Annotated in this window: 49 protein-coding genes and 1 tRNA gene (2 of these 50 cut by a window edge); 23 read left to right on the top strand and 27 right to left on the bottom strand. The window is 61.8% G+C overall.

What is annotated here, in order from left to right:
- The 7 genes from tilS to serA form a co-directional block, all read left to right on the top strand.
- A protein-coding gene (gene tilS / locus J3P73_RS20480) for a tRNA lysidine(34) synthetase TilS (protein WP_018068991.1) crosses the window boundary here: on the top strand, positions 1-194 show its final stretch. Its footprint begins 1213 nt before the window's first position; the window shows 194 of its 1407 coding nt (coding positions 1214-1407); its start codon lies beyond the left edge, outside the window; the stop codon is at positions 192-194.
- 96 nt (positions 195-290) lie between these two features.
- The gene (ftsH, locus tag J3P73_RS20475; protein WP_017961979.1) at positions 291-2222 is read left to right on the top strand and encodes an ATP-dependent zinc metalloprotease FtsH; all 1932 of its coding nucleotides are present in this window, start codon (positions 291-293) and stop codon (positions 2220-2222) included.
- A gap of 241 nt (positions 2223-2463) precedes the next feature.
- A complete protein-coding gene (glmM, locus tag J3P73_RS20470) occupies positions 2464-3816 on the top strand; it encodes a phosphoglucosamine mutase (protein ID WP_018068990.1) in 1353 nt (450 codons plus the stop codon).
- Between the two features lie 308 nt (positions 3817-4124).
- Positions 4125-4364 (top strand): hypothetical protein, encoded by a 240-nt coding sequence (locus J3P73_RS20465; protein WP_024323077.1) that lies wholly within the window; start codon positions 4125-4127, stop codon positions 4362-4364.
- A 392-nt stretch (positions 4365-4756) separates the two neighbouring features.
- Complete coding sequence (locus tag J3P73_RS20460) at positions 4757-5593, top strand: outer membrane protein (RefSeq protein ID WP_029768252.1); 837 nt, start codon at positions 4757-4759, stop codon at positions 5591-5593.
- 188 nt (positions 5594-5781) lie between these two features.
- Positions 5782-6960, top strand: a complete 1179-nt coding sequence (locus tag J3P73_RS20455; protein WP_130692665.1) for a phosphoserine transaminase — start codon at positions 5782-5784, stop codon at positions 6958-6960.
- 81 nt (positions 6961-7041) lie between these two features.
- Positions 7042-8637 carry a phosphoglycerate dehydrogenase gene (gene serA / locus J3P73_RS20450; protein WP_003542699.1) on the top strand — a complete coding sequence of 532 codons (1596 nt, stop codon included), beginning with the start codon at positions 7042-7044 and terminating at the stop codon, positions 8635-8637.
- Between the two features lie 157 nt (positions 8638-8794).
- Here the strand turns inward: serA and J3P73_RS20445 are convergent, their stop codons facing one another.
- Complete coding sequence (locus J3P73_RS20445; RefSeq protein ID WP_130692663.1) at positions 8795-9058, bottom strand: hypothetical protein; 264 nt, start codon at positions 9056-9058, stop codon at positions 8795-8797.
- 232 nt (positions 9059-9290) lie between these two features.
- Here J3P73_RS20445 and J3P73_RS20440 point away from each other — a divergent pair, with 232 nt between their 5' ends.
- The 3 genes from J3P73_RS20440 (at position 9291) to J3P73_RS20430 (ending at position 13236) form a co-directional block, all read left to right on the top strand.
- Positions 9291-11375: a putative bifunctional diguanylate cyclase/phosphodiesterase gene (locus tag J3P73_RS20440; protein ID WP_130692661.1), complete on the top strand. Its 2085-nt coding sequence runs from the start codon at positions 9291-9293 to the stop codon at positions 11373-11375.
- A 449-nt stretch (positions 11376-11824) separates the two neighbouring features.
- On the top strand, positions 11825-13024 hold the full coding sequence (gene mnmA / locus J3P73_RS20435) for a tRNA 2-thiouridine(34) synthase MnmA (protein WP_017995076.1): 1200 nt from the start codon (positions 11825-11827) through the stop codon (positions 13022-13024).
- Between the two features lie 135 nt (positions 13025-13159).
- A tRNA-Met gene (locus J3P73_RS20430) sits at positions 13160-13236 on the top strand.
- Positions 13237-13645: 409 nt separating this feature from the next.
- Here J3P73_RS20430 and J3P73_RS20425 read toward each other — a convergent pair.
- The 7 genes from J3P73_RS20425 to pobA form a co-directional block, all read right to left on the bottom strand.
- Positions 13646-14479 carry a VCBS domain-containing protein gene (locus J3P73_RS20425; protein WP_027689286.1) on the bottom strand — a complete coding sequence of 278 codons (834 nt, stop codon included), beginning with the start codon at positions 14477-14479 and terminating at the stop codon, positions 13646-13648.
- A 408-nt stretch (positions 14480-14887) separates the two neighbouring features.
- Positions 14888-15604, bottom strand: coding sequence for an ABC transporter ATP-binding protein (locus J3P73_RS20420; protein WP_130692613.1), 717 nt, complete (start codon positions 15602-15604; stop codon positions 14888-14890).
- Positions 15585-16349 (bottom strand): ABC transporter ATP-binding protein, encoded by a 765-nt coding sequence (locus J3P73_RS20415; protein WP_130692611.1) that lies wholly within the window; start codon positions 16347-16349, stop codon positions 15585-15587. Before J3P73_RS20415 ends, J3P73_RS20420 begins: the two co-directional genes overlap by 20 nt.
- A complete protein-coding gene (locus J3P73_RS20410; RefSeq protein ID WP_130686774.1) occupies positions 16346-17350 on the bottom strand; it encodes a branched-chain amino acid ABC transporter permease in 1005 nt (334 codons plus the stop codon). Before J3P73_RS20410 ends, J3P73_RS20415 begins: the two co-directional genes overlap by 4 nt.
- Before the next feature lies 1 nt (position 17351).
- Entirely contained in the window at positions 17352-18215 is an 864-nt protein-coding gene (locus tag J3P73_RS20405) for a branched-chain amino acid ABC transporter permease (RefSeq protein ID WP_024323080.1), read from the bottom strand.
- A gap of 75 nt (positions 18216-18290) precedes the next feature.
- Complete coding sequence (locus tag J3P73_RS20400; RefSeq protein ID WP_018068976.1) at positions 18291-19463, bottom strand: ABC transporter substrate-binding protein; 1173 nt, start codon at positions 19461-19463, stop codon at positions 18291-18293.
- A gap of 212 nt (positions 19464-19675) precedes the next feature.
- The gene (gene pobA, locus J3P73_RS20395; RefSeq protein WP_130692609.1) at positions 19676-20848 is read right to left on the bottom strand and encodes a 4-hydroxybenzoate 3-monooxygenase; all 1173 of its coding nucleotides are present in this window, start codon (positions 20846-20848) and stop codon (positions 19676-19678) included.
- A 128-nt stretch (positions 20849-20976) separates the two neighbouring features.
- On the opposite strand from pobA, the gene J3P73_RS20390 reads away from it, so the two are divergent.
- Positions 20977-21867: a helix-turn-helix domain-containing protein gene (locus J3P73_RS20390; protein WP_075225410.1), complete on the top strand. Its 891-nt coding sequence runs from the start codon at positions 20977-20979 to the stop codon at positions 21865-21867.
- 24 nt (positions 21868-21891) lie between these two features.
- Here J3P73_RS20390 and J3P73_RS20385 read toward each other — a convergent pair whose 3' ends face one another.
- The 3 genes from J3P73_RS20385 to J3P73_RS20375 form a co-directional block, all read right to left on the bottom strand.
- Complete coding sequence (locus J3P73_RS20385) at positions 21892-22170, bottom strand: hypothetical protein (protein ID WP_018068973.1); 279 nt, start codon at positions 22168-22170, stop codon at positions 21892-21894.
- Positions 22171-22249: 79 nt separating this feature from the next.
- The gene (locus tag J3P73_RS20380; protein ID WP_075225411.1) at positions 22250-24634 is read right to left on the bottom strand and encodes a phosphoketolase family protein; all 2385 of its coding nucleotides are present in this window, start codon (positions 24632-24634) and stop codon (positions 22250-22252) included.
- Positions 24635-24704: 70 nt separating this feature from the next.
- Entirely contained in the window at positions 24705-25883 is a 1179-nt protein-coding gene (locus J3P73_RS20375) for an acetate/propionate family kinase (protein ID WP_075225412.1), read from the bottom strand.
- Positions 25884-26174: 291 nt separating this feature from the next.
- Here J3P73_RS20375 and J3P73_RS20370 point away from each other — a divergent pair, with 291 nt between their 5' ends.
- Positions 26175-27776, top strand: coding sequence for an inorganic phosphate transporter (locus J3P73_RS20370; RefSeq protein WP_018068969.1), 1602 nt, complete (start codon positions 26175-26177; stop codon positions 27774-27776).
- 70 nt (positions 27777-27846) lie between these two features.
- On the opposite strand, the gene J3P73_RS20365 is transcribed toward J3P73_RS20370, so the two are convergent.
- Both J3P73_RS20365 and J3P73_RS20360 read right to left on the bottom strand, forming a co-directional pair.
- Positions 27847-29418 carry a putative bifunctional diguanylate cyclase/phosphodiesterase gene (locus J3P73_RS20365; RefSeq protein ID WP_018068968.1) on the bottom strand — a complete coding sequence of 524 codons (1572 nt, stop codon included), beginning with the start codon at positions 29416-29418 and terminating at the stop codon, positions 27847-27849.
- A 455-nt stretch (positions 29419-29873) separates the two neighbouring features.
- Complete coding sequence (locus J3P73_RS20360) at positions 29874-30428, bottom strand: histidine phosphatase family protein (protein WP_018068967.1); 555 nt, start codon at positions 30426-30428, stop codon at positions 29874-29876.
- 233 nt (positions 30429-30661) lie between these two features.
- Here J3P73_RS20360 and J3P73_RS20355 point away from each other — a divergent pair, with 233 nt between their 5' ends.
- Positions 30662-30871, top strand: a complete 210-nt coding sequence (locus J3P73_RS20355) for a CbtB domain-containing protein (RefSeq protein WP_003542661.1) — start codon at positions 30662-30664, stop codon at positions 30869-30871.
- A 13-nt stretch (positions 30872-30884) separates the two neighbouring features.
- The gene (locus J3P73_RS20350; RefSeq protein WP_018068966.1) at positions 30885-31631 is read left to right on the top strand and encodes a CbtA family protein; all 747 of its coding nucleotides are present in this window, start codon (positions 30885-30887) and stop codon (positions 31629-31631) included.
- A gap of 32 nt (positions 31632-31663) precedes the next feature.
- On the opposite strand, the gene J3P73_RS38085 is transcribed toward J3P73_RS20350, so the two are convergent.
- Positions 31664-31795 carry a hypothetical protein gene (locus tag J3P73_RS38085; RefSeq protein ID WP_269207300.1) on the bottom strand — a complete coding sequence of 44 codons (132 nt, stop codon included), beginning with the start codon at positions 31793-31795 and terminating at the stop codon, positions 31664-31666.
- Positions 31796-31801: 6 nt separating this feature from the next.
- Here J3P73_RS38085 and J3P73_RS20345 point away from each other — a divergent pair, with 6 nt between their 5' ends.
- Complete coding sequence (locus J3P73_RS20345) at positions 31802-32314, top strand: hypothetical protein (protein ID WP_226532172.1); 513 nt, start codon at positions 31802-31804, stop codon at positions 32312-32314.
- On the opposite strand, the gene J3P73_RS20340 is transcribed toward J3P73_RS20345, so the two are convergent.
- Positions 32299-32961 (bottom strand): sulfite oxidase-like oxidoreductase, encoded by a 663-nt coding sequence (locus J3P73_RS20340; RefSeq protein ID WP_075225416.1) that lies wholly within the window; start codon positions 32959-32961, stop codon positions 32299-32301. The genes J3P73_RS20345 and J3P73_RS20340 overlap by 16 nt on opposite strands.
- Before the next feature lie 194 nt (positions 32962-33155).
- Between J3P73_RS20340 and J3P73_RS20335 the strand changes: the two genes are divergently transcribed.
- The 8 genes from J3P73_RS20335 to J3P73_RS20300 all read left to right on the top strand — a co-directional run bounded on the left by J3P73_RS20335 (position 33156) and on the right by J3P73_RS20300 (position 42038).
- Positions 33156-34949: a sensor histidine kinase gene (locus J3P73_RS20335; protein WP_280526923.1), complete on the top strand. Its 1794-nt coding sequence runs from the start codon at positions 33156-33158 to the stop codon at positions 34947-34949.
- On the top strand, positions 34946-36280 hold the full coding sequence (locus J3P73_RS20330) for a sigma-54-dependent transcriptional regulator (protein WP_130692605.1): 1335 nt from the start codon (positions 34946-34948) through the stop codon (positions 36278-36280). The genes J3P73_RS20335 and J3P73_RS20330 overlap by 4 nt, the downstream gene beginning before the upstream one ends.
- A 110-nt stretch (positions 36281-36390) precedes the next feature.
- Entirely contained in the window at positions 36391-36714 is a 324-nt protein-coding gene (locus tag J3P73_RS20325) for an ArsR/SmtB family transcription factor (protein WP_130687150.1), read from the top strand.
- 168 nt (positions 36715-36882) lie between these two features.
- On the top strand, positions 36883-37332 hold the full coding sequence (locus tag J3P73_RS20320; RefSeq protein WP_130692603.1) for an SRPBCC family protein: 450 nt from the start codon (positions 36883-36885) through the stop codon (positions 37330-37332).
- Between the two features lie 211 nt (positions 37333-37543).
- Positions 37544-38527 carry a tripartite tricarboxylate transporter substrate-binding protein gene (locus J3P73_RS20315; RefSeq protein ID WP_018068959.1) on the top strand — a complete coding sequence of 328 codons (984 nt, stop codon included), beginning with the start codon at positions 37544-37546 and terminating at the stop codon, positions 38525-38527.
- 257 nt (positions 38528-38784) lie between these two features.
- Positions 38785-39246 carry a tripartite tricarboxylate transporter TctB family protein gene (locus J3P73_RS20310; RefSeq protein WP_018068958.1) on the top strand — a complete coding sequence of 154 codons (462 nt, stop codon included), beginning with the start codon at positions 38785-38787 and terminating at the stop codon, positions 39244-39246.
- Between the two features lie 9 nt (positions 39247-39255).
- Positions 39256-40761 (top strand): tripartite tricarboxylate transporter permease, encoded by a 1506-nt coding sequence (locus J3P73_RS20305; protein ID WP_018480961.1) that lies wholly within the window; start codon positions 39256-39258, stop codon positions 40759-40761.
- A 107-nt stretch (positions 40762-40868) separates the two neighbouring features.
- Complete coding sequence (locus J3P73_RS20300; protein ID WP_130692601.1) at positions 40869-42038, top strand: M20 aminoacylase family protein; 1170 nt, start codon at positions 40869-40871, stop codon at positions 42036-42038.
- 57 nt (positions 42039-42095) lie between these two features.
- Here the strand turns inward: J3P73_RS20300 and J3P73_RS20295 are convergent, their stop codons facing one another.
- The 12 genes from J3P73_RS20295 to J3P73_RS20240 form a co-directional block, all read right to left on the bottom strand.
- On the bottom strand, positions 42096-43883 hold the full coding sequence (locus J3P73_RS20295) for an adenine deaminase (RefSeq protein ID WP_130692599.1): 1788 nt from the start codon (positions 43881-43883) through the stop codon (positions 42096-42098).
- Positions 43880-44800, bottom strand: a complete 921-nt coding sequence (locus J3P73_RS20290) for a nucleoside hydrolase (protein ID WP_130692597.1) — start codon at positions 44798-44800, stop codon at positions 43880-43882. Before J3P73_RS20290 ends, J3P73_RS20295 begins: the two co-directional genes overlap by 4 nt.
- A 107-nt stretch (positions 44801-44907) precedes the next feature.
- Complete coding sequence (locus J3P73_RS20285; RefSeq protein ID WP_130692595.1) at positions 44908-45951, bottom strand: LacI family DNA-binding transcriptional regulator; 1044 nt, start codon at positions 45949-45951, stop codon at positions 44908-44910.
- 175 nt (positions 45952-46126) lie between these two features.
- Positions 46127-47560 carry an efflux transporter outer membrane subunit gene (locus tag J3P73_RS20280; protein WP_018068951.1) on the bottom strand — a complete coding sequence of 478 codons (1434 nt, stop codon included), beginning with the start codon at positions 47558-47560 and terminating at the stop codon, positions 46127-46129.
- A 150-nt stretch (positions 47561-47710) separates the two neighbouring features.
- Positions 47711-50821: an efflux RND transporter permease subunit gene (locus J3P73_RS20275; RefSeq protein ID WP_024323096.1), complete on the bottom strand. Its 3111-nt coding sequence runs from the start codon at positions 50819-50821 to the stop codon at positions 47711-47713.
- 51 nt (positions 50822-50872) lie between these two features.
- Positions 50873-52084 (bottom strand): efflux RND transporter periplasmic adaptor subunit, encoded by a 1212-nt coding sequence (locus J3P73_RS20270; protein ID WP_130771818.1) that lies wholly within the window; start codon positions 52082-52084, stop codon positions 50873-50875.
- Between the two features lie 168 nt (positions 52085-52252).
- Positions 52253-52855, bottom strand: a complete 603-nt coding sequence (locus J3P73_RS20265; RefSeq protein WP_207579693.1) for a TetR family transcriptional regulator — start codon at positions 52853-52855, stop codon at positions 52253-52255.
- A gap of 211 nt (positions 52856-53066) precedes the next feature.
- Complete coding sequence (locus tag J3P73_RS20260; protein WP_130692589.1) at positions 53067-54011, bottom strand: phosphoribosylaminoimidazolesuccinocarboxamide synthase; 945 nt, start codon at positions 54009-54011, stop codon at positions 53067-53069.
- An 84-nt stretch (positions 54012-54095) separates the two neighbouring features.
- Complete coding sequence (locus J3P73_RS20255; protein ID WP_130692587.1) at positions 54096-55838, bottom strand: SLC13 family permease; 1743 nt, start codon at positions 55836-55838, stop codon at positions 54096-54098.
- Between the two features lie 102 nt (positions 55839-55940).
- The gene (locus J3P73_RS20250) at positions 55941-56627 is read right to left on the bottom strand and encodes a phosphoribosyltransferase (RefSeq protein ID WP_024323100.1); all 687 of its coding nucleotides are present in this window, start codon (positions 56625-56627) and stop codon (positions 55941-55943) included.
- Between the two features lie 14 nt (positions 56628-56641).
- The gene (locus tag J3P73_RS20245; RefSeq protein ID WP_130692585.1) at positions 56642-57448 is read right to left on the bottom strand and encodes a pseudouridine synthase; all 807 of its coding nucleotides are present in this window, start codon (positions 57446-57448) and stop codon (positions 56642-56644) included.
- A 220-nt stretch (positions 57449-57668) separates the two neighbouring features.
- Positions 57669-57671, bottom strand: partial view of a hypothetical protein gene (locus tag J3P73_RS20240; protein ID WP_011653303.1) — the final stretch only. The gene runs 204 nt beyond the window's last position; 3 of the gene's 207 nt are visible here — the last part of the coding sequence; its start codon lies off the right edge, out of view; its stop codon occupies positions 57669-57671.

Raw genomic sequence — 57671 nt, 5'->3', positions numbered from 1 at the left:
CGGTTTTATCTGCCGAAGGAAACCTTTTATCTGAGGAATCCGCCCGCATGGTCGAACTGACACCCTATTTCGCACCCTTCGACCGCTTTTTGACACGATTTGACTTCATCTTCGCCAATAGGCTTTCGGCTGTTTTCGCGACGGCGCCCTATGCGAGGCTGCCTTTAAGAAGTATTGACGGAAAAACCATCTGACCTGGGGTGTCGCCTTGGCAATCGCGCGGCGCAACCCTATGTTAGAAACGAATAAGACGGTCGCCATGAGGCGGCTGTTCCATGCTGGGGAGTTCAATGAACCCTAACTTACGTAATTTCGCCTTGTGGGCGATCATCGCGCTTCTGCTGATCGCCCTTTTCAGTATGTTCCAGACGGCGCCGGCACAGACGGGCTCCCGCGAAATCCCTTATTCGCAGTTTCTGCGTGAGGTCGATGCGGGCCGCGTGAAGGACGTCGTGGTCACGGGCAACCGTCTCTCCGGAAGCTATGTTGAAAATGGCACCACCTTCCAGACCTATTCGCCTGTGATCGACGACAGTCTGCTCGATCGCCTGCAGTCGAAGAATGTCCTGGTTTCCGCCCGTCCTGAAACGGATGGCTCTTCGGGTTTCCTCAGCTATCTCGGCACACTTTTGCCGATGCTTCTGATTCTCGGCGTCTGGCTGTTCTTCATGCGGCAGATGCAAGGCGGCTCACGCGGCGCGATGGGCTTCGGCAAGTCCAAAGCCAAGCTTCTGACTGAAGCGCATGGCCGCGTGACTTTCGAAGACGTCGCCGGTGTCGACGAGGCCAAGCAGGATCTCGAGGAAATCGTCGAATTCCTGCGTGATCCGCAGAAGTTCCAGCGTCTCGGCGGCAAGATTCCGCGCGGCGTGCTGCTCGTCGGTCCTCCGGGTACCGGCAAGACGCTGCTCGCCCGCTCGGTCGCCGGCGAAGCCAATGTGCCCTTCTTCACCATTTCGGGCTCCGATTTCGTCGAAATGTTCGTCGGCGTCGGTGCAAGCCGCGTGCGCGATATGTTCGAGCAGGCCAAGAAGAATGCGCCCTGCATCATCTTCATCGACGAAATCGATGCTGTCGGCCGCCATCGCGGCGCCGGTCTCGGCGGCGGTAATGACGAACGCGAGCAGACGCTGAACCAGCTGCTGGTCGAAATGGACGGCTTCGAGGCGAATGAGGGCGTGATCCTGATCGCTGCGACCAACCGCCCCGACGTGCTCGATCCGGCGCTGCTGCGTCCCGGCCGTTTCGACCGTCAGGTCGTGGTGCCGAACCCCGACATCGTCGGCCGCGAGCGTATTCTCAAGGTGCATGCCCGCAACGTTCCGCTGGCGCCGAATGTCGATCTCAAGATCCTCGCCCGCGGTACGCCCGGTTTTTCCGGCGCCGACCTGATGAACCTCGTCAACGAAGCCGCCCTCATGGCCGCCCGCCGCAACAAGCGCGTCGTCACCATGCAGGAATTCGAGGACGCCAAGGACAAGATCATGATGGGCGCCGAGCGCCGTTCCTCGGCGATGACCGAGGCGGAAAAGAAGCTCACCGCTTACCATGAGGCCGGACACGCCATGACCGCGCTCAATGTCGCCGTCGCCGATCCGCTGCACAAGGCGACGATCATTCCGCGCGGCCGTGCGCTCGGCATGGTCATGCAGCTTCCCGAGGGCGACCGCTACTCGATGAGCTACAAGTGGATGGTCTCACGCCTCTGCATCATGATGGGCGGCCGCGTTGCCGAAGAGCTCACCTTCGGCAAGGAGAACATTACCTCCGGTGCCTCCTCCGACATCGAGCAGGCCACGAAGCTTGCCCGCGCCATGGTCACGCAGTGGGGCTTTTCCGATCAGCTCGGTCAGGTCGCCTATGGCGAGAACCAGCAGGAAGTCTTCCTCGGCCACTCGGTTTCGCAGTCGAAGAATGTTTCGGAAGCAACCGCGCAGAAGATCGACAATGAAGTGCGCCGCCTGATCGACGAAGCCTATACGCAGGCCCGCACGATCCTGACGGAAAAGCACGACGAATTCGTCGTGCTTGCCGAAGGTCTGCTCGAATACGAGACGCTGACCGGCGAAGAGATCAAGGCGCTGATTCGCGGCGAAAAGCCTTCCCGCGATCTCGGCGATGATTCGCCGCCGAGCCGCGGCTCGGCTGTTCCGAAGGCCGGCGCACGGCCTGCCACGAAGGGCGACGAGCCCGAAGGCGGCCTCGAACCGCAGCCGCATTGAACAGCGGCACTGCCTTGAACAAGGCCGGATTTCCGACGTCGGAGATCCGGCCTTTTCCATTGGTAACGGGATATAATCATTTTTCTTGCTAATTTACGTGCTGATCGCCGCATTTTGTGGCATTCCGCTGAATTGAGGCAAGCATGAATCACGCTCCTGGATTGACGACATTCCACTGAAGCCGGATTTGCTTGGAACGGTGCGCTGCCTTGAATGGCGCGCGGAAAGCACAGGAGTGCAGATGAAAAGACGCTATTTCGGTACGGACGGCATTCGCGGCCAATCCAACGTCTTCCCGATGACGCCGGATCTCGCCATGCGGGTCGGCATTGCCGCCGGTACGATCTTCCGTCGCGGCAACCATCGCCACCGCGTCGTCATCGGCAAGGATACGCGCCTTTCCGGTTATATGCTGGAGAATGCCATGGTCGCGGGCTTCACGGCCGCGGGCCTCGATGCCTTTATTCTCGGCCCGATCCCGACACCAGCTGTTGCCATGCTGACGCGCTCGCTGCGCGCCGATCTCGGCGTGATGATCTCGGCGTCGCACAATCCTTACGAGGATAACGGCATCAAGCTCTTTGGTCCCGATGGCTACAAGCTTTCGGACGACATTGAGGCCGAGATCGAGGATCTGCTCGAAAAGGACCTGAATGCGCAGCTTGCCAAATCCGACGATATCGGCCGCGCCAAGCGCGTCGACGGCGTGCATGACCGCTATATCGAACATGCCAAGCGCACGCTGCCGCGCGACGTGACACTGCAAGGCCTGAGGATCGCGATCGATTGCGCCAATGGCGCCGCCTACAAGGTGGCACCGGCCGTGCTCTGGGAACTCGGCGCCGAGGTGGTCACCATCGGTAACGAGCCGAACGGCACCAACATCAATCTCAATTGCGGCTCCACTAGCCCCGTCGCGCTGCAGAAGAAGGTCGACGAGGTACGCGCCGATATCGGCATCGCGCTCGATGGCGACGCGGACCGCGTCATCATCGTCGACGAAAACGGTTCGATCGTCGACGGCGACCAACTGATGGCCGTCATCGCCGAGAGCTGGGCCGAGAGCCAGCAGCTGCGCGGCAACGGCATCGTCGCCACCGTGATGTCCAATCTCGGCCTCGAGCGCTTTCTCGATGAGCGCGGCATGGCGCTTGCCCGCACGCGGGTCGGCGACCGCTACGTCGTCGAGCATATGCGCCAGCATAATTACAATGTCGGCGGCGAGCAGTCGGGCCATATCGTGCTTTCGGATTACGGCACGACCGGCGACGGTCTCGTCGCGGCCCTGCAAATCCTGGCCGCGGTCAAACGCACCGGACGGACCGTCAGCGAGGTCTGCCGTCGCTTCGAGCCGGTGCCGCAGCTCCTGCGCAATGTCCGCATCAGCGGCGGCAAGCCGCTGGAGGATATCCAGGTGCAGAAGGCGATCGCCGATGCCGAAGCCGAGCTTGCCAGGAACGGCCGCCTCGTCATCCGCCCCTCGGGCACCGAGCCGCTGATCCGCGTCATGGCCGAAGGCGACGACCGCGCCCAGATCGAGCGCATCGTCAACGAGCTGATCGGCACGATCTCGAATGTCCGGACTGCCGCCTGATTTTTTCGGGACGAAATGTCAAAAGCCGGTACGCAAGTGCCGACTTTTTCGTTATTGGCGCCTTCGGTTCGAAGATCCACTCCGGATCGACTTCCCGCCGGAACCGTTTCCGCGCCCTTCCGAAGACAACATGTCAGTGACTTGCCAGCTTGGCTTCCGGTAGGGAGCAAGCCTCGCAGCCGCGGCATGTCGGGGCGCAGTGGGCACTGAGACGGCATCCACGGAAATTTGCCGATGTCTTGGTGACGGCGCTGTCAACCTCCACATGCGGATGCTACACGGCGGCGTTTGCATTCAAAGGAAATATCATGAAAAAATTGGTGCGCCTGCTGCTGACGATCGCTCTCGCATTCGTCGTCTTTACCGGTTTCCGCTGGTATCGCTACATCACCAACACCGACAGCCCTTACGACGAAATTGGCATCACGCTCAACAATGCCATGCCAGGCCCGATTAATGCCTGGGGCTGTGCCAAGCTCAAAACGAACTTTGGCACCTCCTTGCCGCCATACGGCTGCGCCGCCGAAAACGCGACACAATGGAAGTAACGACAGGATTCGCCGAGTGGAGCCGACCGACTTGATGGCGAAGGAAACCAACTTACAGCGCCGCCCGTCTTTTCAGACGGGCAAAGGACGCTGTAACACTTTGGTTGCTGCATAATTCCTTAAATCGATTCCGATTTAGGGAATTATGCAGGGGCGATTTGGCGGGGCGGGGTTCTTGGCGTTGCGGCTGGCAATCTTCGGCAAGTCCGGAGCTGCCAGCCTTTGGCCGAGTTTCACCATATCGAGGAACTTGCCCGCCAATCTGTCTCTTAACGTTTCTTCTCATTTATAGTTAAGCAGCTTTTAACGTTTCCAATTCATTATCCATACGAAGCGTACCAGATTGGCGGCGATTCAGCCTGCCGACGCAACGGGATTTTGGAGTGGGATCCATGAAAAGAAGCTTGTCCGGCATCTTCGCCGCATTGTTGATCGCGACAAATGCCTATTCCGCGGACCTGGCCCCTGCCGAGCCTATCCCGGAGCAGCCGCCTGAGGTGACGGTCACCGAAGCGACCGGCTGGTACCTGCGCGGCGATGTCGGTTATGCCTTCACCGATCTGCGCGGTGCCCGCTATTTCCAGGGCAGCAACGCCACGGAGGTCGATTTCGACGACGCCGATCTGGATGATACATGGACTGTCGGCGGTGGTGTCGGTTACCAGATCAACAGCTATCTGCGCACCGATCTGACCTTCGACTATCTCACCCAGGCGGATTTCAAGGGCTCGACGGTCGGGCAGTGCGGCTTTCCGCTGGTGGACTGCACCTCGAGCGACCGCTCTTCGCTGACAGCCTATACGCTGCTCGCCAACGCCTATGTCGATCTCGGCACCTACGGCTACGTCACGCCTTATGTCGGCGCCGGTATCGGCGGTTCCTACGTAAAGTGGAAGAACCTCAGCAACGTCGCCTGCGCCGATGACGGCAGCTTCTGCGACGACGAGGTCACCCACGGCGGCAAGGGTAACTGGCGCTTCACCTACGCCCTCATGGCCGGCGCTTCGATCGACGTGACCTGCAACATCAAAGCCGATGTCGGCTACCGTTACCTGCATATCGATGGCGGCAACATGTTCGGCTATGCCGACAATGGCGGCCCGGGCCGCGACAAGGGTCTGAGCGCCCACGAAGCTCGCGTCGGCGCCCGCTATCTCTTCGGCGGCTGCGCTCAGGCAAGCTACGAACCGCCGCCGGAAATCCCGCTGCAGCAGCCTGTCTACAAGTAAGTCCGATCCCCTAACATCTGAAAGCCGCCCCGACCGGGCGGCTTTTTCGTATTGCGGCCGTCCCGCCCTGCGTCAAAATATGTTCCGCCCGCGACACTTCGATCTTGACTATGACGCGCCGGATCCATACACACGGCGGCGGGACACCCTTCCCCAACGAAGGGCTTTCTATCTGAGAGGATAGCATCATGGCGAAGACCGCAAAGCCGGACATCCGTCCGCACAATACCCATTTTTCTTCTGGCCCCTGCTCGAAGCGCCCCGGTTGGTCGCTCGAAGCCCTTTCCGACGCGGCCCTTGGCCGTTCGCACCGCGCGAAGGTCGGCAAGGCCAAGCTCAAGCAGGCCATCGACCTTACCCGTGAAATTCTCGAAGTGCCGGCGGATTACCGCATCGGCATCGTTCCGGCGTCCGACACCGGCGCCGTCGAAATGGCGCTCTGGTCGCTGCTCGGCGAACGCGGCGTCGACATGCTCGCCTGGGAAAGCTTCGGCGCCGGCTGGGTCACCGATGTCGTCAAGCAACTCAAGCTCAAGGATGTGCGCAAGCTCGAAGCCGGTTACGGCGAGCTTCCCGATCTCTCCGCCGTCGATTTCGACCGCGACGTCGTCTTCACCTGGAACGGCACCACCTCGGGCGTGCGCGTGCCGAATGCCGATTTCATCCCGGCCGACCGCAAGGGCCTGACGATCTGCGACGCCACCTCGGCGGCTTTCGCGCAGGCGCTCGATTTCGCCAAGCTCGACGTCGTCACCTTCTCCTGGCAGAAGGTTCTGGGCGGCGAGGGTGCACACGGCGTCATCATTCTTTCGCCGCGCGCCGTCGAGCGTCTGGTCACCTACACGCCGGCCTGGCCGCTGCCGAAGATCTTCCGCATGACCTCGGGCGGCAAGCTGACGGAAGGCATCTTCCAGGGTGAGACGATCAACACCCCGTCGATGCTCTGCGTCGAGGACTATATCGATGCGCTTGTCTGGGCGAAGCAGGTCGGCGGCCTCAAGGGGCTGATCGCGCGTGCCGATGCCAATGCCAAGGTCATCCACGATTTCGTCGCGGCAAACGACTGGATCGCCAATCTCGCCGTCAAGGCGGAAACGGCCTCCAACACCTCCGTCTGCCTGAAGATCGTCGACAAGGACATTGCAGCCCTTGACGACGACGGCCAGGCGAATTTCGCCAAGGGCCTGGTCGGTCTCCTCGAAAAGGAAGGTGTCGCTTATGACGTCGGCCACTACCGCGACGCGCCATCGGGCCTGCGCATCTGGGCCGGCGCCACGATCGAGGCATCCGACATGCAGAAGCTGATGCCCTGGCTTTCCTGGGCCTTCGAAACACAGAAGGCGCAGCTTAATCAGGCCGCCGCCTGAGGTGATCGCATCCGGCTCCGCCAAAGGGCGGAGCAGCATTCCTGATTCATTCATCGCTGAACACATTTGAAGGAGGCCCTCATGGCACCTCGCGTTCTCGTATCCGACGAATTGTCGGAAACCGCCGTCCAGATTTTTCGCGACCGCGGCGTCGAAGTCGATTTCGAACCGCAGCTCGGCAAGGACAAAGACCGTCTGCTCGAAGTCATCGGCAAGTATGATGGCCTGGCCATCCGCTCCGCCACCAAGGTGACGGAAAAGATCATCGAGGGGGCGACGAACCTCAAGGTCGTCGGCCGTGCCGGCATCGGCGTCGACAATGTCGATATCCCGGCCGCCTCGCGCCGCGGCATCATCGTGATGAACACGCCCTTCGGCAACTCGATCACGACGGCCGAACACGCGATCGCGCTGATGTTCGCCGTCGCCCGCCAGCTTCCGGCAGCCGATACCTCGACGCAGGCCGGCAAGTGGGAGAAGTCGAAGTTCATGGGCGTCGAGATCACCGGCAAGACGCTCGGCGTCATCGGCGCCGGCAATATCGGCTCGATCGTCTGCGCTCGGGCCATCGGCCTCAAAATGCACGTCGTCGCCTATGATCCGTTCCTCTCCAAGGAGCGCGCCGAAGAGATGGGCGTCACCAAGGTCGAACTCGAAGAGCTTTTCGCCCGGGCCGATTTCATCACGCTGCATGTGCCGATGACCGACAAGACGCGCGGCATCCTCAACAAGGAAGCGTTGGCAAAGACCAAGCCAGGCGTGCGCATCATCAACTGCGCCCGCGGTGGCCTGGTCGATGAGGCAGCGCTTGCCGAAGCGATCAAGTCGGGCCATGTCGCGGGTGCCGCCTTCGACGTGTTCGAGGTCGAGCCCGCCAAGGAAAGCCCGCTCTTCGGCCTGCCGAACGTCGTCTGCACGCCGCATCTCGGCGCCTCGACGACTGAGGCGCAGGAGAACGTCGCTTTGCAGGTGGCCGAACAGATGGCGGATTACCTCGTCAATGGTGCGGTCTCCAACGCCATCAACATGCCGTCGATCACGGCGGAGGAAGCGCCGATCCTGAAGCCCTTCATCCGTCTTGCCGACGTTCTCGGCGCCTTCGTCGGCCAGGTCACCGAAGAGCCGATCAAGGAAATCGAAATCCTCTATGACGGCATCACCGCCAACATGAACACGCGGGCACTGACGAGCGCCGTGCTCGCCGGCCTCATCCGCCCGCAGGTCGCCGACGTCAACATGGTTTCGGCACCGATCATGATCAAGGAAAAGGGCATCGTGCTTTCCGAGGTCAAGCGCGACAAGACAGGCGTCTTCGACGGCTATATCAAGCTGACGGTGACCACCGAAAGCATGACACGCTCGGTCGCCGGCACGGTGTTTTCGGACGGCAAGCCGCGCTTCATCCAGATCAAGGGTATCAACCTCGATGCCGATGTCGGCTCGCACATGATCTACATCACCAATACCGACGTTCCCGGCATGATCGGCTTCATCGGCACGACGCTTGGTGCCGCCGGCGTCAACATCGCCAACTTCCAGCTCGGCCGTGACAAGCAGGGTGGTGACGCCATCGCGCTGCTCTATGTCGACGGCAAGGTTGATGACGCGGTGCTTGCTGAGTTGACCGCCCACCAGGCGGTACGCCAGGCAAAGCCGCTGACCTTCAATATCGACTGAGTTTTTCCTCCCGAGGACATGAAAAACCCGGCGCTGGAAACGGCGCCGGGTTTTTTCGTGTCAGGAACCGATGAATCTTAAATCGCGTCGCGCTTTAAATCTTTATTTGATGCATGTCGTGGTCCCAAAACCGCTGCACACTTTTGGGCGACATGCCTCAGTGGTGCCGGCGTTTCCGGCGGAGGATTTTGCCGAAACGGGCGACATCGTCTTCAGCCTTGGTGCGGTGAAGGAAGGCGAGCCTACTGCCGTCGAGGCCTTGAAAGAATTCATCCCAGGAAATCTCTTCCGGTTCCGAGGAAAAATCGACGCGGACGGTTTCGCTGTCCAGTGCGTTCTTGATGCGGGCGGGATGGCCGCCGCGCGCCTCGATCCAATGTCTGATTCTGCTGTAATCCGTCGTCGTGCCGAACCTGCCCATGAAACCCTCCTCAGCAATTCGAATGCGACATCGATCACCCCGCAACGCACGATCGACGGAATTGTTCCATGGCGCCCAAATTATTTTATCGAGGGCCGAGATTGTGATGGCAGACCACCGCTTTGCACATTCTGAAGGCGGAAGCCTAAAGTTTAACCCTGAGTATGATTCTGATTTTATTTAACTTTTCTCGGTATACCCTGGCATCGGCATCAACGGCACGCGAATTTTCATGGCCCCCTTGCAGAAGACCGAGCAGATCGAAGCATTAAACGACGACTTCCGGTCGTTGTTTGCAACGCATCCGTCGCCGATGTGGGTCTATGATCCGACATCGCTGCGCTTTCTCATCGTCAACGAGGCGGCGGCGGCACTTTACGGCTACGGTGCGGACGAATACCGGCGCATGACGGTTCTGGATATCCGCCCTGAGCATGAGCGGGAGCGGATGATCGACGCCGTCAGCGGCCGCACCGACATGGAAAAGGCGGAGCGCTGGATTCACCTCAAGGCGAGCGGCGAGACCTTCGAAGTGCTGACTTATGGCCGAGAAGTGCGTTTCGAGGGCCGGGCCGCAATCCTGGCGATCGTGCAGGACCGCAGCGAGGTCAACGCCGCCAAACGCCAGATCAGCGATACGCGCTCGCTTCTCGACAGCATCGTCGACAACCTGCCGGTCGGCGTCTTCGTCAAGGACATGGAAGCGGACGGGCTTTACGTTCTCTTCAACGAGGCCTGCGGCGACATCGTCGGCATGAGGGCGGAGCACGTGGTCGGCCGAACCGACCGGGCGCTGTTTTCCGCCGGCCAGACAGACGCCTTCCGCGAGCAGGATCGCCGGGCCTTCGAAGCCAATACGGCGATCAGCTTCGAGGAGACCATGCTGCGCGCCGACGGTGCGCCGCGCCTCCTGCGCACCGTCAAGCGCGCCCTGCCGACGCCTGAGGGCCATGCGCCGCGTTATCTGCTCGGTATCTCGCAGGACGTGACGGAGGAGCGCACCGTCGAGGCAAAGCTTGCCCATCTCGCCATGCACGATTCGCTCACCGGCCTGCCGAACCGGGCGGCATTTTCCATGCATATCAACCAGCGGGCGGTCGAAGCTGCCGCCGACAGTCCGATCGCGCTGCTCTATATCGACGTCGATCACTTCAAGCATATCAACGACAGCAAGGGACACGCCGCCGGCGACGCGCTGCTTTGCCAGGTGTCGGAGCGGCTGCTTCAACTGGCGGAGGAGGGCGATCTTGTCGCCCGTCTTGGCGGCGACGAATTCGCCGTCGTGCTGGAGCTCGACGAGCCGGGGCGGGCCGTGCGTTTTGCGCAGCGGCTGCTCAAGGCGCTGAGCCGTGCCTTCGATCTCGACGGCGTCCGGGAGCATGTTACCTGCAGTATCGGCATCGCCTTGGCGCCCGACCATGCCGGCGACGCGGATGTGCTGATGCGGCACGCGGATCTGGCGCTCTATGCCGCCAAGGAGAGCGGGCGCTCGACCTATCGTTTCTACGAGACGGAGATGCGGCTTGCCGCCGAGCGCCGGCACGTGATGACCGCCGAACTGTGGGAGGCGCTGGAGAAGCGCGAGTTCGAGCTGCATTACCAGCCGATCGTGCAGCTCGACAATGACGGCATCGGCGGCTTCGAGGCGCTGATCCGCTGGCGCCATCCCAAGCGTGGGCTGGTGGCGCCGATGGAATTCATTCCGCTCGCCGAGGAAACCGGCCTCATCGTTCCGATCGGCGACTGGGTGATCGGGGAAGCCTGTCGTGCGGCCGCCAGGTGGCCCGCCCATCTGAGGATCGCCGTCAATCTCTCCGTCACCCAGTTTCGGCATGCAAGCCTGCTTTTGACCGTGGTCGCGGCGCTCAACGAGACGGGCCTCAATGCCGACCGGCTTGAAATCGAGGTCACCGAATCCGTATTCCTGACCGATGCCGACCAAAGTCTGCCGCGGCTGCGCGCGCTGAAGGCGCTTGGCGTCCGCATCGCCATTGACGATTTCGGCACCGGTTATTCGTCGCTGAGCTATCTCAGGTCCTTCCCCTTCGACAAGATCAAGCTCGACCGCAGCTTTGTCTCGGGCATCGAAACGGATGCGGGCAATCTCGCCATCGTGCGCGCCGTCGTCGGCATCGGCTCCGGCTTCAATGCGACGACGCTGGCCGAAGGGATCGAGACGGAAGAGCAGTTGCAGAAGCTGCGCGCCGAAGGTTTCAGTGAGGTGCAGGGCTATCTGCTCGGCCGGCCCATGCCGCAGCACGAGGCGGAGGCGCTGATCCACGGCCGCGCTCTCAAGGCCGCTTTGTCACGCAGATAGAAGCGCTTAAGCGACAGCTGGGAGTGGCGTCCGGGGAAATGCATGTCGCCGGATGCCATCAAGCATTCGTCATTTTGAGAACGGCGGCAGAAGCCGCATAATTCCCGTGGGCTGGAAAGGAGGATGTTTATGAAACGCTTTTCATTCTCGATAATCGGGCTGGCGCTCGTGACCGCCATTATCGCCAATCCGGGCATCGCATTCGCCTGCAACAAGCTGATCGGCACCTGAGCCGCACCCCCCGCTTCCAAGGCGCGGCTTTGGCTGCGCCTTCTCTTCATGCGGGAATGCGAAATATCGGTGCCCGAAGGCTGCCCCTTGCGCCCAAGGACAATCCTTTCTATATCGGTGCCTCATCGAGAGACGGCGGCCGATCCCGCCGGAGATCAGCAATCCGCCGCAATTGCAGCGCAAGGGCGGATCGTGACCCAAGCAGAATGGCACCATCGTTGAACACACTGGATTTTGACAAGAAGCCGGAAGAGACCCGTGTCGTCGTTGCCATGTCGGGCGGCGTCGATTCATCCGTCGTCGCCGGCCTTCTCAAACAGCAGGGTTACGATGTGCTCGGCATTACGCTGCAGCTTTACGATCATGGCGCCGCCGTTCACCGCGCCGGTTCCTGCTGCGCCGGCCAGGATATCGACGATGCGCGCCGCGTCTGCGAAACGCTCGGCATCCCGCATTACGTGCTCGACTACGAAAAGCGCTTCCGCGAGACGGTGATCAATCCCTTCGCCGAGAGCTATGTGGCGGGCGAAACGCCGATCCCTTGCGTTTCCTGCAACCAGACCGTCAAATTCGCCGATCTGCTGGCGACCGCCAAAGAGCTTGGCGCCGATGCGCTGGCGACCGGTCACTATATCCGCTCGGGACTGAACCCTTCGCCGGAGAATCCGGGCCGCCGCGCGCTTTTCCGCCCGGCCGATGCCGACCGCGACCAAAGCTATTTCCTCTTCGCCACGACGCAGGAACAGATCGATTATCTCCGCTTTCCCCTGGGCGGCCTGCCGAAGGCCGAGACCCGCAGGCTTGCTGAAGAGATGGGCCTCGTCGTTGCCAAGAAGGCCGACAGCCAGGACATCTGCTTCGTGCCGCAGGGCAAATATTCCGACGTCATCACCAAGCTGAAGCCGAATGCTGCGCTTGCCGGCGAGATCGTCCATCTCGATGGCCGCGTGCTTGGAACCCATGAGGGTATCCTGCACTTCACCATCGGCCAGCGCCGCGGCATCGGCATCGCTACTGGCGAGCCGCTCTACGTCGTCTTTCTCGACGCCCGTTCGCGCCGCGTCATCGTCGGACCGAAGGAGGCGCTGGAAACGCACCGCGTCTACCTGCGCGACATCAACTGGCTGGGTGACGAGACGCTTGCGGAAGCCGCATCCGGCAAGGGCTTTGCCTGCTACGCCAAGGTCCGCTCGACGAGGGCGCCGGCGCCCGCCGTGCTGCATGTCGATGCAACAGGCACCTATGTCGACCTGACGGTGGGCGAGGCGGGCATTGCGCCTGGCCAGGCCTGCGCGCTTTATTCGGCGCCCGGCGACAACGCCCGCGTCTTCGGCGGCGGTTTCATCGAGCGCTCAGAGCGCGAGCCTTCGGCGGAAGCCTGCCTGAAGGCCCTTTTGGCCAGCCCCGTCGCCGCCTGAAACCCATCGGAAACGGGAGGCGGCAAAGCCCACCGTTTTTCTCGATCATGCGCTTGACACAAAGCCGAAGCGCACCTTATAAGCCGCTCATCCCACGAACCGGCATCGCTTCGCGAGCGGGTATCGTTGACCAGTGGCGGAGTAGCTCAGTAGGTCAGAGCAGAGGAATCATAATCCTTGTGTCGGGGGTTCAAATCCCTCCTCCGCTACCATCTCCTCATTACAGAATTAGCGATTTTTGCAGCTCGATTTTGAGCTGGTCCCGACGGCCGTGGTCGCAGCGCCAAAGGTGGCGCGGCGAGGGGATTTCCGCGAACGCCGAAGACAGGCCTATCTGTAGAGCGTCAAAAGCAATAGAGGCATCTTCGTCGCCCAAAAATGGGATGCGACTGCGATAATAATAGCCCATACGGCAAGCGAGAACATGACCGCCGCTAACCTGATCCCGACTGGCTGCATCATTTCCTCCATCCCAGCATAACCGTGCCTCCTCGCACGATCCTATGCTAGCAAGACGCAACCCGGTCAGCTATCGCAAGATATTGGTATCAGATAGCTGCAGCAGAGCGCGCTCGGCGAAGGTGCAAAGATTTCGGCGATACGACGCCCTTTCCCCCTTCGTCAAACGATGAAATGAAAGTTGTCGTATTGCGCGCCGTAATAATCCGGGCCGCTCGTTTCGGTGATGACGGGCTCAGTGTCGAGCACGAGATAGTCGATTTCGCCGTAGGCGCTGAGATCGATCACTTGCGGGTCATGAATGCTGTCGGCGGTGACGTTGACCGTGACCAAGAATACGGTGTCGCCGTTTAGACGACCTTCGATCGTCAGAACGTTGTCATAGTCCGATGTGCCGTTTGCGACACTGAATTGCTCGATCTGAAAGTGGCCGCCATCGGCGGCTTGGATGGGTGTCCAGAACACGCCTCCTCCCAGATAGTGGTTGCCATCCGCTTCCTCCCGCACAGTCGCGTCGTCGCCATCGTGCCAGGCACCCCAATCGAAGCCTTTGTAGCCCGTCGGGAAGTCGTGGTTGCCGACGTCCTCGAAATTCACGAAGACGTCGCCGTGCTCCGGCAAGTCGACCGCGATATTGAGCAAGCCGAAATCGGTGGCGCCTTTGCCATCCGAGATCTTGAAATTGAACTGGTCGACGAGTTGGTCTCCCGGGCCGAGCGCTGATACCACCGGGTTGGCGTGATCGAGCTCATAGGTGTAATTGCCGTTGGAATAGACGGTCAGCGTGCCGTATTTTCCTTCGACTGTGGTGGTCGTGGCAGGCCCGTTCGGATCGGCCGGTTGCGGAATTCGCTGTCCATTGACGAAGTTGAGACGCACCTGATCTCCGTCGGCATCCGTGGAACTGGTATTGTCCAGGATGTTGCCGTCGATCGGGTTGTCGATGTTGAAAATAGGCTGGTATACGTCACCTGCGACCGGCTTGTGGTTTGCCATTTCTATCCCCCCGTTTGATATTCTATTCGACTATGCAACCCTATCGGGTATCTGGCAACCGAAATTGATGGAGCGTCAGAGCAATTCCGCCCGTCAACGCCACAAATTCCGGTCGATTACAGCTCAACTATTCAAGTAAAGAGAGCGGCATAAACGTCGATCCTGTTTTATGAACCAGGATTTACGTCTTGTCTTACGTTGCTGCCGCTTCATCGATCATGGTGTTTCTCGCCTTTTCAGGCGATCCATCAATTCGGCCAGCGGAAAACTTTCAAGCAGGATAATAATGACGGGTCAATCATGACGTCGTCATGACGATATACTGCATGAATTGCTCGGCGCACCAAGAGCAATCTTGAAGGCGAAAGGGGGCAATCAGCAGAGCCTGAGCTTCTGCCGACCATCCCATCAATGCAGGCCCCCGACCCCAAGCAGGCTCTCGACAGCCTCGTGATCCCCGGTGAGATTTTCCGGCGTTCCGGTCCAGGCCAGTCTGCCGCGTTCGAGAATGACGACCTGATCGGCGAAATCGAGCGCGCTCTGGATGCGCTGCTCGACCAGCAGGATGGTCATGTCTCCCGTCTTGGCGAGGTCGGCGAAGGCCGCCATCAGTTCCTCGCAGATAACGGGCGCAAGGCCCTCCAGTGGTTCGTCAAGCAGCAGGACGGAGGGGCGACCGAGAATGGTGCGAGCCGTGGAGAGCATCTGCTGCTCGCCGCCGGAAAGCTGGCTGCCGAGGTTGCGGCGGCGCTCCTTCAGGCGCGGGAACATCGTATAGGCTTCCTCCAGCGCCGTTTTCGGCCGCGCCTTCAAGCCGACGAAAAGGTTTTCTTCAACCGTCAGCGTTGGGAAGACGCAGCGTGCCTGCGGCACATATCCGAGACCTTTATGCGCGCGTGCAGCACTCGGTACCGTCGTGACATCCGAATCGCCGAGACGGATGCTGCCCTCGTATCGCCTGGTCTGCCCGGCAAGCGTTGCCAAAAGCGTGGTCTTGCCCATGCCGTTGCGGCCGAGCACGGCAAGCCGGGCAGCTGCCGGCACGGAGAAGGAAATGCCTTCGAGCACTCTCGTCGGCCCATATCCGGCCGACAGATTCTCGACCTCAAGCGATATGGCTGGCATTGGCATAGCTCCCAAGATAGGCCTCGCGCACGCGCGCATCCTTGGTGACGTCTTCAGGCAGGCCGTCGAAGATGATCGCGCCTGCGGCAAGCACGATGACACGTCTGGCAAAACGGAAGACGAGATCCATGTCGTGTTCAATCATCAGCACGGCGAGATCGGCGGGCAGATCGGCCAGCGCCTGCTCGATACGGCCGGTATCGCTTTGCGGCACACCGGCTGCGGGTTCGTCGAGCAACAGCACTTTCGGCTTCAGCGCTAGCGCCACGGCGATCTCCAGAAGCCGCTGCTGGCCATAGGCGATTTCGCTGACCTTGCGATGCATCAGCAAATCCAGCCCGAGTTTTCCAAGGAGATCGTCGACCTCGGCCATGACGTCAGGCATGCGCAGGAAATTGCCGAACATGTGCCCGGTCTTTCCATCGCGCTGAAGGACGGCAAGTCCCACATGTTCGGCCGGCGTCATGTCCTGGAAGAGCCGTGTCACCTGAAAGGAGCGGACAAGACCGCGTCTGACCCTGCCGATCGCATCGACCTTCGTCACCAGCTCGCCGCCGAGGCGAACCTCGCCGGAATCGGGCAGCAGATTGCCGGTCACGAGGTTGACGAAGGTGGTTTTGCCGGCGCCGTTCGGGCCGATCAGCGCGATGCGATCGCCAGGTGACATGATGAGCGAGACATTATTGGTGACGGCAAGGCCGCCGAAGGCTTTCTTGAGATTGGCGACTTCGAAGACCGGGCTCATGAGCGTTGCTCCCTGCGGCGGCCGATGAAGGTCGCTGCTGTGCCATAGAGACCTTTCGGCGCAAAGAGCACGACGGCGATCAGCAGCGCGCCGACCATGGTCAGCCAATGGAAGGGATTGGCGGCGGAGACATAGTCCTCGAAGAGCATGAAGATGACAGTGCCGGAAAGCGCCCCGAAGAGAGAACCGGTGCCGCCGAGCACCAGCATAACCAGCGCTTCGGCCGACTGCGTGAAAGACAGGCTGTCGAGGCCGACGACTTGTGTCGAGATCGCATTCAAGGCGCCGCCGACACCGGCAATGGCGCCGGAGATCGCATACATCCTGATCAGAGCTGCCTTCGGCGAAGCGCCCATGGCGCGGATGCGCAGCGGATCCTGCTTGATGGCGCGGCAGAGCATGCCGAAGGGCGAGCGGACCAGTACCCTCAGCAGCACGAAGACGATCAGCAGCAGCGCCATTCCGAAGAAGAAGGCTGTGTGACCGTAGAGATCGAATTCGAAGAGGCCGAAGACCGGGTCAGGCGCGATGCCGGAAAGTCCATCGCTGCCACCTGTCCAAGACGAGGCCTTGTTGGCGAATTCATGGAAGAGGTTGATCAGCGCAATCGACAGAACCAGCTGCGGCAGCGCATGCGCACGCAGGATGATGGCGCCGCAGAGCAGCCCGGCAACCGCGCCGCCGGCAACGCCGGCCAGCATCATCAGCAGCGGATCATTGATGCCGTAGTGCGCCGAGAGAATCCCGGCGGCATAGGCGCCAGAGCCGAAAAGTGCTGCATGGCCAAGCGTTGCGACGCCGCAATAACCGGTCACGAGATCGAGCGACAGGACGAGCAGCGCGATCGTGATCATCCGGGTCAGAAGGGCCAGATTATCGGGGAAGGCGAAATAGCCGATGGCGGCAATGGCTATGATGACCGCTATTCCGATAAGATCGCGGCTGATGAACCCGCGACGATGCTGGAGAGGTCCGTTTTCGTCATTCATGACAAGCGCCATCTTATTTCACCCTTCCGGCAAGGCCGCGGGGGAAGACGCAGATGATTGCGATCACGGCGAGATAGAAGAAGAATTCGCCGAATTCCGGCATCAGATACCGTCCTGTCGTATCTATCGCGCCCAGCAGCAGGCAGGCGATCAGGGCGCCCGGAATGGAACCCGCGCCGCCGACGGAGACGACGACCAGGAAGGTGACCATGTAGCGCAGCGCATAATAGGGCTCGACAGGCAGGAGTTCGGCGCCAACCACGCCGCCGAAGGCCGCAAGCCCGACGGCGACGGCAAAGCTCACCGCGTAGATAATGTCGGTGCGCACGCCGAGTGCTGCAGCCATTGCCGCATCATCCACAGAGGCGCGCAGCTTGACGCCGAAGCTGGTCCTGTCGACGGCGAACCAGAGGGCGAGCGCCACGGCGAGGCCGCAGAGGATGACGAAAAGCCGGTGAACGGGAATGGTGCGAAAGCCGAGATCGGCCGATCCTTGCAGCGCAGCGGGCAGCGGTATGGTCTTCAGCGTCGGCCCCATCACATAGTTGGCGATGCCGATGACGCAGAAGGTGATGCCGATGGTCATCAGCACCTGGGTCAGTTCCGGCGCGCCGTAGATCCGGCGGTAGAGAAAGCGTTCGATCGGAATGGCGACGATGATGGTGATGACAACGGCGGCGATGACCGCAGCGGCATAACCAAGGCCGAGGTCGCGGGCGACATAGGAGGCGATGTAGCCGCCGATCATCGCGAAGGCGCCATGGGCCAGGTTGACGACACGCATCAGCCCCATGGTCACCGAAAGACCGATCGATATCACGAACAGCACCATGCCATAGGCAAAGGCGTCGACGGCTATGCTGAAGACTGTCTGCATGGAAATACCTTGCTTCGATGCGGCGGGCTCGGCCTGATCGCAGGCCAAGCCCGTCACCTGTCTTGACGCTCGATGTTACTTGACAGCCGCCAGGCCCGGATCGCCCTGCTTCTCGAAGGTCTGGACTTCCTTATTGATGTAGGTCCCGTCATCGGCCTTGACGACTTCGCGCAGATAGATGTTCTGCGTGATGTGACGGCTTTCCGGATCGATCGAAACCGGGCCGCGCGGGCTCGTCCAGGCAAGGCCCTTGACCGCATCGACGGCCTTCTCAGCATCCTGCTTGCCGCCCGTCGCCTCGATCATCTTGTAGATGACATACATGCCGTCATAGGCGCTGACTGAGGGGAAGGAGAGTTCGGCCTTGTTGCCGATTGCTTTGGTCGCCGCCTCGACGAAAGCCTTATTCTCGGGAGAATCGTGCGACACGGCGTAGTGGAAGGTCGTCTGGATGCCGAGTGCCGCATCGCCGAGCGCCGGCAGATCGGATTCCTGGGTCAGATCGCCCGGCGCGAAGAACTTGATGCCGGCAGCCTTCAGGCCATTGTCGTTATAAGCCTTGACGAAGCCGAGCGTCGTCGGACCTGACGGCAGGAAGGCGAACACACCCTCAGCGCCGGAATCCTTGATGCGCTGCATGATCGGGCTGAAGTCGTTGGTCGCAAGCGGCATGCGGATCGCCTCGACCACCTGGCCGCCGGCCTTTTCGAAGCCGGCCTTGAAGGCGTTCTCGGCGTCGATGCCGGGGCCGTAATCGCTGACGACCGAAATCACCTTCTTGACGCCGGCGTCGAAGGCGACCTTGGCGATCGGGGTCGATGTCTGCCAGGTGGTAAACGAGGTGCGGACGACGAGCGGGCTCTTGGTCACGATCGCCGAAGTGGCGGCGTTCATGATGACCATCGGCACGTTGCCCTGTTTCAGGATCGGCGTCACGGCCATGGCATCGGGCGTGAAATAGAAGCCGGCCAGATACTGGACCTTTTCCTTGACGATCAGTTCCTGCGCCAGCGCCTTGGATTGGGCGGGATCTGCCTGCGGCACGTCGCGATAGACGATTTCCACCGTATCGCTGCCGACCGTGTTGCCGTTGACCGCCATATAGGCGTCGATGCCGGCCTTGAAGTTTTTGCCTTGGAGCGCGAACGGACCGGAGAATGGACCGATGACCCCGACTTTGATGGTGTCGGCATAGGCGCTCGTGCCCACGACGACTGCCGCAATGGCGGCCAGAAATAGCTTCTTCATTCTCTCTCTCCCTTTTTTGGCGCACTCCAGCGCCGTATTCGTTAGCTGCTGGAAATTTAGCGCTAACCTGTCATGCGAAATGGTGATGTAAAATGAAATAAATACCGCTATCCATAACTGTGCAATTATGATTGTGGCTCGAAGAGCAGAACTATCGTCGGCCCGTTCTACGGTCGAATTTTGGTCCGTGGCCCCCACCTCAGACACTTCTATTAGAATGGCAGTCCCACATAATTCTCCGCAAGCACCGTCGAGGCGGCGCGGGAATGGGTGAGATAGTCGAGCTCCGCCTCCTGGATCTTCTGGTCAAAATCCCCGGTATCCGGAAAACGATGCATCATCGTCGTCATCCACCAGGAAAACCGCACGGCTTTCCACACGCGGGCGAGCGCCTTCTGCGAATAGGCGTCGATGCCACTATTCGAGCCTTCGCGGTAATGCTCTATCAGCCCGGAGAAAAGATAATGAACGTCGCTGGCCGCAAGGTTCAATCCCTTGGCGCCGGTCGGGGGGACGATATGGGCGGCGTCGCCGACCAGGAAAAGCTGGCCGAAACGCATCGGTTCGGCGACGAAGGAGCGTAGCGGCGCGATCGATTTCTCGAAGGACGGCGCGGTCGCCAAAGCCTCGGCGTGATGCACCGGCAGACGCCGTCTCAACTCGTCCCAGAAGCGATCGTCGCTCCAGTCCTCGATCTTCTCGTCGAGCGCGCATTGGATGTAGTAGCGGCTGCGGGTCGCCGAGCGCATCGAACAGAGCGCAAAGCCCCTTGGATGGTTGGCGTAGATCAGCTCATGGCTGACAGGCGCCACGTCGGCAAGGACCCCCAGCCAGCCGAAGGGATAGACCTTCTCGAAACTCCTGATCGCCCGTTCCGGGACGGCCTTGCGGCTGACGCCGTGAAACCCGTCGCAGCCGGCGATGAAGTCGCAATCGATGCGCTTGGCAACACCGTCTTTCAGAAAGGTGACGAAGGGAGAGTGGCCGTCGAAATCATGCGGCGCGACATCGACGGCATCGTAGATCGATAGGGAGCCGCTCGCTTCACGCCGCTCCATGAGATCGCGCGTCACTTCGGTCTGCCCATAAACCGTGACGCGCCTGCCGCCGGTCAATTCGTGAAGGTCGATGCGATGGTCGCGTCCATCAAAGGCCAGCGAGAAGCCGTCATGCGGTAAGCCTTCGGTATGCAGCCTCGCGCCTGATTTGGCCTGATCCAGCAGCCCGACGGTGCCTTCCTCCAGAACGCCGGCACGAACCCGGCCGAGGATATAATCCTTGTTCACACGATCGAGAATGACGTTGTCGATGCCGGCTTCGGTCAGAAGCTGGCCGAGCAGCAGGCCGGATGGTCCAGAACCGATGATGGCGACCTGAGTGCGCAAATACTTCCTCCCTGCATTTTTGCGTTTTGTCAGATTCTGCCGTGTCGCGCTTGCCGCAGCAATGGACATCCCGACCTAAAAATTGCACTAATCGAACATTGATGCGGGAGGAGCCTCCGAAGAACCCCATGAGCAGACATATCCCCACCTATGAACTCTACGGCGAAAAGACCGGGCGAGAACCGGATTTTTGGGTGCATTGCGAAACTATTCGCTCCCGCAGCAGCTTGCATCACTGGGAGATTCGCCCGCATCGTCACGAGAGTTTCTTTCAGATATTGTACATCGAAGGCGGTTCGGGCGATGCGATCTTCGGCGAAAAGAGCTATGCCATCCGTCCGCCGGGCATCATCACCGTGCCGCCCGGGATCAATCATGGCTTTCGTTTTTCACGCGATATCGACGGCCTGGTGATCACTCTGTTGAGGTCCCATCTCAGCCATCCGCCCGGCGACCGAAGCCAGCTCGGCGAATGGCTGGCGACGCCGCATCTTACGCCGCTCGATCCTGATAATGCCGAGGCAGTCTATGTCATGCAGACGTTGAGGCGGCTGGGCGACGAATTCGAAAACCGCCGCAGCGGCCGCAACGAGGCGTTGGCCGCCTATGTCGCCTTGGCGTTGCGGCTGACGGCGAGGATTTCCCATGAGGGGAATACGCACGAGCTTCCGCCAAACGAGAACGAGCGGCGGATGGAAATGCTGAGCGAGCTCATTCAGCAACATTTTCGATCACACAAGCCCGCCTCTTTCTACGCCAGAGAGCTTGGGCTTTCCCCGACGCATCTCACCCGTATCGTCCGGGCGATGACCGGCAACACTCCCCATGAATTGATCGCCGGCAAACTCGTTGAAGAGGCGAAACGTCAGCTTGTTTTTACGCTGGGCAGCGTTCAGGAGATCGGATTTCGGCTTGGCTTTGCCGACCCCGCCTATTTCTCGCGCTTCTTCTTTAAATATACCGGAGAAACGCCCCGGGTCTGGCGCGTGAAGGAGAAGGTTCGGCTTGAAGATGTATAGCCACCCGCAAGGTTGCCCGGTGCCTTACCAGGCTTCGACGCCCTCTTCCGTGTTGCGGGCGCGTCCGCCGGCGCGGGTCTCGTATGCGTCTCGTTCCTCAGCTGATTTGACGGCATCGTCCGAGCCATCGCGCTGGGCTTCGGGCGTCATGTAGAAGGCGAGCGCCTTTTCCAGCCGGGCGGCGGTAAGCGTGGCAGCGAAACTTTTCATGTCGTTTCCTCGGTCGACGGCCTTGAAGCTTGCCGTAGATGCATAGCCTACGATGCGGCCTTCAAGGAACAGTGCGCCGATGGTTTTCACCAACTTTAGACGTTGCTTGACGACTGCTCCCGCCGGATGCACTCCGCCGACCAGTTCCGTGCGATTCTGTTTGGTTTTCGCTTCACGCCATCGGCCACGTCCAGTCCCGCACCTCCGGCATGTCCTCACCATATTCGCGGACATAGTCGTGATGCTCCGCAAGCTTGCCGCGGAACGCGGCGAGCGCTTCGCCTGCTTTTTCCTTCAGGCTGGGTACACGCTCGATCGCTTCGATGGCGAGGTGGAAGCGGTCAAGTTCGTTGAGGACGGTCATGTCGAAGGGGGTCGTCGTCGTGCCTTCCTCGATGAAGCCGCGGACGTGGATGTTGCGGTGGTTGGTGCGTTTATAGGTCAGGCGGTGGATGAGATAGGGATAGCCGTGATAGGCGAAGATCACAGGCTTGTCGGCGGTGAAGATCGCGTCGAAGGCCTCGTCGGTCAGGCCATGCGGATGCTGATCCCTGGATTGCAGTGCCAGGAGATCGACGACGTTGACCGTGCGGATCCTCAGTTCCGGAATGGCCTTGCGCAGCAGATCGACGGCGGCAAGCGTCTCCATGGTCGGCACATCGCCGGCGCAGGCCATGACGAGATCAGGCAGGATGGTATCGTCATCGTTGCTTGCCCAGTGCCAGATGCCGATGCCGGCCTCGCAATGTTTCACCGCCTCGTTCATCGATAGCCATTGCGGCTCCGGCTGCTTGCCGGCGACGATGACATTGATGCGGTCATAGGTGCGCAGGCAATGATCGCCGACCCAGAGCAGGGTGTTGGCATCCGGCGGCAGGTAGATGCGGACGATATCGGCCTTCTTGTTGGCGACGAGATCAACGAAGCCGGGATCCTGATGGCTGAAGCCGTTGTGGTCCTGTCGCCAGACATGCGAGGTCAGCAGATAATTCAGCGACGAGATCGGCTTTCGCCATGCAAGCTCGCGCGTCACCTTCAGCCACTTGGCGTGCTGGTTGAACATGGAATCGATGATGTGGATGAAGGCCTCGTAGCAGGAGAAAAGACCGTGCCGGCCAGTCAAGAGGTAGCCTTCCAGCCAGCCCTGGCAAAGATGTTCGCTCAGCACCTCCATGACACGTCCATCCCGGGACAAGTGGACGTCGTAGGGTTCGATACTCTCCATCCAGACACGGTCGGTGACTTCGAAGACGCTACCGAGGCGGTTCGATTCGGTCTCGTCGGGGCCGAAGATACGGAAGTTGGCCGCCTCCGCGTTGCGCTTCATCGTGTCGCGGAGGTAATGGCCGAGGATTTCCGTCGACTGCACCATGGCGCTGCCGCGCTTGCCGATATCGACCGCATAATCGCGGATATCGGGAACATCGAGCTCCCTGCGCAGCAAGCCGCCATTGGCGTGCGGATTGGCGCCCATGCGGCGTTCGCCAACAGGGGCGAGTGCCCGCAACTCGGGTTTCAGCCGGCCGTCGGTACTGAACAGGTCTTCGGGATCATAGCCGCGCATCCAGTCCTCGAGGATCTTGCGATGGCTTTCATCCTCGCGGCAATTGGAGACCGGCACCTGGTGGGCGCGCCAGAAGCCTTCGACCTTCTTGCCATCGACTTCCTTCGGGCCGGTCCAGCCTTTCGGGCTGCGCAGCACAATCATCGGCCAGCGCGGGCAGAAATCGGGCGCCTTGCCGAGGCGAGCCTCGTTCTGGATCTCACGGATGCGGTCGAAGACCTGGTCGAAGGTCGCGGCCATCTGCTGGTGCATGTCGTGCGGTTCATGACCGTCGACGAAGAAGGGTTCATAGCCGTAGCCTTCGAAGAGGTGATACAGGTCCTCGTCACTGGTGCGGCCGAGAATGGTCGGGTTGGCGATCTTGTAGCCGTTCAGATGCAGGATCGGCAGCACGGCGCCGTCGCGTGCGGGGTTCAGGAACTTGTTGGAATGCCAGCTTGCGGCGAGCGGCCCGGTTTCGGCCTCGCCATCGCCGATGACGCAGGCGACGATCAGATCGGGATTATCGAAGGCCGCGCCATAGGCATGGACGAGGGCGTAACCGAGTTCGCCGCCCTCGTGGATCGAGCCCGGCGTTTCCGGCGCCGCGTGGCTCGGAATGCCGCCTGGAAAGGAGAACTGCCGGAAGAGCTTGCGCAAGCCCTCGGCGTCTTCGGAAATATCGGGATAGATTTCGCTGTAGATGCCTTCGAGATAGGTATTGGCGACCATGCCCGGCCCGCCGTGGCCTGGGCCGCACATGTAGATAATGTCGAGGTCGCGGGCGCGGATCAGCCGGTTCAGATGCGCATAGATGAAGTTGAGGCCGGGCGTCGTGCCCCAGTGGCCGAGCAGACGGGGCTTGATGTGCTCCGGTTGCAGCGGTTCGCGCAGCAGCGGATTGGCAAGAAGGTAGATCTGGCCGACGGAGAGATAGTTGGCGGCGCGCCAGTAGCGGTCGATCAGGGTGAGTTCGGCGTCAGTCAAGGCGGCGGGCGAGACATGCTTTTCCATGGGTTTCTCTCGTTCGAGACTTGTTCAACGTCAATTCTACCGGCTGGCGCCGGCGTGTTGTTGATCTGGATCAGCCACCGCGAAGAATAGACAGCGCCTCGTCGGCGATGACCTGCTCCTCGTCGGTGGCGATGACGTGAGCGGCGATGCGACTTTTTCTCGTGCTGATCGTGAAATCATTGGCGGCATTGGCTTTTTCGTCGATGGCAAGGCCAAGCCAGGACGATCGCTTGGCTACGCCGGCACGGATCTCCGACTGATGCTCGCCGATGCCGGCGGTGAAGACGAGCGTGTCGAGACCGTTCAGCGTCGCTGCCATGCGACCGATCTCGCCGGCAATGCGCAGCGTGAAGAGGTCGATCGCCTGGCGGGCCTGCGGCCGATCGTCCTTCAAGAGGTCGCGCGTATCGGCGCTGATGCCTGAGACGCCGAGCAGGCCGGAGCGATGATAAAGCAGGTCCTCGATCTCCTCGAAGGATTGTCTCCTCTCACCGGCCAGATGCAGGATGACGCCGGGATCGAGCCAGCCGGTGCGCGTCGCCATCGGGATGCCGTCGAGCGTCGAAAAACCCATGCTGCAATCGCGGCTGACGCCTTCATCCAGCGCGCAGAGGCTGGCGCCGCTGCCGAGATGGGCGACGACCACCTTTGCCGCGTGCGGCGCCTTGCGGCGAAGCTCGCCGGCGATGAACTTGTAGGAAAGTCCGTGGAAACCATAGCGCTTGATGCCTTCGTCATGCAGCGCGCGGGGAATGGCGAAGCGGCGAACGAGATCGTCCTGCGTGGCGTGGAAGGCGGTGTCGAAGGAGGCCGTCTGGACAAGATGCGGCTTCAGATGCCGGAGCGCGCGGATGAAGCGCAGCGCCTGCGGCTGGTGCAGGGGCGCAAGCGAGGTCAGCGCATCGACCGCATCGATCGCGGCGTCATTAAGGGCGACGGCACTGGTGAAGCGGTCGCCGCCATGGACGACGCGGTGGCCGGCGGCGCGCACGGCGGCGACATCGAGATGCCCGGCGAGAAGGGAAAAGGTCTCGTCGATGACGCCATGCAGGTCTTCCGTCGTCTCCGCCTTCAGCGGCGTCTCGAATGTCTGTGGCCCCGCTGTCAGGCTGAGAGACAGCGGCTCGGCGCGGAAATCGATCACACCCTTGCCGATGCGCCGCGCCGCATCGCCGTCCATCGCGAAGATGCCGATCTTCACCGTCGAGGAACCGGCGTTGAAAGTCAGGAGAAGGTCGGTCGATGGCATGTCTCAAAGACTCCGCACGGTTGTGGTCACGACCGAACTTAGCGTCGAGGCTTCCGGCGGAAAGAAATTATTCGCCCGCTGCTCGTTTTTTGTCGAAGCGCGCACGACCGTCTTGGGCCGGCCGCGATCGACATACGGCATGTTTCACGAATGCGCCGGGACGAGCACATGACGGGTAGGATCGTGCGGCGTCAGTGTCTTACGGGCGGGTCAGCCATGGCGTCATGAGAGCTTCACGCGGCGGAATTATTAACAAAAGGCAAATTTGCAAACGGAACAAGGAACTATGCCATGGCCGATATTGCCCCCAGCCAGGTTCATAGCGACGCTTCCCACCCGCTCCACAGTTCGAATTCGGCCGGCAAGTGGTTCTTGCCGCTGTTCGGGCTCGTTCTGGTTTGCGGCCTTGGATATGTCGCCTATGCACTCGCCCGCGACCTGACGACCGCAGTTGCCGTTCCCTGGATTCTGCTGGGCCTTGCGCTGCTCATCGCGCTCGGCTTCGAGTTCGTCAACGGTTTCCATGATACAGCCAATGCCGTCGCCACCGTGATCTACACCCGTTCCATGCCGGCGGAATTTGCCGTCATCTGGTCCGGCTTCTTCAACTTCCTCGGCGTGCTGACTTCGAGCGGCGCCGTCGCCTTCGGCATCCTGGCGCTGCTGCCGGTGGAATTGATCCTCCAGGTCGGCTCCGGCTCCGGCCTTGCCATGGTCTTTGCGCTGCTGATCGCGGCGATCTTCTGGAACCTCGGAACCTGGTATCTCGGTCTGCCGTCGTCGAGTTCGCATACGCTGGTCGGCTCGATCATCGGCGTCGGCCTTGCCAACCAGTTCCTGGCGCCGGCAGGCACAGCGACCAGCGGCGTCGACTGGTCGCAGGCGACCAATATTGGACTATCACTTTTGATCTCGCCGCTGATCGGCTTCGGCCTTTCGGCCGTTCTTCTGCTCGTCATGAAGGTTTTGGTGCGCAACAAGGCGCTCTATGACGAACCGAAGGGCAACCAGCCGCCGCCGCTCTGGATCCGTGCGATTCTGATCTTTACCTGCACCGGCGTCAGCTTCGCCCACGGTTCCAACGATGGCCAGAAGGGCATGGGCCTCATCATGCTCATCCTGATCGGCCTGGTGCCGACGGCCTTCGCGCTGAACCGCACGCCCGATGTCAATTATCTCGAAGCCTACAAGTCGGCATCGGTCCAGGTGGAAGCCGCACTCGGCAAATATGTGAAGCCTGGCGTGACCGTTGCGGACTACAAGGCCGAGGTCAGCAACGCCGTCAAGAACAAGACCTGGACGGATGCGACGACGCCGGCCCTGCAGCAATATATCCACCAGACCAGTGCCGAAGTCGCCGCCTTCCCGACGCTCGAAGCGGTGCCGACCAATCTCGTCGGCAACGTCCGCAACGACATCTACCTGATCGGCGAGGCGTTGAAGCTGATCGACAAGCAGAAGTTGCTGCCGATGGATGCCGGCGACCTCAGCGCAGTGACGAACTATCACAAGGCGGTTGACAACGCGACGAAGTTCATCCCGCTCTGGGTGAAAGTGGCGGTCGCGATCGCGCTCGGCCTCGGCACGATGGTGGGCTGGAAGCGCATCGTCGTCACCGTCGGCGAAAAGATCGGCAAGACGCATTTGACCTATGGTCAGGGTGCGGCAGCCGAAGTCGTGGCGATGGTCACCATCGCTTCGGCCGATCATCTCGGCCTGCCGGTCTCAACCACGCATGTTCTGTCGTCAGGCGTTGCCGGCACCATGGCGGCGAACGGGTCCGGCCTGCAATGGTCGACCGTGCGCAATATGCTGATGGCCTGGGTGCTGACGTTGCCGGCCTCGATCGCAATCGCCTTCGTGCTCTTCGTGATCCTGCGCCAGGCTTTTTAGAGCAAATTCCCGGCAAAGCGCGAAGCGGTTTGCCGGGAATTACGTCAAAACAAAAGGTTAGAGCGCTCCGTCAGGCCGTGAAGGCCAGACGGGTCTTGCGATCGCTGATGAAGATGCCCGCCTCGGCGGCGGGCATCGCTTTGCCGAAGAGATAGCCCTGGCCGATGTCGCAACCGAGCTGCAGCAGGAAGGCGAGCTGGCCGTGCTCCTCGATGCCTTCCGCGGTCGTCTTGATGTTGAGGCTCCTGCCGAGGCCGAGCATGGCCCGGACGATCTTTTCCTGGCGCTCCTCGTCGCGATAGGTGGCGATGAAGCTTTTGTCGATCTTGATCTTGTCGAAACGATAGCGGGCTAGCTGGGCAAGGCTCGAATAGCCCGTGCCGAAATCGTCGAGTGCGATCTGGATGCCGGCTGCGTGTAGTTCGTCGAGAATGGTGGCAGCGACGGCGGGATCCTGGATCAGCGCGTTTTCGGTGATCTCCACTTCCAGGCGCTGCGGCGGCAGCCGGCTTGCCGAAAGGACCTTGAGAATGCGCGACGTCAGCAATCTGTCTTCCATCTGCACCGGCGAGACGTTGAAGGACAACGTCACATGCTCCGGCCAGGTGAGTGCGTCGCTGCAGGCCTGGGTGAGGAGATCCTCGAATAATGCCGTGATCATGCCGGTTTCCTCGGCGATATCGATGAAGACCGGCGGCGGGATGTTGACGCCGTCGTCGCCGATCCAGCGCGCCAACGCCTCGAAGCCGCAGAGCTGGCCGGTCTTCAAATCGATCAGCGGCTGGTAGAAGGGCTTGATCGCCTTGTTGGAGATGGCGGCGCGCAGCCTGGTTTCCAACGCGGCGCGTTCCGTTACCTTGTCCTGCATCGAAGGCTCGAAGACGAAATAGTGGTTCGGTCCGCGTGATTTCGCCTCGTACATGGCGAGGTCGGCCCGGTGGGCGGCATCTTCCAGCGGTTCGGCTTCCTCAACCCAGCGGTCATAGCCGACGCTGGCGCCGACTTCGACGGCAAAACCATCGATATGGATCGGCCGGGTGACGGCCTGGATCAGCAGCTTGGCAAAACGCTCCTCGCGCTGCGCCGTCAGGGCGAAGGCGACGATGATGAATTCGTCGCCGCCGAAGCGATAGACGCAGTCGGCATTGCCGAGCGCGCAGATCCGTCTGGCAACCTCGATCAACAGGATGTCGCCGCCCTTGTGACCGACGAGGTCGTTGACCTTCTTGAAGCCGTCGAGGTCGACGGAGAAGATGGTGACGTTGCGATCCCACTCCTCGATCTCGGCCTCGTCGTCCTTGACCGGCCGTGAGAGGATCTTGCGCTCGAAGGCGTAGCGGTTCGGCAGCTTGGTGAGATGGTCGTGGGTTGCGGTCCAATCGGCTTTTGCCTGGGCGGCCGCGCGCAGTTCCATTTCCTTACGCAGGTCGGCGATGCGCAGCACCGAATAGATGAAGCTCATGGCGCCGGCGATGCCGAGCGCCAGAACGAGCTTGTCGGCGCCGTACTCGCCGAAACCGGTCATGAAGGCGACCAGGCTGTCGTCGAGCTGTAGCAGCGTGCCGAGAAGCCAGAGGGTCGCTCCAGACACCACGATCGACACGCATTGCCGTCCGGCCCTGCTTTGGAAAAACACCGGCATTATGCCTTCTCCATCTCCACCTTCGCGGAAATATCACGAAAGTCTGAAATGTTTGTTGAAACCAGAAGGCGAATTATCAGAGGCGGCAGCCTGTTGCTGTGCCGCAGAGAGACCCGACAGGCTTGTGGGGAACCAGGGCGTCGTTATCAGCACGGTCCCCTTCATGGTTCGGGAGACTGGCTCATGCGGAAAAGAACGAAGGCGAGCGTGCTGATGCATCGCTCGCCCTTTCCAGTGCTTCAGGCGGTGACGATCAGCAGCGGAACGCTGACGATGAGACCGACCAGAACCGTGACTGTGGCGACACGCATGAAACGCAGGCGTCGCGTGCGCTCGCCACTCCAATCATATGTCATGCTTCCATCTCCTTGGGACAAGGAAGTAGTCCCCGCAAAGCCGGGTTCAACAGAGATGACGCGATTTGCTTGTGCAAAGCTGGATAAGATCAGCAGTCTCTAATGCTGGAAGCGCAGAGACCAGCGCTGTCCGTTGCTGGTCATGCGGATGACGGAAAGTGGCTCGACGTCGCTCAGCCAGAAGGAGGAGAGTGGCGCCTGAAGCACATGCACGATCGCTGCCCGGATGACGGCCGCATGGCTGATTGCAATAATGTGGCCGTCGAGGACGGTCTGTCCATCCATCCAGCCGGCGATGCGCGTGCGCAGATCAAGAATGCTCTCGCCGCCATGCGGGGCCGCTTCCGGATCGCTCATCCACCCCATGAGGTTCTCCGGCTCTTCGGTCCCGATCGCCGCGATCGACCTGCCGGCCCAGCGGCCATGGTCGTAGTCGCAAAGCGCCTGATCTATCCGGGCTTCGAGGCGCAGCGCATCAGCAGTCTGACGGGCGCGCAAGGCGGGGCTTGTGGCAATACGATCGGCGCGGGGCGGGGCGATCATCCTGCCGGCCTCCTCCACTGCCTTGTCCTCGAGCGGTTCGTCGAGCGGGAACAGGGCCTTGCGGCTTGCTGCCGTCGCGCCGTGGCAGATCCAGGTGAGGCGCGTGTTCACAGTCGTTCTTGTCTCCCGAAATGCGGCGACAGCGTCCTTCGCCGGCTTGTGAAGTTTCGTTGACAGTCTCTTCGGCGTGCAGATATAACCGTGCTGTTGCGGGTTTGGAAGCCGGTGTAAGTCCGGCGCGGTCGCGCCACTGTGACCAGTGTGTCGAAAGCTCTTCGCGCTGGAAGTCAGACCCTACTGCACAAGCACTCTTTCGACTGAACGCGTCATTCCCGGAGGAATACATGTCTGACACCACTTTCGCGCCCGTTGCTGTACCGGCGCCGATCCCTGTAGGCGAGATCCTGCCCTGGGCGATCTTCGGCGGCCTGCTGATGCTCATCGTCCTCTATTTCGTCGGCACCGAGGAAGGCGCGATGGCGCTGTTCAACGGCATGTATGTGCACGAATTCGTGCATGACGGCCGCCATCTCCTCGGCTTTCCCTGCCACTAAGGGAGTTCCTGACATGGTTGGAAACCTTCTGCTTCGCGGCATGCTCGCGGGCCTGATTGCTGGTATCCTCGTTTTCGCTTTCGCCCATACTTTCGGCGAGCCGCTGGTCGATGCGGCGATCGCCTTCGAGGAGGCAAGCGCCCAGGCGGCCGGCGAGGCTGCCGAACCCGAAATCGTCAGCCGGGCCACACAGGCCGGTCTTGGCCTTTTCACCGGCGTCATGGCCTACAGCGTCGCCGTCGGCGGGCTCTTCGCGCTCGCCTTCGCTTTCGTGCAAGGCCGATTCAGCAGCCTTTCGCCGCGCGGCACCTCGGCCGTCATCGCCATTGCCGCCTTCGTGGCGGTTGTCCTCGTTCCCGGTATCAAATATCCGGCCAACCCGCCGGCGGTCGGCAATCCCGACACGATCGGTGCGAGGACCGAACTGTTCTTCCTGATGATCGTCGTCTCGCTTGCGGCGCTGGTTGCCGCAGTGGCGCTGTCGCGCCGCCTTTCCGAGCGTTTCGGTCTCTGGAACGGCGCGATCATCGCCGGCATCGTCTATCTCGTCTTCATCGGCGTCGTGCTCTATCTGCTGCCGCCGATCAACGAGGTGCCGGAGAACTTCTCGGCGATGGTGCTCTGGCGGTTCCGCACGACCTCACTCGGCATGCATGTGATCCTCTGGGCAGCGCTCGGCCTCGCCTTCGGGGCGCTGGCGGAAAAGCGACTTGCGGTCAGGGGTGGACAACGCAGCCGGCCGGCCACGGCATTTCACTGAAGGCATCGAAGGGCGCCGCTTTGCCGGCGCCCTTAACTTTTCGAGCAAGCATGAAAATCGGCAAAACCATACCACTCCTGTCGGCGGCGTTTGCCGCGGCTGCCTTTTTTTGTGGGGTTGCCGGAAGCGCTTTTGCTCATAGCCGCAGCGATGGCGGTAGCCATGCGGGCCTGGATATCCCGGAAATTTCCCATGGCGAGATGGCTGTCATGTCTGACTATCGCAGTGGGATTATCGACCTTGCATCCCGTGCAGTCGATACGAACGAGCCGTTCCGCCGCATGCTGAACTATGCCGAGATCCAGTATTCCTACTGTCTGTGGGGCCGGATGCCGGGCAGCGTGACGGATGAGGAAAGCCCGTTCAACGAATGCGCCCATGCCTATCTGGCCGCGACCAAGGCCGTCTTGCTTTCGATGCGCGAGATGCCGCGGGAGGGGGCTGCTGCAGGCGAAATCATTTCCGCTGTCGATGCTGACATGGTGCGGCGCGGTCTTGCGCTCATCACCTGCCGGTTCAGCGGCGAGGCCTTCAACACAGCCGATATCGTCGAGCCGCGCTGGAGGGGGATCCCATTCCATGTCGCCAGCATGGCGTCTCTGACGGGGCTTGCCTCTTTGTTCGGCCTCGGTGTGTTTGCGCTTCGCCGCTTCTCGCAACCGAAGGCTCAATCGTCGGAATAGCGCTGCTCGCGCCACGGATCGCCATACATGTGGTAGCCGTTCTTTTCCCAGAAGCCTGCCTGGTCGGCAGGCATAAGGTCGATGCGGCGCAGCCATTTGGCGCTTTTCCAGAAATAGAGATGCGGCACGACGAGGCGCATCGGGCCACCGTGTTCGGGCGTTAGCGGCAGGCCTTCCCAGGCGGTGGCGAGGATCGCATCCTCGGCGGCGAAATCGGAAAGCGGCAGGTTGGTGGTGTAGCCGTCATAACTCGTCAGCATGACGTAACCGGCTTCGGGCTTGGGCATGGCGAGATCGAGCAGATCGCGCGTCGAAACGCCCTTCCATTTATTATCGTAGCGCGACCAGGTGGTGACGCAGTGGATGTCGCTCACCTTGGCGCTCTGCTCGATCGCCTGGAACGCGGCCCAGGTGAGAGTGAGCGGCGTTTCGACGAGTCCGCGCACATCGAGCCGCCAGGTATCTGTGGAGACAACAGGCTGCTGGCCGAGATCGAGCACCGGCCAGTTCTTGACGAGGTGCTGGCCGGGCGGCAGGCGCTCGGCTTCGGGACGGCTGATGCGGCCGGTGAGGAACTTACCTTCGGTCGCCCAACGGCGTTTGGAGGTAGTGAGCTTGCTGTCGGTGGGCGCCTGATCGTCGCTCATGAGTGGGGTCTCCTTGCGATGCGGCAATAGGACATCCGCCCTAGGCGGGTGTCAAGTTTCGGCGACCCCTTGGAAATCCCTGCCGGCCTCACTAAACTCGGTGCCATGGGGTATGCCTCGCTGGGGAGTGGAGGCAGAAAGGGGAGGAGCCGGTTCTGTCTTCGAGATATCGTGCGATAGCGGCGTTGCTGGTCGTGCCGCTGATCATATTCGCCTTCTTCACCTACGGCAGCGCGATTGCCACGCGCGCCTATATGGAGGAAGCCTCGGCGCAGGCGGGAACGGCGCTGCGTCTTGCCGTTTCGGCACTCAGCGGCCATCTCAACCGCTACGAGGCGCTGCCGGCGTTGATCGCCGATCACGACGACATCAAGGAACTGGTGAGCGCGCCCGAGGATGAGGCGCTGCGCGCTGCGGCCAATCTTTATCTCAAGGCGATCAACGGGCTGCTGAAATCCTCCGACATCTATGTGGTCAAGCCGGATGGAGAGACGATCGCGGCCAGCAATTACGACGGACCTGCAAGTTTCGTCGGCCAGAATTTCAGCTACCGGCCCTATTTCCAGGATGCGATCGAAGGCCGGCAGGCGCGGTTCTACGCGCTCGGCACAACCTCGCTGAAGCGCGGCTATTATTTTGCCGCACCGATCCGGACAGGCGCGGATATTCGCGGTGTCATCGTCTTCAAGGTCGATATCGACACGATCGAATCATCCTGGGGCGGCGGCGAATACAGGATCTTCGTCTCCGATCCCGAGGGCATCATCTTCATGTCGGGAAGCCCGGAATGGCTTTACGGCGCCATCCTGCCGTTGACGGCCGATCGCATCGCCCGCACCGAGGCGTCGCGGCGCTATGCCAATGCCAGGCTGACGGCGCTGCCAGTGACGCGACATCACTTCGAGCAGCATGAGCTGATGACGCTGGCCGGCGAGCGCGGCTCGAGCGAATATCTGGTGCTCTCGCATTACATGCCGGCCGAGGACTGGACGGTGAACGTGCTGATGGAGACGAGTTCCATCCGCGCCCAGGCGCGCACGGCGCTTGCTGCCGTGTTTCTCATCCTCTGCATTGCCGGGCTTACGGTGGCCGTCCTTCGCCAGCGGCGGGCGCGGCTTGCCGAGCGCATGCAGATGCAGGCCGAGGCCCGCAACGAGCTGGAGCGGCGCGTCGATGAGCGCACGGCCGATCTTGCCCGCGTCAACAGCCGCATCGAAGAGGAGATCGCCGAGCGGCGGCTGACCGAGCAGCAGCTTCGACAGACGCAAGCGGACCTCATCCAGGCGGGCAAGCTTGCCGGGCTGGGGCAGATGTCGGCTGCGCTTTCGCACGAGTTCAACCAGCCGCTCGCCGCTGCCAAGACCTATACGGACAGCGCCTCCGTTCTCATCGACCGCGGGCGGACGGAGGAGGCGCGGGACAATATCCGCCGTATCGGCGGGCTGATCGACCGTATGGCTGCGATCAGCCGGCACCTGCGCAACTTCGCCCGCAAGCCGAACGAGAAGCTCGGTCCCGTTTCCCTCGACGAGGCGATGCGCGATACGCTGGAGATCATCGCCTGGCGGCTGAAGGCGGCGGATGCCGAACTGCTGCTCGCTCTCGGGCCGCGTCCGCCGGTGGTGCGCGCCGGTTCGGTGCGTCTGCAGCAGGTGCTGGTGAACGTGATCTCGAATGCGGCCGATGCGGTGGAAGGGCTGGATGATCGGCGCATCGAGGTTTCGGCCTTCGAGGAGGCCGGAAAGGTGGTGCTGACGGTGCGGGACCATGGCCCGGGCGTGCCGGCGGCGATCGCCGAACGTATCTTCGACCCGTTCTTCACGACGAAGGGCGTCGGCAAGGGGCTCGGCCTCGGGCTTTCGATTTCCTACAACATCATCAAGGATTTCGGCGGCAGCCTGACTGCTGCCAATCATCCCGAAGGAGGCGCGGTGTTCCGCATCGAGCTGCAATCGGCGGCAGGATTGATGCCGGAGGCAGCGGAATGAACGATGCAAAGATCCTGCTGGTTGACGACGAGGAGGAACTGCGCCGCTCGACGGCGCAGGCGCTGGAGCTCTCCGGCTTCAGCGTCGAGACCTATTCGAACGGCGACCACGTGCTGGAACTGATCGGCTACAGCTTTCCCGGCGTCGTCGTCAGCGATATCCGCATGCCCGGCATCGACGGCATGACGCTGATGCAGAAGATCCGTGAGCTCGACCCGGAGGTGCCGGTCATTCTCGTCACCGGCCACGGCGACGTTCAGCTTGCGGTGAAGGCGATGCGCGAAGGCGCCTATGATTTCATCGAGAAGCCGTTCACGCCCGAGATGCTTGCCGGGGTCATCCGCCGGGCGATGGAGCGGCGCGGCCTGGTGCTCGAAAACCGGCTGCTGAAGGCGGTTGCCGGCAAGCGCGACGATATCGAGGCGCGGCTGCCGGGGCGCACGCAGGTGATGGTGGATCTGCGCTACCGCATCCGGGCGATCGGGGCGAGCGATGCCGATACGCTGATCGTCGGCGAGACCGGGGCCGGCAAGGAGGTGGTGGCGCGGGCGCTCCATGACATCAGCGCCCGGGCGAGTCGGCCGTTCATCGCGATCAATTGTGCCGCACTGCCGGCAAACCTGATCGAGAGCGAGCTCTTCGGCCATGAGGTGGGGGCATTTCCGGGTGCGGTGAGGCCGCGTTATGGAAAATTCGAACACGGGCGCGGCGGCACGATCCTGCTCGACGAGATCGGCTCCATGCCCTTCGACCTGCAGGCGAAGTTCCTGCGGGTGCTGCAGGAGCGGGTGATCTCCAGGCTCGGATCGAACGAGGTGGTGGCGCTCGACGTGCGCTTCATCGCGACAAGCAAGGTCGATCTGGAGGCGGAGGTGGCGGCGGGGCGCTTCCGCGCCGACCTGTTCTATAGGCTGAATGTCGCGACGCTGCATGTGCCGTCGCTGTCGCAGCGGCGGGCAGATGTTCCGCTGCTCTTCCTGCAACTGGTGCGGGAGGCGGCGGCCCGCTACGGTCGCGACGAGATGGCCGTGCCGCCGGAAGTGATTTCCGACATCGCTCAGCGCGACTGGCCCGGCAATGTGCGTGAATTGAGGAATGCCGCAGACCGTCTGGTCCTCGGTCTCGACAATGGCGGGCGCCAAGCCGAGGAGGCGACCGGGCTTGCTGAGCGTGTCGCCGAATTCGAACGAGGGGTCATTGCCAGCGCGCTGGTGGCTCATGGCGGAAGCCTCAGGCCGGTCTATGAGTCGCTCGGCATTTCTCGGAAGACACTCTACGAAAAGATGCAGAAATACGGTCTCGACAAGCGGATGCTGATCACCGAAAGTTAGCGCCTTTTTTAAAGGCGCATGCATTCCAACCACATTTTACGGCTTGACATGCAACCATTTGGTTGCCTATAAGGGGCAAAATAGGCAACCAAATGGTTCCATATAAAGACATGGATGATGATACGGTTTTCCGGGCTCTTGCGGATGCGAGCCGGCGGCAGTTGCTAGATCGGCTGTATGCGAGGAACGGCCAGACTCTGGCTGAGCTCTGCGAGGGGCTTACGATGACGCGCCAGGCCGTGGCCAAACATATTGCGATCCTGGAGGAGGCGAGCCTCGTTTCGTCGCAGCGCCAGGGCCGGGAGAAACTGCACTTCATCAATCCCGTGCCGATCAACGAGATCGCGCAACGATGGATCAACAAATTCGAGCGGCAGCAACTGAATGCGCTCGCCGATCTGAAGCAGACTCTCGAAGGCAAGGGCGGCCACTAGATCCGCGGCCTGGCCATCGGGGAGTACCCAGAGCATGATGCCGAAAAGTGCAAGCGGTTTTCGGACGACATCATGCTCTAGCTATCTAGTTGAGAACAGGATTCAGATTTTAGGCCGGGTCGGCCTAAAATCATCCTGTTCTGGTCCTGGCGAAAAGGGAGTATCATCATGGCTGGCAGCACATATAACTATGTCACCTTTATCCGCACGACGCCGGAACAGCTCTGGGCGGCGCTGACGACGGCCGAGTTCATGAAGAAATTCTGGCTCGGCGCCCATTTCGAGACCGAGTGGCGAGCGGGCGCTGCCTGGAAGCTTCTGTTCGAGGACGGATCAGTCGCCGATACCGGCGAGATCCTCGAATGCGATCCGCCCAACCGGCTCGTGCTGAAATGGCGGAACGAGTTCATGCCGGAGCTGAAGGCCGAGGGCTATTCGCAATGCGTGATGGAGATCGAGGCGGACAACGATACTGCCACCAAGCTGACGGTGACCCATTCCATCGCAGTCGAGAATTCCAAGCTTATCAACGCCGTTTCAGGCGGCTGGCCACGCATTCTCTCCAACCTCAAGTCGCTCATCGAGACCGGCGAAGTGGTGCTGCCTCCCAAAAAATAAGGCAGACGTCATAGCGCGATGGGTGGATTTCCACCCACCGCATTGGGCGTTTGTTTCCAAATCGACCCATGCTGCATCGCACTGTCGCAAAATCGTCTTTCGAAAGCGGTTGCAATGATTGCGGGTCGATTTTTCCCGGCGGCAAATAGGTGATCCGAACCGGCGCGGAGGATGTGTCGGCGGGCTCGCTTATTTCATCAGGGAGGAAACGATGAAAATTCTGAAGGCCATGCTCGGCCTGACCGCGGCTGCCGCGGTCTCTCTTCTCGCCGGCGCCGCTTCGGCGCAGACCTATCCCGAGCGCACCATCACCATGGTCGTGCCCTTTGCGGCCGGCGGCCCGACCGACACCGTCGCGCGCCTGGTCGCCGAATCCATGTCGAAGGATCTCGGCCAGCAGATCGTCGTCGAAAATGTCGGCGGCGCCGGCGGCACGCTCGGTGCTGGCCGCGTGGCGAGTGCCGATCCCGACGGTTACACCATCCTGCTGCACCATATTGGCATGGCGACCAGCGCTACGCTCTACCGCAAGCTCGCCTACGACACGCTCGGCGCCTTCGACTATGTCGGCCTCGTCACCGAGGTGCCGATGACCATCGTTGCCCGTAAGGACATGGAGCCGGCCGACCTCAAGGGGCTGATCGACTACATCAAGGCGAACAAGGACAAGGTGACGGTTGCCAATGCCGGCATCGGTGCGGCCTCGCATCTCTGCGGCATGATGTTCATGAGCGCCATCCAGACGCCGCTCACGACCGTTCCCTACAAGGGCACCGGCCCTGCCATGACCGATCTGCTCGGCGGTCAGGTCGATGTGATGTGCGATCAGACGACCAACACGACGAAGCAGATTCAGGGCGGCACGATCAAGGCCTATGCCGTGACCTCGCCCAAGCGGCTCGACGTGATGAAGGATATTCCGACAGCCGTCGAAGCCGGGCTGCCGGGTTTTGAAGTCGGCATCTGGCACGGCATCTATACGCCGAAGGGCACGCCGGCTGAGATCAACGAACGTCTGTCGAAGTCGCTGCAGGTCGCGCTGAAGGATCCGAATGTCGGCGCCCGCTTCGCCGAGCTCGGCACGGCGCCATCCTCCGATGCCGATGCGACGCCGGCTGCGCTGAAGGCCAAGCTCGAAAGCGAGATCGCCCGCTGGAAGCCGATCATCGAGGCCGCCGGCGAGTATGCCGACTGAGGATCATGTCCTCGTCCAGGACATGCCGGATGAGCCCCTCACCCTAACCCTCTCCCCGTGCACGGGGAGAGGGAACATGCGTCATTCAACGGCGGTGGAGGCGAAGGGTTTGCGGCATATCCCCTTCTCCCCGCGTGCGGGGGGCCGAAGGACGGGTCGAGACCCGTGGCTCGACCCCGGTTAGTGCCGGCAGGCGGATGAGGGGATACTTCCTTTGTGACCGCGTCACATCAACCATCTCCAACCCAGGAGACACCATGAAGTCCATCAGTTTCGATACCACCAATGCGATCTGCGGCGCGCTTTTCGTCGCAACCGGTGCTTTCTTCGCCATCCAGTCGCTGGGGCTCGACCTCGGTACGGCAGTGCGCATGGGGCCCGGTTATTTTCCGTTGGCGCTTGCCGGTGTGCTCGTGCTTCTCGGCGCGATCATCTTCATTCAGGCACTCCGCGTCGAGGGCGAGCCTATCGACCCGTTTGCCTGGCGCGGCATGCTCTTCATCCTGCCGGCACCGGTGTTCTTCGGGCTGACGGTGCGCGGTCTCGGATTTGCACCGTCACTGTTCCTCACCGCCTTCATCGCCTGCTTCGCATCGCAAAAGATGAACGTGTTCTTCGCGATCATCCTCTCGCTGCTGCTGACGATCTTTTCGGTCGCGGTCTTCAGCTACGGGCTCGGCCTGCCGTTCGAGCGCTTCGGCCCCTGGGTCCGGTTCTAGGAGGCGATGATGGATCTTTTCAGCAATCTCGCGCTCGGCTTTGCAACAGCCGGCACTCCGGAAAACCTGTTCTTCTGCCTGATCGGCGTGCTGCTCGGCACGCTGATTGGCGTGCTGCCCGGCATCGGCGCCACGGCGACGATCGCCATGCTGCTGCCGATCACCTTCCAGCTCGAACCAGTCTCCTCGCTGATCATGCTCGCCGGCATCTATTACGGCGCGCAGTATGGCGGTTCGACGACGGCGATCCTCATCAACATGCCGGGCGAATCCTCCTCGGCCGTCACCGCGATCGACGGCTACCAGATGGCCCGCAAGGGCAGGGCGGGGGCAGCACTTGCGATCGCGGCCCTCGGCTCGTTCTTCGCTGGCACCGTGTCGACCTTCCTCGTCGCGATCTTCGCGCCGCCGCTCACCGCAATTGCGCTGCAATTCGGCTCGGCAGAATATTTCTCGCTGATGGTCGTCGGTCTCGTTTCCTCGATCGCTCTCGCGCACGGCTCTGTCGTCAAGGCGCTGGCGATGGTGGCGCTCGGGCTGCTACTCGGCCTCGTCGGCACCGACATCTATACCGGCACGCCGCGCTTCACGCTCGGCATCCGCGAATATGCCGACGGGCTGAACTTCGTGGCGCTCGCCGTCGGCGTCTTCGGGGTTGCCGAAATCCTTCGCAACCTCGAGGGCGAGTCGACACGCACGGTGCTGATGGCCAAGGTGTCCGGCCTCTTGCCGTCCCGCCAGGAATTCAAGGAGATGATCGCACCCGTCATTCGCGGCACGGCGATTGGCTCGGCGCTCGGCATCCTGCCGGGTGGCGGTGCAATCCTTGCCTCCTTCGCCTCCTATACGGTGGAAAAGCGAATGTCGAAGACGCCGGAGGAATTCGGCAAGGGTGCCGTTGCCGGTGTCGCAGGACCGGAATCGGCAAACAATGCCGGTGCGCAGACCTCGTTCATTCCGCTCTTGACGCTCGGCATTCCGGCCAATCCCGTCATGGCGCTGATGATCGGTGCGATGATCATCCAGGGCATCGTGCCCGGTCCGAACGTCGCCACCGAGCAGCCGGCGCTGTTCTGGGGCATCATCGCCTCGATGTGGATCGGCAACCTGATGCTCGTCATCCTCAATCTGCCGCTGATCGGGCTCTGGGTGAAACTGCTGACCGTGCCTTACTACGTGCTCTTCCCCGTCATCATGGCCTTCTGCTCGATCGGGGTCTACAGCGTCAACGCCAATGTCTACGACCTCTATGCCGTCGCCTTCTTCGGGCTCATCGGCTATGTGTTGGCGAAGCTTCGCTGCGAGCCGGCGCCGCTCCTGCTCGGCTTCGTGCTCGGGCCGCTGCTCGAGGAGAACCTGCGTCGCGCCATGATCCTGTCGCGCGGCGATCCCACCACCTTCGTCACGCGACCGATCAGCGCCATTCTCCTGGCGATTGCGGCCGCGGTCCTCATCGTCGTCTTCCTGCCTAGCGTCAAGAAGAAGCGCGAGGAGGTGTTCGTCGAAGAGACCTGAGGGGTTGAACTTGTGGGCCGTTTGATGAACAACGGATGATCTGACGCGGGCGCCGGTTGGGCGCCCGTTTCGCTTGACAGGATATCCAGGCCCATGAGCATTGCCCGATGAGCATCCCCGCCCGGATCAAGGACGATCTGCCTTTTCTGACCTCCCTGCGCCGCGATCTGCACGCCCATCCCGAACTCGGTTTCGAGGAGGAACGCACCGGCAGCATCGTCGCGAAGCTTCTCGACGAGGCTGGTATCACAGTGCATCGCGGGCTCGGTGGAGCCGGCGTGGTCGGTACGCTGCAGATCGGCAACGGCACGCACAGGATCGGGCTCCGCGCCGACATGGATGCGCTTGCCATGCCTGAGATGGCGGAGCGGCCTTATAAATCGACGGTGTCAGGCAAGATGCATGCCTGCGGCCATGACGGGCATACGGCGATGCTCCTCGGCGCCGCGCGGCATCTGGCGGCGACACGGAGTTTTTCCGGCACGGTGCATTTCATCTTCCAACCGGCCGAAGAGGGGCGGGGCGGGGCGAAACGCATGGTCGAGGAGGGGCTGTTTCAGCTCTTTCCCTGCGATGCCGTCTACGGGCTGCACAATATGCCGGGGCTTGCGGTCGATGAGATCGCCGTGGTCGAGGGACCGCAGCTTGCCTCCTCCGACAGCTGGCGGATTACCTTTCGCGGGACCGGCACGCATGGCGCCAAGCCGCATCTCGGCCGCGATCCGATCACGGCCGCCGGCACCTTCCTGTCATCGCTGCAGACGATTGTCGGACGGGTGGTCGATCCGCTGCAACCGGCGGTCGTCAGCGCCTGTTTCCTGCAGGCGGGCGACCCAAAGGCGCTGAACGTCATTCCTGATATCGTCGAGATTGGCGGGACGGCGCGGGCCTATTCGCCTGAGGTGCGCGATCAGCTCGAGACCGAGATCGGACGCTTGGCGCATGGCACGGCGGCCATGTACGGCATTGCCGTGGACTATGCATTCGAGCGGCGAATTCCGCCTGTCGTCAACGATGCGGATGCGACGGCGCGGGCGCTTGGTGCGGCTGGTGCGGTCTTTAATGAGAAGGTGCGGACAAGCTTTCCGCCATCGACGGCGGGAGACGATTTCGCCTTCTTCGCGCAGAATGCGCCGGGCTGCTATGTCTGGCTCGGCAACGGTCCGGCGGTGGACGGGGCGCTGCACCATAATACGGCTTATGATTTCAACGATGAAGCGCTTGGATATGGGGCGGCTTACTGGGTTGCGTTGGTCGAGCGGGAATTGAAGGTCTAGATGGAGTTTGAGGTGGCGGGGACGCACGCCCTTTGTATATGGTCTGTGCGCCTCGGCTTACATAATCTCCAGCACCGGACTCTCAAGCACTTTCCCCGTCACCACATCGGCAATTCCCCGATCCGTCTGGTGCGGGCCGGCATTGCAGGCGAGCGTTGCGCCGAAGCAGGCCTTGAAGACCAAATAGGGCGGCTTCCACTTGACGATCTTTTCCATTGCACTGCGGATGCTGACGAAGGCCAAGGCGGTGTCCTTCAGCGATGCATCCGTCACCAGACCGGAGAGCGGCAGCGGCAGCATCGCTTCGATCCGGCCGTCCCTGGCGACCGCCATGCCGCCACCAGCTGATATGACGGCGTTGGCGGCGAGCGCCATGTCGCCCGCATTGCCGCCGAAGACGGTGAGGTTGTGGCTGTCATGCGAAACGGTGGTGCAGAAGGCGCCGCGCCATTCACCCCAGCCGGTGAGGAAACCGATGCGCGGGGTACCGTCGGTTTTGCCGTGGCGATGGGTGACTGAGATCATGGCACTGCCGGCCGGCGGCACGACGAACCCGTCCCTGACCGCCGTTTCGGCCTCGCCCCATTGCGTGAAGCGCGGGCGGTCGATGGTGGCGACGCGGACGCGCTCGCCCTGCGCCGGAATGCGGAAATCATTCTCGGTCAGCGGCGGCAGCTTCACCGAATTGACAAGCGGCGCCGTATCAATCTGCTTGACGGCCACCTGCATGCTGCCGTTGCGGGCGACGAGGCGGCCGCCTGATATCACCAGCCGCGCGCGGAATTCCGTGAGGTCGTCGAAGAGCACGATGTCGGCGCGGCGGCCGGCGGCGACAAGGCCGAGATCGGGACGCTGCAGACGTTGTGCGGCATTGAAGGTCGCGGCACGGATGGCCCATTCCGGCTTCATGCCGTAGCGTACCAGGCGCCTGATGACGTCGTCGAGGCCGCCGCCTTCCTGGAGTTCGTCGGGAAAGACGTCGTCGGTGCAGAGCGTGACGGTGGGAGGCAGGTGGCCGAGACCGTTCAGCACCTCGACGAACTCCTTCAGCAGATGGTCGTGAGAGCCGCGCAGCTCGATCGTCAGGCCGGCTGAAAGCTTGGCGAGGAGATCGGTGCCGGAGGTAAGTTCGTGGTCGGAGGTGATGCCCGATGCAATGAAGGCGTTGAGATCGGCGCCTTCGAGGCCGCGGGCATGGCCGCAAACGAGCTTGCCGGCGGCAAGGCCGGCATTGACGATGGCCGTCATGCGCGGATCGCCGTCGATGATGCCGCGCATGTTCATGACTTCGGCGACGCCGCCGACGGCTGGGGAGCGCAGCATCTCGGCGACGACGGTAGCATCGAAATCGGCGCCGGCAAGTTCCAGGCCTGGCGCGGAAGGCACGCAGGAGGGCGCGAGCAGGATCACGCGCAGTGGCAGGCCGCGCGCCGCCTCGATCGCCCAGCGCACGCCGTCGAGCCCATGGACGTTGCCGAATTCATGCGGATCCCAGACGATCGTAGTCACGCCGCGCGGCAAGACGGCGCTCGCATATTCGGCCGGCGTCACCATCGAACTTTCGACATGCATGTGCGTGTCGATCAGGCCGGGCGTCAGGATGCAGCCCGCCGCATCGATGGTCTCGACGGCATCCGTTCGGCTTGCCGGGGCATGGACGCTGGCGATGAGGGTGCCGACGAGGCCGATATCGGCTTTCCGGATCAGGCCTGTCACCGCATCGAGCAGCCTGCCACCGGTGATTAGCATGTCGAAAGGGGCGTCGCCGCGCGCCGCAGTGACGGCGCGGGCGCGCAAGGCGGGATCATTGAGATCGGCGGGTTCCTGACGAGGGGTGGCGGTCATTTGCGGGCCTCGTTGACCAACGCGGCGAGAATGATGACACGCGCCATGTCGGCATCGATGTCGGCGGCGAATTGGGCATTGAAGGTTGCATGCGTGGCGCGGGTCTCGACGACGGTGCGGCCTCGGGTGAGGGCACCCTGCAGCTCGACGTCGATGCGGGCGGGACGGAAGCTGACGATATCTGGAGCGACGAAGGCGACGGCGGCAGAGGGGTCGTATATCGCCATGGCCGGGCGGCCGCGGCTGGTGCCGATGCGGATATAACCCGAGAACATATCGGCGATCAGCTCGGCATTGGCGCCGCCGGCATGGCGTATCGGTTCGGCGTCTTCGGGCCTTGCCAGCACCTTGCGGCAGAGGTCGAGATCAACCATGCGCAGCGGCAGGCCATGGGCGATGACGATCGACAGGGCTTCCGGATCGGCGAGCGCGTTGAATTCGGCGGAGGCCGTATGGTTGCCGCTGGTGACGCCACCGCCCATCCAGACGAGTTCGGTGATGCGGGCGGCAAGATCGGGCCGGGCAAGCGCCACGGCGGCGATGTTGGTGAGCGGCCCGAGCGCCAGGATGCGGTGCTGGCCCTGGCGCTCCAGCCAACGGCAGAGTGCTGCGAAGGCATCGCTGTCGGTAAGGGCAGCCGCCTGCGGCAGGCTCCTGCCGATGGTCGGGATGCCGGTTTCGCCAAGGATCGCCTGCGCGGTTTCAAGCTGGCCGAGAACGGGCATGGCGCGACCGGTGTGGATCGGGAACTTCCAGCCGAAGGCACTGGCAGCGCCGGCGGCATTTATTCTCACCTGCGGCAGCGGCGTATTGCCGAAGAGCAGCGATAGGCCGTCGATCTCGAGTTCAGACTGTACCACCACCAGAATGGCGGCGATGTCGTCAAAGCCCATGTCTGTGTCGATCCATACGCCCATGATTTCACCCGAACCGTTTGAGGTTTGCCGCGTCGGCAACCGGCAGATCGAAGGCGAACGCGGTATCGAGGAGGAGTGCTGACGAAGCAATGAGAGCCTTTATCATCTTATATGTTCTCCATCTCCGAGGTTTTTGGTGCCGGCTTCGCAGGCCCGGATGATTGGCGGACGATCAGCTGCATGGCGACGCGTTCGATCTCCGCGGTCACGAGCCTGCCCTTGCGGATGCTGCTTGTTCTTATGCTATCCACGAGCGCCGACACGGCAATCCCGGCAATCCTATCCATGTCCATCCGGACCGTCGTCAGCGACGGCGTGACAACAGGCGACCAGATGAGGTCGTCGAAGCCGGTGACGCTGACATCTGCGGGAATGTTGATGCCAGCCTGCTGCAACTCCGTCAGTGCCCGCAACGCCTGCAGGTCGGAGAGGGCGGCAAAGGCGGTGAAACCCTGCCTGACTTTTTCGGCGAGACCGAGTGGGCAGTCACTGCCGTTCTCCTGCTCCAGCCGGTCGATCCACAGGGTTTCCGAATGCATGCCCGGGCGCATGCCGGAGCGGATGCCGCCGGCGCGGTCATTCTGGACGTTGGATTCCTGATTGTTGCCGATGATGAGGATACGGCGATGGCCGAGGCCTGCGAGATGGCCGGCGATTTCGTGACCGCCCTGCCAATGGTCGGCGGCGACGGTGTTGCCGGGCGTCGAGGGAGTGTCGATGACGGCGACCGGACAGGCGGCGGACGAAATGCGGGTGGCGCGGCGGGGAATGATGACCATGCCGTCGACGCCGCGCTCGACCAGCCGATTGATCGCCTCGGTCTGGGCGGCGACATCGCCGCGGGAATCGGCGATCAGCACGCCGTAACCGGCGGCGGAGGCAGCGAATTCGATCGCCTGCGCGATCTTCGGGAACAGCGGATTGGCGATATCGGGCAGCACCAGGCCGAGAACGCCGCTGCGGCCGGTCCGCAACGCCCGGCCGGCCTGGCTCGGGACGTAACCCAGCTCGGCTGCATGCTCGCGAATTCTTTCGACCAATTGGCCGGAGACCCGGCCTTTGCCGGAAAGCGCATTGGAGACCGTGGCGACGGAGACGCCGAGCGACGTCGCTATCCTGCTGAGGTTCGGTCCCGGGCGCGATGCTGTCATAATTGACGATCACTCTGATTAATCGTTTAACCAGATTGATAGCTTAGCTTTTTCCGCGTGTCGAATCTGAATTCATCTTATGCGCAATTATTCCGTTACGGCATGCGACAGGCAAGAAAAAGCCCCGCGAGACGATCGCGAGGCTTTGTATTCCTCAGGTCGATTGCAGCAGCTGTCAGCCCTTGACAGTCACAACCTTCGCCGCCGGTGCGGTCGTCTTGCCGCCGGGGGCGAAGCCACCGCCGACTGCGATGTTCAGCGAGACATAATCCTTGGCCATCTGTTGGACGGATGCGGCAAGGCTTGCCTGGGCCAGCGAAACCTGGCGCTGCGCGTCGAGAACGTCGAGCAGCGAGGAGGCGCCGTCCTTGTAGGATGCAGTCGAAAGTTCCAGCGTTTCCTGCGTGGTCTTCACCTGGGCCTGAAGCGCCGCGACCGTTTGTGCGTCACGCCGGACGGCCGAAAGCGCATTCTCGACCTGCTCGACCGCGGTCAGCACCGTCGACTTCCAGTTGAGATAGGCGGTCGCAGCATCGGACTGTGCCGACTTGACGTTGGCGCGAAGGCGGCCACCATCGAAGATCGGCAGGTTGAGCGTCGGGCCGAAGGACCAGGGCGTCAGGCCGCCATGGATGCCACGCTGGTTGATGTAGGACGGCGAGATCGAGCCGCTAAGCGAGATGCTCGGATAAAGCTGCGCCTGGGCAACGCCGATATTGGCCGTTGCGGCGGCAAGATCACGTTCCGCCACGCGGATGTCCGGACGATTGCGGATCAGGTCGGCCGGGATGCCGGAGGTGATGCCGCCGCGGAATACCGGCTGACCGGAGCCCTTCAGCAATTCATCGACAAGAGCCGAAGCCGGCAGGCCGAGCAGCGTGGCGATGTGATGGGCTGATATGCGGATATTGGTTTCGAGGCCGGGAATTTCGGCGAGCGTCGACTGCACCAGGCCTTCGGCCTGAACGACGTCAAGACGCGAGGCGGCGCCAGCTTCAAGCTGGAACTTGGTCAGTTCGTAGGTTTCTTGGCGAGACTTTAGGTTGGCCTTCGAAAGCGCCAGGCGCTGCTGAAAGAAGCGAACGTCGATATAGCTCGAGACAAGGTCCTGTATGAGGGTCAGCCTGGCAACGTCAGCCGATGCGTAAGCGGAATCGAGCGAGGCAAGCGCGCTCTCCGTATTGCGCTTGTAGAGCCCGAAGAGATCGAGCAGCCAGCTCAGCTGGACGTCGCCGGCACTGGTGTTGCGCGTGTCGAGCTGCGTGCGCAGCTCGCCCTTCTGGCCGCTGACCGTCTGCGAGGCGCCGACCGTCAGGCTCGGCAGGCCGCCGGCGCCGGCGGTGGTGACGTTTGCGGAAGCTGCATTGATTCTTTCGATCGCCTGCTGAACTGTCAGGTTCTGATCGAGGCCGGCCTTGACGTAGCCGTTCAGTCTTGAATCCTTGAAGGCGGTCCACCATGCTGCAGTAGCAACATCGCCATCGCTCTTGGTTCCACCCTCTCCGAATTTGGCGGGCAGCGGCATCTCAGGAGGAACATGATCTGGGCCCACAACGCAGCCCGACAACAATAACAATAATGCCGGTGTGGCAAAACGAAGAGATACCATTCATTTCATCCTGTACTCGAGCAAGTCAATTCTTGTCCGAAGCTTCATGCTTCACTATCGGCCGCCGCGCTTCGTTCTACCAAAAACACCATTCCGAAGCAGTCGGGCGCAATGTAGCAACGCGAACTGCATTATCACAGTGCATTTATATCACAGTCCTGCCGCATTTTTGCCGCGTGTGGCAAAGATGCGTCGAATGACGACGAAAAACGACGGCACGAAGAAAATTCCGAGCATCGTCGCCGCCAGCATGCCGCCGAGAACGCCAATGCCGATGGCATTCTGTGCCGCCGAGCCCGCGCCTGTGGCGATTGCCAGCGGCACGACGCCGAGAATGAAGGCAAGCGAGGTCATGATGATCGGCCGCAGCCGCAATCTCGCTGCTTCCAATGTCGCCTCGTAGAGCCCCATGCCGCTTTCCATACGATCCTTGGCGAATTCGACGATCAGAATGGCGTTTTTCGCCGCCAGCCCGATGGTGGTGAGCAGGCCGACCTTGAAATAGACGTCGTTCGCCTGGCCGAACAGAGTTGCCGCCGTCAGCGCTCCGAGGATGCCGACGGGCACCGCCATGATCACCGAGAAGGGGATCGACCAGCTTTCGTAAAGCGCCGCCAGGCAAAGGAAGACGACGAGAACCGAGATCGCGTAGAGCATCGGCGCCTGCGAACCGGAAAGCCGCTCCTGATAGGAGATGCCCTGCCAGGCGACCGTATAACCGCCGCCGAGTTCATTGGTCAGTGCTTCCATTTCGTTCATCGCATCGCCGGAGGATACTCCGGGAGCGGATGCGCCGTCGAGCGGAATGGCGCTGACGGCATTGAAGCGGGCAAGCGAAGGCGCGCCCTTCACCCACTCCGTCCGGGTAAAGGCGGAGAAAGGCACCATTTCGCCGTCATTGTTGCGGGCATACCAGTGGTTGAGATCGCTCGGCTGCATGCGGAAGGGCGCATCGCCCTCGACATAGACCGGCTTGATCTCGCCGTTCAGCGTGAAGTCGTTGACGTCCCGGCCGGTGAAGATGATCGACAGCATCGAATTGACCGAGGCGATGTCGACGCCCATGGCGCCAATCTTCTCCTGATCGAGCACGATGCGCATCTGCGGCTCGACTTCCTTGTTGCTGCTGCGCAGCGCCACGATCTTGCCTGACGTGTTGCCCATCTGGACCAGCCGCTTGGAGGCGGCCGTCAGGGCATCGTTGCCATGGCCGCCGGTGTCGACGAGATACATCGAGAAGCCGCTCGAGACGCCAAGCCCCTGGATCGCCGGCGGCAGCAGCGCGAAGACCTGCGCCTCGCGGATCGCAAAGAAGCTGCGCAGCGCACGGTTGACAACCGATTGGGCGCTCAGCGTCGGATCGGTGCGCTGTGCGAATTCCTTGAGCTTGGTGAAGACGATGGCGCTGTTCTGGCCGGAACCGCTGAAACCGAAGCCGAGCGCGCCGAAGACGGAATCGACGGCATCCTTCTCGTTTTCACGATAATATTTCTCGACCTTCTCGACGACCGCCTGGGTCTGCTGCGTGGTCGAGCCCGGCGGTGTGGTGACGATGGTCAGCAGCACGCCCTGGTCTTCCTGCGGCAAGAAGGAGCTCGGTAGACGGGTGAAGAGATAAGCGCAGCCGGCGCCGACCAGAAGGAAGACCAGCATGACGCGGATCGGTCGCTTCAGCAGATAGCCGATGGCGCTGATATAGCCGTTGGTCGAGCGCGTGAAGTTGCGGTTGAACCAGTCGCCGACGCGGTGCTTCCTGTGTTCGCCGACCGGCTTCAGCATTGTGGCGCAAAGTGCAGGCGTCAGCACGAGGGCGACGAGCGCCGACAGCAGCATGGCTGAGACGATGGTGATTGAGAACTGCCGATAGATGATGCCGGTCGAACCGCCGAAGAAGGCCATCGGAATGAAGACGGCGGTGAGGACGAGCGCGATGCCGACAATGGCGCCGGTGATCTCGCCCATCGATTTTTCCGTTGCTTCGAGCGGCGAAAGCTTTTCTTCGGACATGATGCGTTCGACGTTTTCGACGACGACGATGGCGTCGTCGACGAGAAGGCCGATCGCCAGCACCATGGCGAACATCGTCAAGGTATTGATCGAGTAGCCGGTGACCGCCAGCACCCCGAAGGTGCCGAGCAGCACCACGGGAACGGCAATCGTCGGGATCAGCGTCGCACGAAGATTCTGCAGGAAGACGAGCAGCACCACGAAGACGAGCACGATCGCTTCGATCAGCGTGTGGACAACTTTCTCGATCGACAGTTCCACGAAGGGTGTCGTGTCATAGGGATAGGTGATCTCCACGCCCGCCGGCAGGCCACGGCCGATAACCTCAAGCGCGGAGCGCACGCGGGCGGCGGTATCGATGGCGTTGGCGCCGATCGCAAGGTTGACGGCAAAACCGGTTGACGGCTGGCCGTTGTACCGAGAACTGCCGCCGTAGCTTTCCTGACCGATCTCGATGCGCGAGACGTCGCTCAAGCGCACCGTCGCGCCGTCCTTTTCGACCTTCAGGATGATATGTTCGAAATCGGCGACAGTGGTCAGCTGGCTTTGGGCGGTGATGGTGACGTTGATCTGCTGGCCGGGGATCGTCGGCTGAGCACCGAGCGAACCGACGGAGACCTGGGTGTTCTGGGCTTGGATGGCAGACGTCACGTCGCTCGGCGTCAACTGGTATTTCAGCAGCTTGAACGGATCGAGCCAGACGCGCATGGCGTATCCCGAACCGAAGACATTGATGCTGCCGACGCCTTCCAGGCGCTGGATCTGATCCTCGATCGAGGTCGACATGATATTGCCGAGGTCGACAGAATTGCGCTTGCCGTCGGTCGAAACGAGCGAGCCGACCAGAAGGATGCTCGAGGTCGAGCGGGTGACGCTGATGCCGGCATCGATGACGTCGCTTGGAAGCTGCGACTGAACCAGCTGCAGCTTGTTCTGCACCTGCACCTGGGCGATATCGGGGTCGGCGCTCGTCCCGAAAGTGAGCTGGATGCTGGCCGAACCCGTCGATGAGGTCGAGGTCATGTAGGTGAGGTCGTCGAGGCCGGTCATGCCGTCTTCGATGATCGTGGTCACCGATTTCTCGACAGTCTCGGCGCTGGCGCCGCGATAGGTGGCGTTGATACGAACCGTCGTCGGGGCGATGTCGGGATATTGCGAGATCGACAGCGTGAAGATCGCCAGCAGGCCGGCGAGCATGATGGTGATCGCAATGACCCAGGCGAAAATCGGACGTCGGATGAAAAACTTGGCCATCGGTTGTTCCTGTGCGGCTGAGACGGTGACGATGCGAGGCTGCAGCGATTATTATTTCGCTGCGGGCTTCTGCGCGTCACCGGCCGCGGGCTGCTCGGCAGGCACGACCACGCCGTTGTCGTTGATCTTCATCGGGACCGGCTTCACCGGCATGCCGGAGGTGATCGATTGCAGGCCGCTCACGATCAGCTGATCGCCGTCCTTGATGCCTTCGGTCACGAGCCAGGAATTGTTGGAGGGCGAGCTGTTCTCGAAGGCGCGGGTTTCGACCTTGCCGTCGGCGGAAACGAACTGTGCCGTCAGCCGGCCGTTGGCGTCACGGCTCGTCGCCAGCTGCGGCAGCGTATAACCGGCCTCGGCGCCGAGTTCGACGGTTGCGCGGACATACATGCCGGGCAGCACGATACGGTCGGGATTGGGAAAGAGCACGCGGATGATGAAGGTGCCTGTGGTCTCACTGACCACCTGCTTCGACATGTCGAGCTTGCCCTGCTGGTTGTATTCCTTGCCGTTTTCGAGGATCAGATGGAAGACGACATTGGCTTCGCCCTTGATGTCCCCGGCGGCCATTGCATCGCGCAGCTTCAAGAGGTTGGTGCTCGATTCCGTCAGCGAGATGTAGATCGGATCGAGCTGGCGGATCGTCGTCAGCCCCGTCGTCTGGTTGGCAGAGACGACGTTGCCGACATTAACGGCCGTCTGGTCGATGATGCCATCGAAAGGGGCGACGATCCTGGTGTGGTCGAGGTCGATCTGTGCGGCGGCGAGTGCGGCCTTCGCCGACTCGACTTCGGCCTTGGCCTGAAGCAGCGTCGTCTTGGCCGTTTCGAATTCGATCTGGGTGGCGCCGCTGCCGACGAGGCGCTGGTAGCGGTCGAGATTGCTTTCGGCGCTCGGCACGCTGGCCTGCGCCTTGGAGATCGCCGCCTTGGCCTGCTCGACGGCAGCGATATAGGGTGCATCCTCGATCTGATAGAGAAGGTCGCCCTTCTTGATCTCGCCGCCGTCCTTAAAGGCGACCTCGCGGATCAGGCCGCTCACCTGAGGCCGGATATCGGCTGTCTGAAATGTCTCGGCGCGGCCCGGCAGGATCGTGGTGATCGGGAAGGTACCCTTCGTCAGCGTGATGACGCCGACCGGGGCAGCCTGCTGCGCCGCGCCTGCACCCGCATTGCCGGCGGGCTTGGAGCCACTGTCGCTGCAGGCGGCGAGAAGGGCTGCGAATGCCAGGGCCGAGGAGATGAGGAGGGCACGGCGTATCATGCTGAATTCCTGTGCGGTGGCAATCGCCGTTCAATCCACGAGCTCGGCCCACGGGCTCGGCTGGGCCGAGCACAGGCTTATATAAGCGTCAGGATTGGGTGGGCTTCAAATGCCGTTATCCGAATTTAAGAAAAGCTTTACGAAGTGACGTAATTCAGCAATCATCACTTAGCAAGCGCTATTTTGCAGTGCGGCATCGACGAAACACACGATTTTTTCGGCGCGGTGCACGAGTGTCTCCTTGTCGTCGCGAGCGATCAGGACAGGGTGCAGCACGCAGGCCAGGACGTCTGCGACGGTATGCGCCGCGCTCTTTGGATCGCGGCAATGATAACGTCCCTCCGCCATGCCTTCGCGGATGATCTCGCCGAGCTTCGCTTCGATGCGGGCGCGATAGCGATTGCCGGCCTCGAGTTTGGCTTCGATCGTCGAAAGTACCATTTCGAAGATGTAAGGGTTCTTCTGGATGTCCTGCAGGTGGCTTTCCAGCAGGCGCAGGATGAAGTGGAGCAGTTGTTCCTTTGGCGGTAACTTCTCATCGAAGGCGGCGAAGCGCTCGGCGGCATCGTCGAGATGGCGTCCGGCGATCGCATCGACCAGCGCGACCTTGGAACGGAAATGCTTGAAGACATTGGCGGGCGACATGTGGAGCGCGCCGGCGATATCGGCGATCGACACCGCGACGAAGCCCCGCTCGCGAAACAGCATCTCCGCCATGGAGAGAATGTCTTCCCGCGTTTCCTCGGCCTTGCGTCTTGGCCTTCTTGCCATTTGTTCCCCGCCGGGCTGAGCCCGATACCCCTTTTTTCCGATGCTAGCGCATAACCCCGAAAATCGGAATCGATTTTCGGAAAGGATTATGCGCCAATTCAACGTGATAGAGCGTCCTTAGCGCGTCCTGTTGGACGCGCGGCGCCCTAGCGCCATTGGGCGAAACGCCGCAGGCCGGTGAACGGCGCGGCGGCTTTCGTGTGCCGCGATTTTAAGGGAAATAGCGGGCGAGGTTGGTTCGGATACGGGCAAGCGGCGTCTCGCCGTTGTTGTCGGGAGCAAAACGCTCACCGGTGATCGCCTCGTAGGCTTTGATGTAGACGGCCGAGGTCTGCTCGATCAGTTCGGCGGGGATTTCCGGGATCTCGTCCTTATAGGGATCGCAACGCTCCGCCACCCAGCCGCGGACGAAATCCTTGTCGAAACTTTCCGGGCGTTTTCCGGCGGCAAAGCTTGCCGGATAGCTTTCGGCAAGCCAGTAGCGGCTGCTGTCCGGCGTGTGGATCTCGTCGGCGAGGATAATGTTGCCGTCACCGTCGGTGCCGAACTCGTACTTGGTATCGACCAGGATCAGGCCGTTTTTCGCCGCCATCTCCTGGCCGCGGGCAAAGAGGGCGAGTGCATATGTCGACAGCGTCTGCCATTGCTCTTTCGTGAGAAGGCCACGCGTGACGATTTCCGCCGGCGTCAGTGGTTCATCGTGACCGCCGTCGAATTCCTTGCTGGTCGGCGTGATGACGGGTTCCGGCAGGATCTGGTTGTCGCGCATGCCGTCGGGCAGACGCATGCCGTACATCTCGCGTTCGCCCTTTTTATAAAGCGTCAGGATCGAGGTGCCGGTGGTGCCGGCGAGATAACCGCGCACGACGACCTCGACCGGGAGGATGTCGAGCCGCTTGCCGATGACGACATTCGCATCGGGATAGTCGAGAACGTGGTTCGGGCAGATGTCCTTCGTCGCCTCGAACCAGTAGCGCGCCGTCTGTGTCAGCACCTGGCCCTTATAGGGGATGCAGGTGAGGATGCGGTCGAAAGCGCTCAGCCGGTCGGTGCTGATGATGATGCGGCGTCCGTCCGGAAGATCGTAATTCTCGCGCACCTTGCCGCGATAATAGTTCGGCAATTCCGGGAAATGGGCTTCGGAGAGAATTCGCACGGCGTTCGACTGTCCTTAATTATTGGGTGAAGACTTCCTGCTCTAGTTTCATTGCTGGGGAAGTCAAGCCGATCGGGTATCGCATCACAGCCAGAACAGAGCGGTAAGAAGCAGGGCGAGGCCGTAACTTGTGACGGCAAGCGGCCAGCCGGTGCGCAGGAAATCGCCGAAGCGGTAGCCGCCGATCCCCATTGCCAGTGTGTTGTTGTGATGGCCGAATGGCGTCAGGAAATCCAGGGAGGCGCCGGCGGCGACTGCGATCAGATAGGCGTCAGGCGCATGCCGGCCGGCTCTTGCGAATTCCAGTGCGATCGGGGTCAGGACGATTGCGACCGTCGCGTTGTTGACGAAAGGCGTCAATGCCATGGCGAGGAAGAGGATGAGGGCGATGCCGATGAGCGGATGGGTGATCGGCACGACGAGGCTCAGCCAGCCGGCGATGGTCTCGGCCGCTCCGGTGCTCGCCACCGCCTGACCGATCGGGATCATCGCCGCGAGCATGATGATGATCGGCCAATTGAGATCGGCCATCGCCTGGCGGATGTTGAGGTGATTGAGCAGGGCGAGCGCGAGCACGACACCGGCAAAAGCGACGTCGGGACGCAGGCCGGCCGCGGAGGCGGCGACGCCGCAGGCAAAGAGCGCGAAGGGCCGCCAGGAGAGGAGAGCCGGTTCGGCCGGTGCCGTCGAGGCGAGCGGCAGGCACTCGCTTTCCTCCAGCGCTTCGGCAATCGCCGCGCGCGGCCCCTCGAGCGTCAATATATCGCCGATTGACAATTGCAGGTCGAGGAAGCGGCCCTCGATGCGCGGCGCGCGCATGGAAAGAGCGGTGACAGCAACGCCGCGAGAATGGAAGACTTCAAGCGAGCGGACGCGCGAACCGACCAGCGTGCTTTCCGGCATGACCACGGCTTCGATACGGGTGAAATCCGGCTGTAGACCAAGCGCGTGGGTGTCGGCCGTCAGAGCCTGTGTGGCGGCAAGATCGGCAAAGGTCGCATCGGCGCCCTCGGCAAGCAGTACGTCGCCGGGTTCGATCACCAACTGGTCGAGTGGGCCGAATGCAAAGTTGTCGTCGCGGATCAGCGCGTACGGCTTGATGGCGAACCGTGCCGGGCAATCGGAAAGCCTTGCGCCGATCAGCGGTGAGACGTCAGGGATGCGACGCTCGACGACGATGCGGCGCGCCGCCGGGGAGATCGTTGCTGGTGTTTCGTCGGCTTCCGGAAACAGGTGCTGCACACGAAAGGCGATGAGCAGAATGCCAACGATTGCGACCGGAAGGCCGACATAGGCGAAATCGAAGAAGCGAAAGCCGGTTCCGGTCGCCTTGGCGAGCGCATCGCTAACGAGCAGGTTGGCCGGCGTGCCGATCAGCGAAACGAGGCCGCCGAGCAGGGCCGCGAACGAGACCGGCATGACGAGTTGGCGGCGCGGGATCGTCAGGACCGTGCCAAGGCGCAACGCCACCGGCAGGGTGATCGCAAAGGCGCCTATGTTGTTCATGAAGATGGACATGAAGCCGGCGAGCGAGGAAGTGCCGGCGATGACCTTGAACCTCGAAGGCCTTGCGGCCGCGAAACGGGCGGCGAGACTGTCGAAGAGCTTGGCGCGCGCCAGCACCTGGACGATCAGCAGGATCTCGATGACGGTGATGACGACGGGACTGGCGAAGCCCGTGAAGATCTGGTCGGCGGGATAAAGGCCGAGCGCATAACCGCCAAGCTGGCCGGCGATCGAGACCACCTCGATGCGGATGCGATCGAGCGAGAAGAGAATGAGCATCGCCAGCAGAAGGATCAGCAGGGATGCTTGCTCGAACGACATGGGCGGGTCCGTTGTTTCATCGATCAGGCGGGACTGTAATCGTTCCTCATGCGCTGTACAGAGGCGCCTTCAGGCAAAGATTGAACAATCTCATATCTCGCGTCAGGCTGGTGGTGCCTGCCACCGGCCTCTGGCGTTCTGCTCCAGAATGGGGGTTGCGAAGACGCAGACGGTACGCGCGATCCATTGCCGACCGGCGGCTGCGAGGCTGTCGCGCCAGCGCTCCGATTGCAGCATGGCGGCACCGATAACGACGGGTTCGATACCGCAGCCTGACAGCAGATGAAGACCGGCGACGATCGAGGCGCCGCTGGAAATGACGTCATCGATGAGTGCGACGCGCCGTCCCTGAAGCAGCGGCAGCATGCGCGGATCGATATAGAGGCGTTTCTGCTGTGTCGGCGTGGTAATTGAAGACAGGGCAACGGAGAGCTCGTCGCGATACCAGAATTTGCGCGAGGTGCCGAGCGGAACGTAGCGGTCATGCCCGAGCTTCTGCGCCACGGCGGCGGCGAGCGTCAGGCCGAGCGTCGGCAGGCCGGCGACGACATCGATCCGCATCGGCCTGATCTTTTCGGCAAGGCGTTCGGCGAGCGCATCGAGCACGGCGAAGCTTGCCTGGTTGACGATCAGCGAGGCGAGGGCGTGATCGCCATCGGCCAGCACACGGATCGGCAGGCGAAGCTGACGGCCGTCTTCGAGCACGGCGACATAGAAGGAGGTAAATTCCCCATCGGCGGAAAAGGTGCCGGGCGGGTGAATCTCCTGCCAGAAATCGTGCGGCGCCATCTCCGTCACACCGGTCAATTGCGTCTCGTCCTTTCCATGCCGGTTTTCCGGCGTAGCGCCTGCAATTCCGGTTCGCTCAGCGCACGCACGGCGCCTTTCGGCAGTTCGCCGAGTTCGAGCCCGCCGATTGCGACGCGCACGAGGCGCAGGCATTCGGTTCCGAGCGCCTCCAGCATGCGGCGGATCTGGCGATTGCGACCCTCGTCGAGCTCGACCTCGATCCATGAATTCCTGTCGCCCTGGCGCAGGCGCCGCGCGGCTGTCGCCCTCAGCACCTCGCCATCGTGGCGGATGCCCGATGTCATGGCGGCAATGTCCTCATCATCCATGATGCGGTCGATCTGGACATGATAGGTCTTCGTCACATGCGTGACCGGATCGAGCAGGATCTGGGCGAATTCGGTGTCGTTGGTGAAAAGCAGCAGGCCCTCGCTCGCCTTGTCGAGCCGGCCGACCGGAGAGAGATGCGGGATGTCGAAATCCCTGAGGCAATCATAGACCGTCGGCCTGCCTTCGGGATCGTGGCGGGTGGTGACGAGACCGCGGGGCTTGTTGAGTATCAGATAGATTTTCGCTTCGGCCGCGATGACGAGGCCATCGATACTGATCCTTGCCGTGGCAAGATCGACCCATGCGGAGGTATCGCTGATGGTGCGACCGTCGACCGCAACGCGATTTTCGGCAATCAGACGTTCGGCCTGCGTGCGGGAGCAATAACCGAGCTTGGAAAGGGCGCGGGGAAGGGTAACCCGCTTAGCCGCGGCGTTGTCGGCGGGCTTTGTCCGCTCACGCGTCTTGTGCGGTGGGCGCCGCTCCCTCATCTGCCATCCTTACTGCATAATTCAAAGTGCTACAGCGTCGTTTGCGCGTCTGAAAAAACGCGCGGCGCTGTAGTCCTGCTTTTGCTGCCGCTTTCTTGGCATGAACGGCGCAAGGATGCCAGCAAGGCAGATTAAAAACGAGGGGGAATAACAGGCGCCGCAAAAGAGGCTCAGCGCTTTGGGATAAAGCGCCGTCACGGCTTGATAGGGTGGTGCTGCCTCA

The organism is Rhizobium ruizarguesonis (genome assembly GCF_017357285.1).
GTDB classification, from domain to species: domain Bacteria; phylum Pseudomonadota; class Alphaproteobacteria; order Rhizobiales; family Rhizobiaceae; genus Rhizobium; species Rhizobium ruizarguesonis.
The sequence above is the reverse complement of the archived record's forward strand: the minus strand, read 5'-3'. Positions and strand labels throughout refer to the sequence as shown.

Excerpts from the sequence above, each read along its gene's own strand:
- ftsH (WP_017961979.1), top strand. The coding sequence starts at position 291 with ATGAACCCTAACTTACGTAATTTCGCCTTGTGGGCGATCATCGCGCTT.
- glmM (WP_018068990.1), top strand. The coding sequence starts at position 2,464 with ATGAAAAGACGCTATTTCGGTACGGACGGCATTCGCGGCCAATCCAAC.
- J3P73_RS20465 (WP_024323077.1), top strand. The coding sequence starts at position 4,125 with ATGAAAAAATTGGTGCGCCTGCTGCTGACGATCGCTCTCGCATTCGTC.
- J3P73_RS20460 (WP_029768252.1), top strand. The coding sequence starts at position 4,757 with ATGAAAAGAAGCTTGTCCGGCATCTTCGCCGCATTGTTGATCGCGACA.
- J3P73_RS20455 (WP_130692665.1), top strand. The coding sequence starts at position 5,782 with ATGGCGAAGACCGCAAAGCCGGACATCCGTCCGCACAATACCCATTTT.
- serA (WP_003542699.1), top strand. The coding sequence starts at position 7,042 with ATGGCACCTCGCGTTCTCGTATCCGACGAATTGTCGGAAACCGCCGTC.
- J3P73_RS20445 (WP_130692663.1), bottom strand. The coding sequence starts at position 9,058 with ATGGGCAGGTTCGGCACGACGACGGATTACAGCAGAATCAGACATTGG.
- J3P73_RS20440 (WP_130692661.1), top strand. The coding sequence starts at position 9,291 with ATGGCCCCCTTGCAGAAGACCGAGCAGATCGAAGCATTAAACGACGAC.
- J3P73_RS20425 (WP_027689286.1), bottom strand. The coding sequence starts at position 14,479 with ATGGCAAACCACAAGCCGGTCGCAGGTGACGTATACCAGCCTATTTTC.
- J3P73_RS20420 (WP_130692613.1), bottom strand. The coding sequence starts at position 15,604 with ATGCCAGCCATATCGCTTGAGGTCGAGAATCTGTCGGCCGGATATGGG.
- J3P73_RS20415 (WP_130692611.1), bottom strand. The coding sequence starts at position 16,349 with ATGAGCCCGGTCTTCGAAGTCGCCAATCTCAAGAAAGCCTTCGGCGGC.
- J3P73_RS20410 (WP_130686774.1), bottom strand. The coding sequence starts at position 17,350 with ATGGCGCTTGTCATGAATGACGAAAACGGACCTCTCCAGCATCGTCGC.
- J3P73_RS20405 (WP_024323080.1), bottom strand. The coding sequence starts at position 18,215 with ATGCAGACAGTCTTCAGCATAGCCGTCGACGCCTTTGCCTATGGCATG.
- J3P73_RS20400 (WP_018068976.1), bottom strand. The coding sequence starts at position 19,463 with ATGAAGAAGCTATTTCTGGCCGCCATTGCGGCAGTCGTCGTGGGCACG.
- J3P73_RS20390 (WP_075225410.1), top strand. The coding sequence starts at position 20,977 with ATGAGCAGACATATCCCCACCTATGAACTCTACGGCGAAAAGACCGGG.
- J3P73_RS20380 (WP_075225411.1), bottom strand. The coding sequence starts at position 24,634 with ATGGAAAAGCATGTCTCGCCCGCCGCCTTGACTGACGCCGAACTCACC.
- J3P73_RS20375 (WP_075225412.1), bottom strand. The coding sequence starts at position 25,883 with ATGCCATCGACCGACCTTCTCCTGACTTTCAACGCCGGTTCCTCGACG.
- J3P73_RS20370 (WP_018068969.1), top strand. The coding sequence starts at position 26,175 with ATGGCCGATATTGCCCCCAGCCAGGTTCATAGCGACGCTTCCCACCCG.
- J3P73_RS20365 (WP_018068968.1), bottom strand. The coding sequence starts at position 29,418 with ATGCCGGTGTTTTTCCAAAGCAGGGCCGGACGGCAATGCGTGTCGATC.
- J3P73_RS20355 (WP_003542661.1), top strand. The coding sequence starts at position 30,662 with ATGTCTGACACCACTTTCGCGCCCGTTGCTGTACCGGCGCCGATCCCT.
- J3P73_RS20350 (WP_018068966.1), top strand. The coding sequence starts at position 30,885 with ATGGTTGGAAACCTTCTGCTTCGCGGCATGCTCGCGGGCCTGATTGCT.
- J3P73_RS38085 (WP_269207300.1), bottom strand. The coding sequence starts at position 31,795 with ATGGCTACCGCCATCGCTGCGGCTATGAGCAAAAGCGCTTCCGGCAAC.
- J3P73_RS20340 (WP_075225416.1), bottom strand. The coding sequence starts at position 32,961 with ATGAGCGACGATCAGGCGCCCACCGACAGCAAGCTCACTACCTCCAAA.
- J3P73_RS20330 (WP_130692605.1), top strand. The coding sequence starts at position 34,946 with ATGAACGATGCAAAGATCCTGCTGGTTGACGACGAGGAGGAACTGCGC.
- J3P73_RS20325 (WP_130687150.1), top strand. The coding sequence starts at position 36,391 with ATGGATGATGATACGGTTTTCCGGGCTCTTGCGGATGCGAGCCGGCGG.
- J3P73_RS20320 (WP_130692603.1), top strand. The coding sequence starts at position 36,883 with ATGGCTGGCAGCACATATAACTATGTCACCTTTATCCGCACGACGCCG.
- J3P73_RS20315 (WP_018068959.1), top strand. The coding sequence starts at position 37,544 with ATGAAAATTCTGAAGGCCATGCTCGGCCTGACCGCGGCTGCCGCGGTC.
- J3P73_RS20310 (WP_018068958.1), top strand. The coding sequence starts at position 38,785 with ATGAAGTCCATCAGTTTCGATACCACCAATGCGATCTGCGGCGCGCTT.
- J3P73_RS20305 (WP_018480961.1), top strand. The coding sequence starts at position 39,256 with ATGGATCTTTTCAGCAATCTCGCGCTCGGCTTTGCAACAGCCGGCACT.
- J3P73_RS20300 (WP_130692601.1), top strand. The coding sequence starts at position 40,869 with ATGAGCATCCCCGCCCGGATCAAGGACGATCTGCCTTTTCTGACCTCC.
- J3P73_RS20295 (WP_130692599.1), bottom strand. The coding sequence starts at position 43,883 with ATGACCGCCACCCCTCGTCAGGAACCCGCCGATCTCAATGATCCCGCC.
- J3P73_RS20290 (WP_130692597.1), bottom strand. The coding sequence starts at position 44,800 with ATGGGCGTATGGATCGACACAGACATGGGCTTTGACGACATCGCCGCC.
- J3P73_RS20285 (WP_130692595.1), bottom strand. The coding sequence starts at position 45,951 with ATGACAGCATCGCGCCCGGGACCGAACCTCAGCAGGATAGCGACGTCG.
- J3P73_RS20280 (WP_018068951.1), bottom strand. The coding sequence starts at position 47,560 with ATGGTATCTCTTCGTTTTGCCACACCGGCATTATTGTTATTGTTGTCG.
- J3P73_RS20275 (WP_024323096.1), bottom strand. The coding sequence starts at position 50,821 with ATGGCCAAGTTTTTCATCCGACGTCCGATTTTCGCCTGGGTCATTGCG.
- J3P73_RS20270 (WP_130771818.1), bottom strand. The coding sequence starts at position 52,084 with ATGATACGCCGTGCCCTCCTCATCTCCTCGGCCCTGGCATTCGCAGCC.
- J3P73_RS20265 (WP_207579693.1), bottom strand. The coding sequence starts at position 52,855 with ATGGCAAGAAGGCCAAGACGCAAGGCCGAGGAAACGCGGGAAGACATT.
- J3P73_RS20255 (WP_130692587.1), bottom strand. The coding sequence starts at position 55,838 with ATGTCGTTCGAGCAAGCATCCCTGCTGATCCTTCTGCTGGCGATGCTC.
- J3P73_RS20250 (WP_024323100.1), bottom strand. The coding sequence starts at position 56,627 with ATGGCGCCGCACGATTTCTGGCAGGAGATTCACCCGCCCGGCACCTTT.
- J3P73_RS20245 (WP_130692585.1), bottom strand. The coding sequence starts at position 57,448 with ATGAGGGAGCGGCGCCCACCGCACAAGACGCGTGAGCGGACAAAGCCC.